Origin of the sequence: Thioclava sp. IC9, from assembly GCF_002213225.1 — a bacterium.
In the GTDB taxonomy this organism is placed as follows: domain Bacteria; phylum Pseudomonadota; class Alphaproteobacteria; order Rhodobacterales; family Rhodobacteraceae; genus Thioclava; species Thioclava nitratireducens.
Window position 1 is genome coordinate 55,918 of the sequence record NZ_NBNX01000008.1, and the last position, 52,804, is coordinate 108,721.

62 protein-coding genes (1 of these 62 cut by a window edge) are annotated in these 52,804 nt (G+C 62.1%); 55 read left to right on the top strand and 7 right to left on the bottom strand.

All coding sequences use genetic code 11. The features are described 5' to 3' along the window. From nusG to B6V76_RS17465, 20 genes are all read left to right on the top strand, one after another. Positions 1-116: the 3' portion of a transcription termination/antitermination protein NusG gene (gene nusG / locus B6V76_RS17370; protein WP_075773825.1), read on the top strand. The gene continues 424 nt to the left of window position 1, outside the view; only the last 116 of its 540 coding nucleotides appear in the window; the start codon falls outside the window, past its left edge; it ends in the stop codon at positions 114-116. A 106-nt stretch (positions 117-222) separates the two neighbouring features. Beyond that, the gene (gene rplK, locus B6V76_RS17375) at positions 223-675 is read left to right on the top strand and encodes a 50S ribosomal protein L11 (protein ID WP_075773826.1); all 453 of its coding nucleotides are present in this window, start codon (positions 223-225) and stop codon (positions 673-675) included. 3 nt (positions 676-678) lie between these two features. Continuing rightward, the gene (gene rplA, locus B6V76_RS17380) at positions 679-1,377 is read left to right on the top strand and encodes a 50S ribosomal protein L1 (protein ID WP_075773827.1); all 699 of its coding nucleotides are present in this window, start codon (positions 679-681) and stop codon (positions 1,375-1,377) included. 258 nt (positions 1,378-1,635) lie between these two features. Continuing rightward, complete coding sequence (gene rplJ, locus B6V76_RS17385; protein WP_075773828.1) at positions 1,636-2,148, top strand: 50S ribosomal protein L10; 513 nt, start codon at positions 1,636-1,638, stop codon at positions 2,146-2,148. Between the two features lie 66 nt (positions 2,149-2,214). Continuing rightward, complete coding sequence (rplL, locus tag B6V76_RS17390; protein WP_075773829.1) at positions 2,215-2,589, top strand: 50S ribosomal protein L7/L12; 375 nt, start codon at positions 2,215-2,217, stop codon at positions 2,587-2,589. Positions 2,590-2,838: 249 nt separating this feature from the next. After that, positions 2,839-6,975, top strand: a complete 4,137-nt coding sequence (rpoB, locus tag B6V76_RS17395; protein WP_075773830.1) for a DNA-directed RNA polymerase subunit beta — start codon at positions 2,839-2,841, stop codon at positions 6,973-6,975. A 50-nt stretch (positions 6,976-7,025) separates the two neighbouring features. After that, entirely contained in the window at positions 7,026-11,252 is a 4,227-nt protein-coding gene (rpoC, locus tag B6V76_RS17400; protein ID WP_075773831.1) for a DNA-directed RNA polymerase subunit beta', read from the top strand. Between the two features lie 135 nt (positions 11,253-11,387). Further along, the gene (locus B6V76_RS17405; protein WP_088728036.1) at positions 11,388-12,098 is read left to right on the top strand and encodes a hypothetical protein; all 711 of its coding nucleotides are present in this window, start codon (positions 11,388-11,390) and stop codon (positions 12,096-12,098) included. 117 nt (positions 12,099-12,215) lie between these two features. Then, positions 12,216-12,965 (top strand): glycosyltransferase family 2 protein, encoded by a 750-nt coding sequence (locus tag B6V76_RS17410; protein ID WP_075773833.1) that lies wholly within the window; start codon positions 12,216-12,218, stop codon positions 12,963-12,965. 5 nt (positions 12,966-12,970) lie between these two features. Further along, positions 12,971-13,276: a lipid-A-disaccharide synthase N-terminal domain-containing protein gene (locus B6V76_RS17415; protein ID WP_075773834.1), complete on the top strand. Its 306-nt coding sequence runs from the start codon at positions 12,971-12,973 to the stop codon at positions 13,274-13,276. Continuing rightward, positions 13,251-14,699 carry a glycosyltransferase family 39 protein gene (locus B6V76_RS17420; protein ID WP_088728037.1) on the top strand — a complete coding sequence of 483 codons (1,449 nt, stop codon included), beginning with the start codon at positions 13,251-13,253 and terminating at the stop codon, positions 14,697-14,699. Before B6V76_RS17415 ends, B6V76_RS17420 begins: the two co-directional genes overlap by 26 nt. A gap of 1 nt (position 14,700) precedes the next feature. After that, positions 14,701-15,429 carry a phosphatase PAP2 family protein gene (locus B6V76_RS17425; RefSeq protein ID WP_166504626.1) on the top strand — a complete coding sequence of 243 codons (729 nt, stop codon included), beginning with the start codon at positions 14,701-14,703 and terminating at the stop codon, positions 15,427-15,429. Between the two features lie 244 nt (positions 15,430-15,673). Further along, positions 15,674-16,045, top strand: a complete 372-nt coding sequence (gene rpsL, locus B6V76_RS17430) for a 30S ribosomal protein S12 (RefSeq protein ID WP_038074720.1) — start codon at positions 15,674-15,676, stop codon at positions 16,043-16,045. Between the two features lie 12 nt (positions 16,046-16,057). Beyond that, entirely contained in the window at positions 16,058-16,528 is a 471-nt protein-coding gene (gene rpsG, locus B6V76_RS17435; protein ID WP_075773836.1) for a 30S ribosomal protein S7, read from the top strand. An 18-nt stretch (positions 16,529-16,546) separates the two neighbouring features. After that, complete coding sequence (gene fusA / locus B6V76_RS17440; protein WP_088728039.1) at positions 16,547-18,670, top strand: elongation factor G; 2,124 nt, start codon at positions 16,547-16,549, stop codon at positions 18,668-18,670. 60 nt (positions 18,671-18,730) lie between these two features. Further along, positions 18,731-19,906, top strand: coding sequence for an elongation factor Tu (tuf, locus tag B6V76_RS17445; protein WP_077701325.1), 1,176 nt, complete (start codon positions 18,731-18,733; stop codon positions 19,904-19,906). A 213-nt stretch (positions 19,907-20,119) separates the two neighbouring features. After that, on the top strand, positions 20,120-20,428 hold the full coding sequence (gene rpsJ, locus B6V76_RS17450; RefSeq protein ID WP_036639457.1) for a 30S ribosomal protein S10: 309 nt from the start codon (positions 20,120-20,122) through the stop codon (positions 20,426-20,428). Positions 20,429-20,438: 10 nt separating this feature from the next. After that, positions 20,439-21,305, top strand: coding sequence for a 50S ribosomal protein L3 (gene rplC, locus B6V76_RS17455; protein WP_075773838.1), 867 nt, complete (start codon positions 20,439-20,441; stop codon positions 21,303-21,305). Further along, entirely contained in the window at positions 21,302-21,922 is a 621-nt protein-coding gene (gene rplD / locus B6V76_RS17460) for a 50S ribosomal protein L4 (RefSeq protein ID WP_075773839.1), read from the top strand. Before rplC ends, rplD begins: the two co-directional genes overlap by 4 nt. Then, positions 21,919-22,215 (top strand): 50S ribosomal protein L23, encoded by a 297-nt coding sequence (locus tag B6V76_RS17465; RefSeq protein ID WP_075773840.1) that lies wholly within the window; start codon positions 21,919-21,921, stop codon positions 22,213-22,215. Before rplD ends, B6V76_RS17465 begins: the two co-directional genes overlap by 4 nt. 124 nt (positions 22,216-22,339) lie before the next feature. On the opposite strand, the gene B6V76_RS17470 is transcribed toward B6V76_RS17465, so the two are convergent. Further along, on the bottom strand, positions 22,340-22,645 hold the full coding sequence (locus B6V76_RS17470) for an SH3 domain-containing protein (protein WP_075773841.1): 306 nt from the start codon (positions 22,643-22,645) through the stop codon (positions 22,340-22,342). A 256-nt stretch (positions 22,646-22,901) separates the two neighbouring features. On the opposite strand from B6V76_RS17470, the gene rplB reads away from it, so the two are divergent. From rplB to rplP, 5 genes are read left to right on the top strand one after another with little or no spacing between them, the layout of a single operon-like run. After that, positions 22,902-23,741, top strand: a complete 840-nt coding sequence (rplB, locus tag B6V76_RS17475) for a 50S ribosomal protein L2 (protein WP_075773842.1) — start codon at positions 22,902-22,904, stop codon at positions 23,739-23,741. 3 nt (positions 23,742-23,744) lie between these two features. Next, complete coding sequence (gene rpsS, locus B6V76_RS17480) at positions 23,745-24,023, top strand: 30S ribosomal protein S19 (protein ID WP_075773843.1); 279 nt, start codon at positions 23,745-23,747, stop codon at positions 24,021-24,023. Positions 24,024-24,028: 5 nt separating this feature from the next. Continuing rightward, a complete protein-coding gene (rplV, locus tag B6V76_RS17485) occupies positions 24,029-24,409 on the top strand; it encodes a 50S ribosomal protein L22 (RefSeq protein WP_078521290.1) in 381 nt (126 codons plus the stop codon). Further along, complete coding sequence (gene rpsC, locus B6V76_RS17490) at positions 24,409-25,116, top strand: 30S ribosomal protein S3 (RefSeq protein WP_075773845.1); 708 nt, start codon at positions 24,409-24,411, stop codon at positions 25,114-25,116. Before rplV ends, rpsC begins: the two co-directional genes overlap by 1 nt. 14 nt (positions 25,117-25,130) lie before the next feature. After that, positions 25,131-25,544 carry a 50S ribosomal protein L16 gene (rplP, locus tag B6V76_RS17495; protein ID WP_075773846.1) on the top strand — a complete coding sequence of 138 codons (414 nt, stop codon included), beginning with the start codon at positions 25,131-25,133 and terminating at the stop codon, positions 25,542-25,544. A gap of 74 nt (positions 25,545-25,618) precedes the next feature. On the opposite strand, the gene B6V76_RS17500 is transcribed toward rplP, so the two are convergent. Both B6V76_RS17500 and B6V76_RS17505 read right to left on the bottom strand, forming a co-directional pair. After that, a complete protein-coding gene (locus tag B6V76_RS17500) occupies positions 25,619-26,152 on the bottom strand; it encodes a flavodoxin domain-containing protein (protein WP_088728040.1) in 534 nt (177 codons plus the stop codon). 82 nt (positions 26,153-26,234) lie between these two features. Continuing rightward, positions 26,235-26,870, bottom strand: coding sequence for a 2OG-Fe(II) oxygenase family protein (locus B6V76_RS17505; protein ID WP_088719469.1), 636 nt, complete (start codon positions 26,868-26,870; stop codon positions 26,235-26,237). A gap of 188 nt (positions 26,871-27,058) precedes the next feature. On the opposite strand from B6V76_RS17505, the gene rpmC reads away from it, so the two are divergent. The 26 genes from rpmC to B6V76_RS17635 all read left to right on the top strand — a co-directional run bounded on the left by rpmC (position 27,059) and on the right by B6V76_RS17635 (position 45,284). Further along, a complete protein-coding gene (rpmC, locus tag B6V76_RS17510; protein ID WP_075773849.1) occupies positions 27,059-27,259 on the top strand; it encodes a 50S ribosomal protein L29 in 201 nt (66 codons plus the stop codon). Between the two features lie 12 nt (positions 27,260-27,271). Next, the gene (gene rpsQ, locus B6V76_RS17515; RefSeq protein WP_075773850.1) at positions 27,272-27,505 is read left to right on the top strand and encodes a 30S ribosomal protein S17; all 234 of its coding nucleotides are present in this window, start codon (positions 27,272-27,274) and stop codon (positions 27,503-27,505) included. A gap of 77 nt (positions 27,506-27,582) precedes the next feature. After that, complete coding sequence (gene rplN, locus B6V76_RS17520; RefSeq protein WP_075773851.1) at positions 27,583-27,951, top strand: 50S ribosomal protein L14; 369 nt, start codon at positions 27,583-27,585, stop codon at positions 27,949-27,951. Continuing rightward, positions 27,951-28,256, top strand: a complete 306-nt coding sequence (rplX, locus tag B6V76_RS17525; protein WP_075773852.1) for a 50S ribosomal protein L24 — start codon at positions 27,951-27,953, stop codon at positions 28,254-28,256. The genes rplN and rplX overlap by 1 nt, the downstream gene beginning before the upstream one ends. Then, entirely contained in the window at positions 28,256-28,813 is a 558-nt protein-coding gene (gene rplE / locus B6V76_RS17530; RefSeq protein WP_075773853.1) for a 50S ribosomal protein L5, read from the top strand. Before rplX ends, rplE begins: the two co-directional genes overlap by 1 nt. A 19-nt stretch (positions 28,814-28,832) precedes the next feature. After that, the gene (gene rpsN / locus B6V76_RS17535) at positions 28,833-29,138 is read left to right on the top strand and encodes a 30S ribosomal protein S14 (RefSeq protein ID WP_075773854.1); all 306 of its coding nucleotides are present in this window, start codon (positions 28,833-28,835) and stop codon (positions 29,136-29,138) included. Positions 29,139-29,148: 10 nt separating this feature from the next. Further along, positions 29,149-29,547, top strand: a complete 399-nt coding sequence (rpsH, locus tag B6V76_RS17540) for a 30S ribosomal protein S8 (protein WP_088719470.1) — start codon at positions 29,149-29,151, stop codon at positions 29,545-29,547. 10 nt (positions 29,548-29,557) lie between these two features. Next, on the top strand, positions 29,558-30,091 hold the full coding sequence (gene rplF / locus B6V76_RS17545) for a 50S ribosomal protein L6 (protein WP_088722245.1): 534 nt from the start codon (positions 29,558-29,560) through the stop codon (positions 30,089-30,091). 11 nt (positions 30,092-30,102) lie between these two features. Next, a complete protein-coding gene (gene rplR / locus B6V76_RS17550; protein ID WP_075773856.1) occupies positions 30,103-30,462 on the top strand; it encodes a 50S ribosomal protein L18 in 360 nt (119 codons plus the stop codon). 114 nt (positions 30,463-30,576) lie between these two features. Then, positions 30,577-31,146 carry a 30S ribosomal protein S5 gene (rpsE, locus tag B6V76_RS17555; protein WP_075773857.1) on the top strand — a complete coding sequence of 190 codons (570 nt, stop codon included), beginning with the start codon at positions 30,577-30,579 and terminating at the stop codon, positions 31,144-31,146. A 12-nt stretch (positions 31,147-31,158) separates the two neighbouring features. Further along, positions 31,159-31,344: a 50S ribosomal protein L30 gene (gene rpmD, locus B6V76_RS17560; protein ID WP_075773858.1), complete on the top strand. Its 186-nt coding sequence runs from the start codon at positions 31,159-31,161 to the stop codon at positions 31,342-31,344. A 486-nt stretch (positions 31,345-31,830) separates the two neighbouring features. After that, positions 31,831-32,247: a universal stress protein gene (locus B6V76_RS17565; RefSeq protein WP_075773859.1), complete on the top strand. Its 417-nt coding sequence runs from the start codon at positions 31,831-31,833 to the stop codon at positions 32,245-32,247. A gap of 38 nt (positions 32,248-32,285) precedes the next feature. Next, on the top strand, positions 32,286-33,926 hold the full coding sequence (locus B6V76_RS17570) for a BCCT family transporter (RefSeq protein ID WP_075773860.1): 1,641 nt from the start codon (positions 32,286-32,288) through the stop codon (positions 33,924-33,926). Positions 33,927-34,034: 108 nt separating this feature from the next. After that, on the top strand, positions 34,035-34,781 hold the full coding sequence (locus B6V76_RS17575) for an ABC transporter ATP-binding protein (protein WP_240497890.1): 747 nt from the start codon (positions 34,035-34,037) through the stop codon (positions 34,779-34,781). Next, on the top strand, positions 34,756-35,370 hold the full coding sequence (locus B6V76_RS17580; protein ID WP_088728042.1) for an energy-coupling factor transporter transmembrane protein EcfT: 615 nt from the start codon (positions 34,756-34,758) through the stop codon (positions 35,368-35,370). The genes B6V76_RS17575 and B6V76_RS17580 overlap by 26 nt, the downstream gene beginning before the upstream one ends. A 1-nt stretch (position 35,371) precedes the next feature. Then, positions 35,372-35,917, top strand: a complete 546-nt coding sequence (locus tag B6V76_RS17585; RefSeq protein ID WP_075773862.1) for a biotin transporter BioY — start codon at positions 35,372-35,374, stop codon at positions 35,915-35,917. 10 nt (positions 35,918-35,927) lie between these two features. Continuing rightward, positions 35,928-36,863 carry an asparaginase gene (locus tag B6V76_RS17590; RefSeq protein WP_088728043.1) on the top strand — a complete coding sequence of 312 codons (936 nt, stop codon included), beginning with the start codon at positions 35,928-35,930 and terminating at the stop codon, positions 36,861-36,863. Positions 36,864-36,945: 82 nt separating this feature from the next. Then, positions 36,946-38,394: a DUF2252 family protein gene (locus B6V76_RS17595; protein WP_075773864.1), complete on the top strand. Its 1,449-nt coding sequence runs from the start codon at positions 36,946-36,948 to the stop codon at positions 38,392-38,394. A 123-nt stretch (positions 38,395-38,517) separates the two neighbouring features. Then, entirely contained in the window at positions 38,518-39,531 is a 1,014-nt protein-coding gene (locus tag B6V76_RS17600) for a LacI family DNA-binding transcriptional regulator (protein WP_075773865.1), read from the top strand. Positions 39,532-39,673: 142 nt separating this feature from the next. Further along, the gene (locus B6V76_RS17605) at positions 39,674-40,342 is read left to right on the top strand and encodes an amino acid ABC transporter permease (RefSeq protein WP_088728044.1); all 669 of its coding nucleotides are present in this window, start codon (positions 39,674-39,676) and stop codon (positions 40,340-40,342) included. Between the two features lies 1 nt (position 40,343). Continuing rightward, a complete protein-coding gene (locus B6V76_RS17610; protein WP_088728045.1) occupies positions 40,344-41,000 on the top strand; it encodes an amino acid ABC transporter permease in 657 nt (218 codons plus the stop codon). A gap of 35 nt (positions 41,001-41,035) precedes the next feature. Next, positions 41,036-41,863: a transporter substrate-binding domain-containing protein gene (locus B6V76_RS17615; protein ID WP_088719476.1), complete on the top strand. Its 828-nt coding sequence runs from the start codon at positions 41,036-41,038 to the stop codon at positions 41,861-41,863. 58 nt (positions 41,864-41,921) lie between these two features. After that, positions 41,922-42,665 carry an amino acid ABC transporter ATP-binding protein gene (locus B6V76_RS17620; RefSeq protein ID WP_075773869.1) on the top strand — a complete coding sequence of 248 codons (744 nt, stop codon included), beginning with the start codon at positions 41,922-41,924 and terminating at the stop codon, positions 42,663-42,665. After that, entirely contained in the window at positions 42,662-43,612 is a 951-nt protein-coding gene (locus tag B6V76_RS17625) for an NAD(P)-dependent oxidoreductase (protein ID WP_088728046.1), read from the top strand. The genes B6V76_RS17620 and B6V76_RS17625 overlap by 4 nt, the downstream gene beginning before the upstream one ends. 12 nt (positions 43,613-43,624) lie before the next feature. After that, entirely contained in the window at positions 43,625-44,563 is a 939-nt protein-coding gene (locus B6V76_RS17630) for a sugar kinase (protein WP_233242998.1), read from the top strand. Beyond that, entirely contained in the window at positions 44,553-45,284 is a 732-nt protein-coding gene (locus tag B6V76_RS17635; protein ID WP_088728047.1) for a hypothetical protein, read from the top strand. Before B6V76_RS17630 ends, B6V76_RS17635 begins: the two co-directional genes overlap by 11 nt. A gap of 414 nt (positions 45,285-45,698) precedes the next feature. Here the strand turns inward: B6V76_RS17635 and B6V76_RS17640 are convergent, their stop codons facing one another. Then, positions 45,699-46,250 carry an Rrf2 family transcriptional regulator gene (locus B6V76_RS17640; protein WP_346426015.1) on the bottom strand — a complete coding sequence of 184 codons (552 nt, stop codon included), beginning with the start codon at positions 46,248-46,250 and terminating at the stop codon, positions 45,699-45,701. 236 nt (positions 46,251-46,486) lie between these two features. Between B6V76_RS17640 and B6V76_RS17645 the strand changes: the two genes are divergently transcribed. The 3 genes from B6V76_RS17645 to B6V76_RS17655 are packed head-to-tail and all read left to right on the top strand — an operon-like array spanning position 46,487 to position 48,928. Further along, the gene (locus tag B6V76_RS17645; protein ID WP_078521076.1) at positions 46,487-46,993 is read left to right on the top strand and encodes an SCP2 sterol-binding domain-containing protein; all 507 of its coding nucleotides are present in this window, start codon (positions 46,487-46,489) and stop codon (positions 46,991-46,993) included. 19 nt (positions 46,994-47,012) lie between these two features. After that, positions 47,013-48,011 (top strand): peptidase U32 family protein, encoded by a 999-nt coding sequence (locus tag B6V76_RS17650; RefSeq protein WP_088728049.1) that lies wholly within the window; start codon positions 47,013-47,015, stop codon positions 48,009-48,011. Between the two features lie 5 nt (positions 48,012-48,016). Further along, on the top strand, positions 48,017-48,928 hold the full coding sequence (locus B6V76_RS17655; protein ID WP_240497891.1) for a U32 family peptidase: 912 nt from the start codon (positions 48,017-48,019) through the stop codon (positions 48,926-48,928). Positions 48,929-49,045: 117 nt separating this feature from the next. On the opposite strand, the gene B6V76_RS17660 is transcribed toward B6V76_RS17655, so the two are convergent. Then, complete coding sequence (locus B6V76_RS17660) at positions 49,046-50,398, bottom strand: hypothetical protein (RefSeq protein WP_088728051.1); 1,353 nt, start codon at positions 50,396-50,398, stop codon at positions 49,046-49,048. 500 nt (positions 50,399-50,898) lie between these two features. Further along, positions 50,899-51,789 carry a cation diffusion facilitator family transporter gene (locus B6V76_RS17665; RefSeq protein WP_088728052.1) on the bottom strand — a complete coding sequence of 297 codons (891 nt, stop codon included), beginning with the start codon at positions 51,787-51,789 and terminating at the stop codon, positions 50,899-50,901. Between the two features lie 147 nt (positions 51,790-51,936). On the opposite strand from B6V76_RS17665, the gene B6V76_RS17670 reads away from it, so the two are divergent. Beyond that, the gene (locus B6V76_RS17670) at positions 51,937-52,209 is read left to right on the top strand and encodes a metal/formaldehyde-sensitive transcriptional repressor (RefSeq protein WP_088728053.1); all 273 of its coding nucleotides are present in this window, start codon (positions 51,937-51,939) and stop codon (positions 52,207-52,209) included. A 362-nt stretch (positions 52,210-52,571) separates the two neighbouring features. On the opposite strand, the gene B6V76_RS20090 is transcribed toward B6V76_RS17670, so the two are convergent. Next, positions 52,572-52,804, bottom strand: a 233-nt coding sequence (locus tag B6V76_RS20090; RefSeq protein ID WP_206184231.1) for a hypothetical protein, incomplete at its 5' end; no start/stop codon positions are given.

Consider the following 52,804-nt stretch of genomic DNA (forward strand, 5'->3'; position numbering starts at 1 on the left):
CGGGCATGGTCGAGGAAGTGGACGAGGCGGCGAGCCGCCTGAAAGTCACCGTCTCGATCTTCGGTCGGCCGACGCCGGTCGAACTGGAATACACGCAGGTGCAGAAAACCGCCTGAGTGGGAGCCGTGGGAGGCGAGGGGCCCTGCGCGACAGGGAGGCCCGGACCGAACCACTAAACTTCGCGACCCCCTAGGGGCGTGACAGTGATAAGGAGAGGGCCACATGGCCAAGAAAGTTGTTGGGCAGCTCAAGCTGCAAATTCCGGCAGGCGGCGCGAACCCGTCCCCGCCGGTCGGTCCGGCGCTGGGTCAGCGCGGGATCAATATCATGGAATTCTGCAAGGCGTTCAACGCCAAGACGCAGGAAATGGACAAGCAGGCGAAGATCCCGACGATCATCACCTACTACGCCGACAAGTCGTTCACCTTCGAGATCAAGCAGCCCACGGCTAGCTTCATGATCAAGCAGGCGGCCGGTCTCAAGCCGGTCGGCAAGCGTAACCGTCCGAAGGGTTCGGAAGCTCCGGGCCGCGTCACCGCCGCGACCATCACCGCCGCACAGGTGCGTGAGATCGCCGAAGCGAAGATGAAGGACCTGAACGCCAACGACATCGAAGGCGCGATGAACATCATCCTCGGCTCCGCGAAGTCGATCGGCATCGAGGTGAAAGGCTAAGTCATGGCAAAGCTCGGTAAACGCACCAAAGCCGCCCGCGAAGCCTTCGCCGGCAAGTCGAACGTCTCCGTCGAGGAAGCCGTTTCGCTGATCAAGTCGAACGCGAACGCGAAATTCGACGAGACCCTCGAGATCGCGATGAACCTCGGTGTTGACCCCCGTCACGCCGACCAGATGGTTCGTGGCGTCGTCGCTCTGCCGAACGGCACCGGCAAGACCGTCCGCGTGGCTGTCTTCGCTCGTGGCGCGAAAGCGGATGAGGCCAAGGAAGCCGGGGCCGATATCGTCGGCGCCGAGGACCTGATGGAAACCATTCAGGGCGGCACGATCGAATTCGATCGCTGCATCGCGACCCCGGACATGATGCCGATCGTCGGCCGTCTGGGTAAGGTCCTGGGCCCGCGCAACCTGATGCCGAACCCGAAGGTCGGCACCGTGACGATGGACGTGAAAGCGGCTGTCGAAGCGGCGAAAGGTGGCCAGGTTCAGTTCAAAGTCGAAAAGGCCGGCGTCATTCATGGCGGCATCGGCAAGGTCTCCTTCTCGGAGGAGCAACTGGCCGAAAACATCCGCGCCTTCGTGGATGCCGTGACCAAAGCCAAGCCCGCCGGCGCCAAGGGCACCTACATGAAGAAGGTGTCCCTGAGCTCGACGATGGGCCCGGGCGTCGCAGTCGACATCACGTCGGCGACCGGCAACTAAGAGAATTCCACCGGGGGAAACCTCGGTGGGTGGTGGGGCGGCGGCCTAAAGTCTCCGCCCTGACCTGTCCGAGACGGAGGGTGCCAGATCCCGCAAGGTGACGGCTTAATTTCCTTCCTGAGATGGGGATCGAGACCAATTCCGGGTTTGGGCCTTCGGGCCGATCTCGGGCGATCTGGCCTCGGGCCCTTCGGACCCGACCCCGGGAAACCGGGACAATGAGAGCCGGGGGGAAACCCCCATACTTGGAGTGTAACTGTGGATAGAGCCCAAAAAGAGAAAGTGGTCGAGGAACTCGGCCAGATCTTCGCAAGCTCTGGCGTCGTAGTGGTTGCTCACTACGAAGGCATGACGGTTGCTAACATGCAGGACCTCCGCGCACGCATGCGTGAAGCGGGTGGTTCGGTTCGTGTTGCCAAGAACAAGCTCGCCAAGATCGCCCTTGAAGGTCAGCCCTGCGAAAGCATCGCTGAATACCTGACGGGCATGACCGTGCTTTCCTATTCCGAGGACCCTGTCGCTGCGGCGAAAGTGGTCGTCAACTATGCCAAAGAGAACGAGAAGCTCTCGATCCTCGGCGGCGCAATGGGAGACTCGGCACTCGACATCGCTGGTGTCAAAGCTGTCGCTGACATGCCGTCGCGTGAAGAGCTCATCGCTCAGATCGTGTCGCAGATCGGCGCACCCGCTTCGAACATCGCCGGTGCCGTTGGCGCGCCTGCTTCGAACATCGCGAGCATCCTTTCCACCATCGAGGAAAAGGCTGCGTAAGCAATCGACTTGTCCCGTAGCGGCTTGAAACCGCGACGTTGGAAACCCAAATCTAGGAACTGAAAAATGGCTGATCTGAAAAAACTCGCCGAAGAAATCGTGGGTCTGACCCTCCTGGAAGCCCAGGAACTGAAAACCATCCTGAAAGACGAATACGGCATCGAGCCGGCTGCTGGTGGCGCCGTCATGATGGCTGGTCCGGCTGCTGGTGGCGAAGAAGCTGCTGAAGAGAAAGACGAATTTGACGTCGTTCTCGTCGAAGCTGGCGCTCAGAAGATCAACGTGATCAAAGAAGTCCGTGGCATCACCGGCCTGGGCCTGAAAGAAGCCAAAGAGCTCGTTGAAGCTGGCGGCAAGGTCAAGGAAGGCGCTGCGAAAGCGGAAGCCGAAGAGATCAAGAAAAAGCTCGAAGACGCTGGCGCGAAAGTCGAGCTCAAGTAAGCGAGCCGGATGCGTCCGCATCCGATCTGAAAAATGGGCTGGGTCCGGGGTTTTCCCGGGCCCAGCCGAACCTGTCTCGGAGAGGGCTTTGGCGCCCTGAAGCCCTCTCCAAGGCGGTGTTCGCGGTTCGGGAGCCTTCCGGTGGGACGGAAGGCAGGTATGGAACCGCCCCCCCCTTCATTCGCCTTGCGGCGTGCAATGGGCCCCGACATTGCATGTGCCGCGAAGAGACGAAAGGTCACGCAGAGCATGGCTCAAGCTTACGTTGGTCAGAAACGCATCCGTCGCTATTACGGCAAAATCCACGAAGTCCTCGAAATGCCGAACCTCATCGAGGTTCAGAAATCCTCCTACGATCTGTTCCTGCGCTCCGGCGAAGTGGACCAGCCCACCGATGGCGAGGGTATCCAGGGCGTTTTCCAGTCGGTCTTCCCGATCAAGGATTTCAACGACAACGCCATCCTGGAGTTCGTGAAATACGAGCTCGAAAAACCGAAATACGATGTCGACGAGTGCCAGGCTCGCGACATGACCTATTCGGCGCCGCTCAAGGTGACCCTGCGCCTCATCGTGTTCGATGTGGACGAGGAAACCGGCGCGCGCTCGGTCAAGGACATCAAGGAACAAGACGTGTTCATGGGGGATATGCCCCTCATGACCAAGAACGGTACGTTCATCGTGAACGGCACCGAGCGGGTCATCGTGAGCCAGATGCACCGCTCGCCGGGCGTTTTCTTCGACCATGACCGCGGCAAGACCCACTCCTCGGGTAAGCTGCTGTTCGCCTGCCGCATCATTCCCTATCGCGGCTCGTGGCTGGACTTCGAATTCGACGCCAAGGACCTCGTGTTCGCGCGTATCGACCGCCGCCGGAAACTGCCGGTGACGACGCTGCTTTATGCGCTGGGGCTCGACCAGGAAGGCATCATGGATGCCTATTACGAGACCGTCACCTACACCGCGAAGGGCAAGTCGGGCTGGGTCACCAAGTTCTTCCCCGACCGCGTGCGCGGCACCCGTCCGACCTTCGATCTCGTCGACGCGGCGTCGGGCGAAGTGATCCTGAAGGCGGGCGACAAGGCGACCCCGCGCATGGTCAAGAAATGGCGTGACGACAACTCGGTTCCCGAGCTGCTCGTGCCGTTCGATCACATCATGGGCCGCTTCTGCGCCAAGGACATCATCAACGAGGAAACCGGCTTCATCTACATCGAAGCCGGCGACGAGCTGACGGCGGAATACGACAAGAACGGGGAACTCTCGGGCGGTTCGATCAAGACCCTGATCGACAACGGCATCACCGAGATCCCGGTGCTCGACATCGATAACGTCAATGTCGGTCCCTACATCCGCAACACCATGGCGTCGGACAAGAACATGAACCGGGAAACCGCGCTCATGGATATCTACCGCGTCATGCGTCCGGGCGAGCCGCCGACCGTCGAGGCCGCGGAAACCCTGTTCAACAGCCTGTTCTTCGACTCCGAGCGCTACGACCTTTCGGCCGTGGGCCGCGTCAAGATGAACATGCGTCTCGACCTCGATGCGCCGGACACCCAGCGCACGCTGCGCCGCGAAGACATCATCGCCTGCATCAAGGGCCTGGTGGAGCTGCGCGACGGCAAGGGCGAGATCGACGACATCGACCACCTCGGCAACCGCCGTGTGCGTTCGGTCGGCGAACTGATGGAAAACCAGTATCGCGTCGGCCTGCTGCGCATGGAGCGCGCCATCAAGGAGCGTATGTCCTCGGTCGAGATCGACACGGTCATGCCGCAGGATCTGATCAACGCGAAACCGGCCGCGGCCGCGGTGCGTGAATTCTTCGGTTCCTCGCAGCTGTCGCAGTTCATGGACCAAACCAACCCGCTGTCGGAAGTCACGCACAAGCGTCGTCTGTCGGCGCTCGGTCCGGGCGGTCTGACCCGTGAGCGTGCCGGCTTCGAGGTGCGCGACGTTCACCCGACCCACTACGGTCGGATGTGTCCGATCGAGACGCCGGAAGGTCAGAACATCGGCCTGATCAACTCGCTGGCCACCTTCGCCCGCGTGAACAAGTATGGCTTCATCGAAACCCCGTACCGCAAGGTTACCGACGGTCAGGTCACCGACGAGGTGGTCTACATGTCCGCGACCGAGGAAATGCGTCACACCGTGGCGCAGGCGAACGCGACTCTCGATGAGAACGGCAAGTTCATCAACGATCTTGTCTCGACCCGCCAGTCGGGCGAATACGCGCTCAACCCGCCGGAAATGGTGGACCTGATCGACGTGTCGCCGAAGCAGCTGGTCTCGGTCGGTGCAGCGCTCATTCCGTTCCTCGAAAACGACGACGCCAACCGCGCTCTGATGGGTGCGAACATGCAACGTCAGGCCGTGCCGCTTCTGCGCTCGGAAGCTCCCTATGTCGGCACTGGCATGGAAGCGACCGTCGCACGCGACTCCGGCGCTGCGATCATGGCGAACCGCGGCGGCATCATCGACCAGGTCGATGCGCAGCGTATCGTTATCCGCGTGACCGACGATCTCGAAGCGGGCGATGTGGGCGTGGACATCTATCGTCTGCGCAAGTTCAAGCGTTCGAACCAGTCCTCGACCATCAACCAGCGTCCGATCGTGAAAGTGGGCGACCGGGTGGTGAAGGGGCAGATCGTCGCTGACGGTCCGTCGACCGACATGGGCGAACTGGCTATCGGTCGCAATGTGGTCGTCGCCTTCATGCCGTGGAACGGCTACAACTACGAAGACTCGATCCTGATCTCCGAGCGGATCCACCGCGACGACGTGTTCACCTCGATCCATATCGACGAATACGAAGTGGCGGCGCGCGATACCAAGCTCGGTCCGGAAGAGATCACCCGCGACATCCCGAACGTCGGCGAGGAAGCCCTGCGCAACCTCGACGAGGCCGGTATCGTCTATATCGGCGCCGAAGTGGGGCCGGGTGACATTCTCGTCGGTAAGATCACGCCGAAGGGCGAAAGCCCGATGACGCCGGAAGAGAAACTCCTCCGCGCCATCTTCGGCGAGAAGGCATCGGACGTGCGCGACACCTCGCTGCGTCTGCCGCCGGGGGCTTACGGCACGATCGTGGAAGTCCGCGTCTTCAACCGTCACGGCGTCGACAAGGACGAGCGTGCGCTGCAGATCGAGCGTGAGGAAGTCGAGCGTCTGGCCCGTGACCGGGACGACGAGCTCGCCATTCTCGAGCGCAACATCTACGCGCGTCTCAAGACCCTGATCACCGGCAAGACCGCCGTGAAGGGGCCGAAAGGCGTCAAGGCTGGTTCGACCATCGACGAAGAACTGCTGGGCACCCTGTCGAAGGGCCAGTGGTGGCAGCTCGCGCTCGAAGACGAGGGCGACGCCAAGGAAGTCGAAGCCCTCAACGACCAGTTCGAGGCGCAGAAGCGCGCGCTCGACCTGCGCTTCGAGGACAAGGTCGAGAAGGTCCGTCAGGGCGACGATCTGCCTCCGGGCGTGATGAAGATGGTCAAGGTCTTCGTGGCTGTGAAGCGCAAGCTTCAGGCTGGCGACAAGATGGCTGGCCGTCACGGCAACAAGGGCGTTGTGTCGAAAGTCGTTCCGATGGAAGACATGCCGTTCCTCGCCGATGGCACCCCTGTCGATCTCGTGCTGAACCCGCTGGGCGTGCCGTCGCGCATGAACGTCGGTCAGATTCTCGAGACGCACATGGGCTGGGCTTCGCGCGGTCTGGGCAACCAGATCGACGAGGCGCTGAAAGCCTATCGTCGTAACGGCGACCTGACCCCGGTTCGCGAGGCGATGAAGATCGGCTATGGCGACGAGACCTACGGTGAGATCATCGAAGGTATGGATGACGAAGCGTTCATCGAGAGCGCCGAAGCCGTCCGCACCGGCGTTCCGATCGCGACCCCGGTCTTCGACGGCGCCAAGGAGGCTGACATCAACGACGCGCTCAAGCGTGCGGGCTTCAACGAATCCGGTCAGTCGATCGTGTTCGATGGCCGCACCGGCGAGCAGTTCGCGCGGCAGGTCACGGTGGGTGTGAAGTACTTCCTGAAGCTTCACCACCTCGTCGATGACAAGATGCACGCCCGTTCGACTGGTCCGTACTCGCTCGTCACGCAGCAGCCGCTGGGTGGTAAGGCGCAGTTCGGCGGTCAGCGTCTCGGGGAGATGGAGGTCTGGGCTCTGGAAGCTTACGGCGCCGCCTACACCCTGCAGGAGATGCTGACGGTGAAGTCGGATGACGTGGCAGGCCGGACGAAGGTCTACGAGTCGATCGTCAAAGGTGAGGACAACTTCGAAGCCGGCGTGCCGGAGTCGTTCAACGTTCTCGTCAAAGAGGTCCGGGGCCTCGGCCTCAACATGGAACTCCTGGACGCGGAGGATGAGGAGTGAGGGCTTCGGCCCTCCTCTAAGCCCTTCCGCCCTCATTCAAGGATTTACAGATGAACCAGGAACTGACCCAAAACCCGTTCAACCCGCTCGCGCAGCCGAAGGCGTTTGACGAGATCAAGATCTCGCTCGCCTCGCCGGAGCGGATCCTGAGCTGGTCCTTCGGTGAAATCAAAAAGCCGGAAACCATCAACTACCGTACGTTCAAGCCCGAGCGTGACGGTCTGTTCTGCGCGCGCATCTTTGGCCCGATCAAGGACTACGAATGCCTGTGCGGCAAATATAAGCGCATGAAGTATCGCGGCGTCGTCTGCGAGAAATGCGGCGTCGAAGTCACCCTCCAGAAAGTGCGCCGCGAGCGTATGGGCCACATCGAACTGGCCTCGCCCGTCGCTCACATCTGGTTCCTCAAGTCGCTGCCTTCGCGCATCGGCCTGATGTTGGACATGACGCTGCGCGACCTCGAGCGTATCCTCTACTTCGAAAACTTCGTGGTGATCGAGCCGGGTCTGACCGACCTGCAATACGGTCAGCTGATGTCCGAAGAAGAGTATCTCGACGCGCAGGACACCTACGGCGCGGATGCTTTCACCGCCAATATCGGCGCGGAAGCGATCCGTGAAATGCTCGCTGGCATCGATCTCGAAGCCACGGCCGAGCAGCTCCGCGAGGAGCTGAAGGAAGCCACGGGCGAGCTGAAGCCGAAGAAGATCATCAAGCGTCTGAAGATCGTCGAGTCGTTCCTCGAGTCGGGCAACCGTCCCGAGTGGATGGTGCTGACCGTGCTTCCGGTGATCCCGCCGGAACTGCGTCCGCTCGTCCCGCTCGACGGTGGCCGTTTCGCGACTTCGGATCTCAACGATCTCTATCGTCGCGTGATCAACCGGAACAACCGTCTGAAGCGTCTGATCGAACTGCGTGCGCCCGACATCATCGTGCGCAACGAAAAGCGGATGCTGCAGGAATCGGTCGATGCGCTGTTCGACAACGGCCGTCGTGGTCGCGTCATCACGGGCACCAACAAGCGCCCGCTGAAGTCGCTCTCGGACATGCTGAAAGGTAAGCAGGGTCGCTTCCGTCAGAACCTTCTGGGTAAGCGCGTCGACTTCTCGGGTCGTTCGGTCATCGTGACCGGCCCGGAACTCAAGCTGCACCAGTGCGGTCTGCCGAAGAAGATGGCGCTCGAACTGTTCAAGCCCTTCATCTACTCGCGCCTCGAGGCCAAAGGCCTGTCGAGCACCGTGAAGCAGGCGAAGAAGCTGGTCGAGAAAGAGCGTCCCGAAGTGTGGGATATCCTCGACGAGGTCATCCGCGAGCACCCGGTGCTGCTGAACCGTGCGCCGACGCTGCACCGTCTGGGTATCCAGGCGTTCGAACCGATGCTGATCGAAGGCAAGGCGATCCAGCTGCACCCGCTCGTCTGCTCGGCGTTCAACGCTGACTTCGACGGTGACCAGATGGCCGTCCACGTCCCGCTCTCGCTGGAAGCCCAGCTGGAAGCGCGCGTGCTGATGATGTCGACGAACAACGTTCTGTCGCCCGCCAACGGCGCGCCGATCATCGTTCCTTCGCAGGATATGATTCTGGGTCTCTACTACGTGACCATGGAACGCGAAGGCATGAAGGGCGAAGGCATGTCCTTCTCCTCGGTCGAGGAAGTGGAGCACGCGCTCAATTCGGGCGAAGTGCATCTGCACGCCAAGATCACCGCGCGGATCAAGCAGATCGACGAAACAGGTAACGAGGTCTACCAGCGTTTCGAGACCACGCCCGGCCGGGTGCGCCTCGGCGCGCTGCTGCCGCTGAACGCGAAAGCTCCGTTCGAGCTGGTGAACCGTCTTCTGCGTAAGAAAGACGTGCAGAACACGATCGACACCGTCTACCGCTATTGCGGTCAGAAAGAGTCGGTCATCTTCTGCGACCAGATCATGGGCATGGGCTTCAAGGAAGCGTTCAAGGCGGGCATCTCGTTCGGCAAGGACGACATGGTGATCCCGGACAACAAGTGGGACATCGTCGAAACCGTCCGCGACCAGGTCAAGGACTTCGAACAGCAATACATGGACGGTCTGATCACCCAGGGTGAGAAGTACAACAAGGTCGTCGATGCATGGTCGAAGTGTAACGACAAGGTCACCGACGCGATGATGAACACCATCTCGGCGCCGAAATACGACGAGAATGGCGCCGAGCAGGAACCGAACTCGGTCTACATGATGGCCCACTCGGGTGCGCGTGGCTCGGTGACGCAGATGAAGCAGCTGGGCGGCATGCGTGGCCTCATGGCCAAGCCGAACGGCGAGATCATCGAGACGCCGATCATCTCGAACTTCAAGGAAGGTCTGACCGTTCTTGAATACTTCAACTCGACCCACGGCGCCCGTAAGGGTCTGTCGGATACCGCACTGAAGACGGCGAACTCGGGGTACCTGACCCGTCGTCTGGTGGACGTCGCTCAGGACTGCATCGTGCGTACGCATGATTGCGGCACCGACCGCGCGATCACCGCGTCGGCGGCTGTGAACGACGGCGAAGTCGTCGCTCCGATCTCGGAGCGCGTGCTGGGCCGTGTCGCAGCGGATGACGTGACGGTTCCGGGCGAGGACGAAGTGATCGTCCGCGCCGGCGAGCTGATCGACGAGCGCAAGGCCGACGCGATCGAGCAGGCGGGCGTCCAATCCGTCCGTATCCGCTCGGCGCTGACCTGTGAGGCCGAAGAGGGCGTTTGCGCGCTCTGCTACGGTCGCGACCTCGCACGCGGTACGCTGGTGAACCAGGGCGAAGCGGTGGGCATCATCGCCGCGCAGTCCATCGGTGAACCCGGTACGCAGCTGACGATGCGGACCTTCCACTTGGGCGGTGTTGCTCAGGGTGGCTCGCAGTCGTTCCTCGAGGCAAGCCAGGAAGGCAAGATCGAGTTCCGTAACGCCAACATCATCCTCAACGAGATGGACGAGCAAATCGTCATGGGCCGGAACATGCAGATCGTGATCGTGAACGATCAGGGTGACGAGCTTGCCTCGCACAAGATCGGCTACGGCACCAAGGTCTTCGTGAAGGATGGCGAAACGGTCAAGCGCGGCGACAAGCTGATCGAATGGGATCCCTACACCCTGCCGATCATCGCCGAGAAGCCCGGTAAGGTGCGCTTCGTGGACCTTATCTCGGGTATCTCCGTTCGCGAGGATACCGACGATGCGACCGGCATGACCCAGAAGATCGTGTCCGACTGGCGCGCTGCGCCCAAGGGCAACGATCTGAAGCCGGAAGTTCTGATCCTCGGCGAGGATGGCGAACCGGTCCGCAACGAAGCGGGCAACCCGGTGACCTATACCATGTCGGTGGACGCGATCCTCTCGGTGGAAGACGGTCAGGACGTGAAGGCGGGCGACGTCGTTGCGCGTATTCCGCGCGAAGGCGCGAAGACGAAGGACATCACCGGCGGTCTGCCGCGTGTGGCCGAACTCTTCGAGGCACGCCGTCCCAAGGATCACGCGATCATCGCCGAAATCGATGGCTATGTGCGCTTCGGCAAGGACTACAAGAACAAGCGTCGGATCGCGATCGATCCGCGTGACGAGGGTCTGGAGCCGGCAGAGTACATGGTGCCGAAAGGCAAGCACATCCCGGTGCAGGAAGGTGACTTCGTGCAGAAGGGTGACTACATCATGGATGGCAACCCGGCGCCGCACGACATCCTGCGCATCATGGGGATCGAGGCTCTGGCCGACTACCTCATCAACGAGGTGCAGGACGTCTATCGACTGCAGGGCGTGAAGATCAACGACAAGCACATCGAGGTGATCGTTCGCCAGATGCTGCAGAAGATCGAGATCCTCGACTCCGGCGATACGACGCTCCTCAAGGGCGAACATGTCGACAAGGTCGAGTTCGACGAGGAGAACGACAAGGTCGCGGCCCGTGGTGGGCGTCCGGCGCATGGCGAACCCGTGCTGCTCGGCATCACCAAGGCGTCGCTGCAGACCCGGTCGTTCATCTCGGCGGCCTCCTTCCAGGAGACGACCCGCGTCCTCACCGAAGCCTCGGTGCAGGGCAAGCGCGACAAGCTCGTGGGCCTCAAGGAGAACGTTATCGTCGGCCGTCTGATCCCGGCGGGTACCGGTGGCGCGACCACCAAGGTCCGCAAGATCGCGACCGAGCGCGACTCCAAGGTCATCCAGCAGCGTCAGGCCGAGGCGGAAGCCGCGGCAGCGCTGGCGGCTCCGACCGAGGAAGAAGCCGATTTCGGTCCGGTCGAGACGCCCGAAAGCCGCGATTGATCCAACTCCGGTTGGAGACGATATGACACACCCCCGCGCGATCGCTCGCGCGGGGGTTTTTCTTTGCGCGAACCCGATCCGTGGGGCAGTGTAACGTCGAAAGGCGAAAGCCTGTTTGCCGGAGGAGGGACCCCGATGATCCGCTTTGTCACCCCGTTTGCGCTGAGCGCGTTGATCGCGTTGCCTGCTTTCGCAGGAGCCTATCAGGATGCGGAGGCCCAGCTGCGCAAGGCCTATGGGGACTATCGTGCGGCGTTGTTCCTGTCGAACCAGGGCAAGCAGCCGGAAACCAAGGCCGCGCTCGATCGCTTCGTCGGAGAGTGGCAGACCCTGTCGGACGAATGGACCGCTTCGCCGCCGCCGCAATATGCCGATGACGCGGTGCTCGGTGCGACCTTCGACAAGGTCGGCGAACTGGCCGCGAAGGCCGAGGAAGAGGTGGCCGCCGGGAACCTGCCCGAGGCGCATGAGACCCTCGAAGGGGTGCGTGAGAGTATCGGCGATCTGCACCTGCGCAACGGTGTCGTCGGCTTCTCGGACCGGATGAATGCCTATCACGCGGAAATGGAAAAGGTGCTCGCCCGCGATTACGTCGGGATGGGCGGCGAGGGCGCGCGCCAGTTGATCGCGGATGCCTCGCTTCTGAGCTACCTCGCGGCGCAGGTCGTCAAGCATCCGGCGCCGGAGGCCGACGCCGATATGAGCTATCAAAAACTCGTGGACGGCTTCGCGGTCTCCGTCGCGTTTTTCTATGATGCGGCGATGGCGGGCGACATGGAGCGCGCGATGGAGATGCGAAATGCCCTCAAAGCGAGCTACGCGCAGCTTTTCGCGAAATTCGGCTGATCGGCCACAGGGGGGCGGCTGTCCCGGCATGATCCGTTTACAAGACCGGGTCGCAGGTCTAATAGAGCCGCACCTTCGGCGCTACCGTGGCGCAGCGACAAAAGAGTTCTGGCACCCATGCCCGAGATTTCCATCGTCATCCCGGCAAAGAACGAGGCGCCCAACATCGCGGGGCTCCTCGACGAGATCGACGCCGCCTGCGCGCCGGTTTGCGACTACGAGGTGATCGTGGTCGATGACGGCTCGGATGACGGGATGGACCAGATTCTGCGCGAGCGCATGGAGACCCATCCGAACCTGCGTCTGCTGCAGCATTTGAACGCCGCCGGTCAGCGGGCTTCGGGCGGTCAGAGCGCGGGCGTGCATTCGGGCGTTCGGGCCGCGAAGGGCCACATCATCTGCACGCTCGATGGTGACGGTCAGAACCCGCCGTCGGAACTGCCTGCGCTGATGGCGCCGCTGCGCGCCGAGGGCTCCGAGATGATCGGGCTGGTCGCGGGGCAACGCGTCGGGCGGCAGGACACGATGTCGAAGAAGCTGGCGTCCAAGCTCGCGAACAAGATCCGCGGCGCGATCCTCAAGGATGGAACCCGCGACACCGGTTGCGGCCTCAAGGCGTTCCGGCGCGAGGCGTTTCTGGCGCTGCCCTATTTCGACCATATGCATCGCTACCTCCCCGCGCTGTTCTCGCGCGATGGGTGGCAGGTGGCCCATGTCGACGTGGCCCACCGCTCGCGCGGCGGCGGCAGCTCGAATTACAACAATCTGCAGCGCGGTCTTGTCGGCATCGTCGACCTGATGGGCGTTGCGTGGCTTCTCCGTCGGCGCAAGAAAGCGCAGCCCGGAGAAGTGGCGCGCGAGGAGTGACGCCGATGGACTGGCTGATGGATATGCTTCACGTGGAAAGCATAGTCGAGCTGTGGTGGGTCCTGTTCGGCCTGCTTGCGCAGCTGATGTTCACCGGGCGGTTTCTCGTCCAGTGGATTGCCTCCGAGCGCAAGGGCGAATCCGTAGTGCCCATTTCGTTCTGGTATTTCTCTGTCGCGGGCGGTGCGATGCTGCTGACCTATGCGCTCTATCGCAGAGACCCGGTTTTCGTTCTCGGCCAGTCGCTCGGGGTGTTCATCTACGGGCGCAATCTGTGGCTGATCTATGCCAAGCGTCGGCGCGAAGCTTGATCGCGGGGCGGATCGGGACGGCTGGTTCCTCCCGACCCTGATCGTCGTCGCCGCGGCCACTGTGCTGCGGCTCGTATTCCTGGCGTTCAACAAAACCGATCTCTTCGTCGACGAGGCGCAATACTGGCTTTGGGGCCAGCATCTCGACTTCGGCTATTATTCCAAGCCGCCGCTGATCGGCTGGCTGCTTCGGGCGGTGACCGATCTGGCGGGCTCCGATGCGCCGTTCTGGGTGCGGATGCCGGGCGCCATTCTGCACGGAATCACGGCGCTGGTACTTGGCGCCTTGGGAGCCCGGATCGCATCGCGTCGGGTCGCTATCTGGTCGGCTGCGATCTATGTGACGCTGCCCTTCGTCGCGCTCGGCTCGGTGCTGATCTCGACCGATACGGTGATGGCGCCCTTCTACGCGTTGAGCTTGCTGTTCCTGCACCGCGCGGGCGGTAGCCGCCATTGGTCGGACGCGCTGGCCGCGGGGCTGACGGCAGGGCTGGCCTTCATGGCGAAATACGCCGCAATCTACCTGATCCCCGGTCTGGTGCTGGCCGCACTTGTCGCGCCGGCATGGCGGATCGGCTGGCGCAATACGGTGATTGCGGCGCTGGCGTTCGCGCTCGTGATCGCGCCGAACGTGGTCTGGAACCTCACCCATGGCCTGACCACGGTCTCGCATACGATGGATAACGTCGGCTGGGTCCGCGAAGGGGCCGAGCTGAATTTCGGCTCGATGGTCGAGTTCGTCGCCTCGCAATTCGCCGTCTTCGGGCCGGTGACGATGGTGGCATTGCTGATCGGCTATGCGAGCTGGGGCGACCCGGCGAAGCGCGGGCTGGCGATGCTCTCGGTGCCGCCGCTGGTCGCGGTGACGCTCGAGGCGCTCTTGGACCGGGCCTATGCCAATTGGGCGGTCGCCGCCTATTTCGCCGGAACCGTTCTGGCGGCGATGGTTCTGCGCGACATCTGGCGCTGGATTGCGATCCTGATCAACGGTCTGATCGCGCTGTCGATCCCGCTGCTGACCGTCCTCGCACCCTATCCGCAAAAAGACGGCGCGCCGCTCCTGAAGCGGTGGTTGGGGCAGGCTGATCTGAGCCGCCAGATCCTGACGCTCGCGAAAGAGGCCGATGTTCCGGTGTATGCCAGCAATCGCGCAATCCTAGCCGATCTGTTCTATACGGGGCAGGGCGCGGGCGTGACCGTCTACGCACCGAAGCCCGTCGTGCGGGCCGACAGCTATTACGAGCAGATGTGGCCCTTGCCACAGGACTACAAAGGTCGCCTACTTCTGATCGCCAACAGCCCGCCCGATTGCGGCAGCGGCCCGGTCTCGCCGGCGGCGCAGCTCGACGCGACGGGGACTTGGGCCGATAAGGGGTATGCGGCTTATCTGGTGGAGGCGCGCTGTGTCCGTTCCGAAAATTGATATGAGCTTTGCCGTCCGGCTGTTGCTGGCGGCGTGGATCGGAGGCTTCCTGCTGTTCCGCCTGGTGCCGGAACTCGATCTGGGCACCGCCGGGCTGTTCTACCGGGCAGGGGAGGGGTTCACGGTCATCACCAATCCGCTCTGGGAATGGCTGCGCCAGCGGATCTGGGATATCTCCATCGTGCTGTTCGTCGTCTCGCTCGTGGCGTGGCCATGGGCGGGGTTGCGCCATCGCACGGTGCTCCGTTTGCCTGCGCGGATCTGGGCCTTCATCTGCCTTCTCTATCTGCTTGGTCCGATCGTGGTCGTGAACGGCGTGCTGAAGGCGAATTCCGGGCGAGCGCGACCTGCGAATGTTGATCTATTCGGCGGCGCGCATCACTTCAGCCTGCCGGGCACCTTCACCGATCAATGCTCGCGGAACTGCTCGTTCGTGTCGGGCGAGGTCGCGGCGGCAGTTGCGCTGGGGCTGCTGATATGGCTCGGCGCAGAGCTGTGGCGGGCGCACCTGCCACGCTGGGGCGTGCTCTATCTGCGCGCAGTCGGCGTCTTCGTCGCGGTCTTCATCATCGTGCAGCGGATCGGCACCGGACGGCACTTTCTGTCCGACACCTATTTCGCCGGACTGGTAAGCCTTACGGCGGCCTGGCTGCTCTGGGGAATCCTCTTCGCAGGGTGGGGCGCGCGGCTTGTGGCGCAAGTGCGCGGCGAGGCCCGGCGCGAGAGTTGACAACCCAGACGACTCCCCCTATACGCCGCGCTACCTGACGGGTGAAGTCTGCCCGAAGGGTCGCCGATTTCTAGTGGTCATGATCCGGGCCTTCGCCCCGATCCTCTGGAATTCAACGCATTCGCCGCGGTCCTTGGGCCGGGGAGGAATGCGATTTGGCGTTTTCGCGAATCCGCGCGGAAACGCGTCGAGAAGTGGCGCCTCCGGAAACGGGGCGAGTATTGACAGCAGAACGGGGAACCGAATGCCGACGATCCAACAGCTGATCCGCAAACCGCGGCAGCCCAAGGTGAAGCGCTCTAAGTCGCAGCACCTCCAAGAATGCCCGCAAAAGCGTGGCGTGTGCACGCGCGTCTACACCACGACGCCGAAGAAACCGAACTCCGCTATGCGTAAGGTCGCCAAGGTGCGCCTGACGAATGGCTTCGAGGTCATCTCCTACATCCCGGGCGAGAAGCACAACCTCCAGGAGCACTCCGTTGTGCTCATTCGTGGCGGCCGTGTGAAAGACCTTCCGGGCGTTCGTTACCACATCCTGCGCGGTGTGCTCGATACGCAAGGTGTTAAAGACCGTCGTCAACGCCGTTCGAAATACGGCGCGAAGCGTCCGAAGTAAGGAGATCTCGAGATGTCTCGTCGTCACGCCGCTGAGAAGCGCGAAGTCCTGCCCGACGCCAAATATGGCGATCGCGTGCTGACCAAATTCATGAACAACCTGATGATCGACGGCAAGAAGTCCGCCGCCGAGAAAATCGTCTACAACGCGCTCAACCGCGTTGAGGGCAAGCTCAAGCGTGAGCCCATCGAGGTGTTCCACGAAGCCCTCGACAACGTGAAGCCTTCGGTCGAAGTGCGTTCGCGTCGTGTTGGTGGTGCCACCTATCAGGTTCCGGTCGAGGTGCGCCCGACCCGCCGCGAAGCGCTGGCCATCCGCTGGCTCATCGCTGCCGCCAAGTCCCGCAACGAGAACACCATGGAAGAGCGCCTCGCCGGCGAACTCCTCGATGCCGTGAACTCGCGTGGTTCCGCGGTCAAGAAGCGCGAAGACACCCACAAGATGGCCGACGCGAACAAAGCGTTCAGCCATTATCGCTGGTAATAACGGAAGGACGCCACCATGGCTCGCGAATATCCCCTAAAGCGTTATCGCAACTTCGGGATCATGGCGCATATCGACGCTGGTAAAACCACGACGACCGAGCGCATCCTGTTCTACACCGGCAAGTCGCACAAGATCGGCGAAGTGCACGACGGTGCTGCTACCATGGACTGGATGGAGCAAGAGGCCGAGCGCGGCATCACCATCACCTCGGCAGCTACCACGACTTTCTGGCAGTGGCAGGAAGATCCGACCGCCGAAGGTACGGATGATACCAAGTTCCGTATGAACATCATCGACACCCCCGGCCACGTCGACTTCACCATCGAGGTGGAGCGTTCGCTGGCCGTGCTCGACGGCGCTGTCGCGCTGCTCGACGGGAACGCCGGTGTTGAGCCGCAGACCGAGACCGTGTGGCGTCAGGCTGACCGCTACAAGGTTCCGCGCCTCGTCTTCGTCAACAAGATGGACAAGATCGGCGCGGACTTCTTCAACTGCGTGAAGATGATCAAGGACCGCACCGGTGCGACTCCGGTTCCGGTGAACTTCCCGATCGGTGCCGAAGATCAACTCGAAGGCATCGTCGACCTGGTCACCATGGAAGAGTGGGTCTGGAAAGGCGAAGATCTGGGCGCTGCCTGGGTGCGTCAGCCGATCCGTGAGGATCTGAAGGCGACCGCGGACGAATGGCGTTCGCACCTCATCGAGAACGCCGTCGAGCAAGACGACGACGCGATGATGGCCTATCTCGAAGGCGAAGAGCCCGATATCCCGACGCTGCGCAACCTGATCCGCAAGGGCACGCTGTCGCTGTCCTTCGTTCCGGTTCTCGGTGGTTCGGCCTTCAAGAACAAGGGTGTCCAGCCGCTGCTCAACGCCGTGGTCGACTTCCTGCCCTCGCCGCTCGACGTGCCCGCCTACATGGGCTTCTCGCCGGACGACGAGACGGAAACCCGCAACATCGCACGTCATGCCTCGGACGAAGAGCCCCTGTCGGGTCTCGCGTTCAAGATCATGAACGACCCCTTCGTGGGTTCGCTCACCTTCACGCGCCTCTACTCGGGCACGCTGAAGAAGGGCGACTCGATCCTGAACTCGACCAAAGGTCGTAAAGAGCGCATCGGTCGTATGATGATGATGCACTCGAACAACCGGACCGAGATCGAAGAAGCCTATGCGGGCGACATCATCGCGCTGGCCGGTCTGAAAGAGACCACCACCGGTGACACGCTGTGCGACCCGAACAACCAGGTCGTTCTCGAAACGATGACCTTCCCCGATCCGGTGATCGAGATCGCCGTGGAGCCGAAGTCGAAAGCCGACCAGGAAAAGATGGGCCTCGCCCTTCAGCGCCTGGCAGCCGAAGACCCGTCCTTCCGCGTCGAAACCGACCTCGAGTCGGGCCAGACCATCATGAAGGGCATGGGCGAACTTCACCTCGACATCCTGGTCGACCGCATGAAGCGCGAGTTCAAGGTCGAGGCGAATATCGGTGCGCCGCAGGTGGCCTATCGCGAGACGATCAGCCACGCGACCGAGATCGACTACACGCACAAGAAGCAGACCGGCGGTACCGGTCAGTTCGCGCGCGTCAAGCTCGAGATCTCGCCGACCGAGCCGGGCGAAGGTTATTCGTTCGAGAGCCGCATCGTTGGTGGTGCTGTTCCGAAGGAATACATCCCGGGCGTCGAAAAGGGCATCAAGTCGGTCATGGACTCCGGTCCGCTGGCAGGCTTCCCGGTGATCGACTTCAAGGTTGCGCTGGTTGACGGTGCATTCCACGACGTCGACTCCTCGGTGCTCGCCTTCGAAATCGCGTCGCGTGCCGCGATGCGTGAAGGTCTGCGCAAGGCTGGCGCGAAGCTGCTCGAGCCGATGATGAAAGTCGAAGTGGTGACCCCGGAAGAATATACCGGTGGCATCATTGGCGACCTGACCTCGCGTCGGGGCCAGGTGCAAGGTCAGGACACCCGCGGCAACGCGGTCGTCGTGAACGCCTTCGTGCCGCTCGCCAACATGTTCGGCTACATCAACAACCTGCGTTCGATGTCCTCGGGCCGTGCGGTCTTCACGATGCTCTTCAGCCATTACGAAGCCGTGCCGCAGAACATCTCGGACGAGATTCAGAAGAAATACGCGTAAGGGACGCGCGCCGGGGAGACCCGGCGCCTTTCCCACCCAACGCACTGACAGGAGGCCATCATGGCAAAGGAAAAGTTTGAACGTAACAAACCGCACGTCAACATCGGCACGATTGGCCACGTTGACCACGGCAAGACGACGCTGACGGCTGCGATCACGAAGTATTTCGGTGATTTCCGCGCGTATGACCAGATCGACGGCGCGCCGGAAGAGAAAGCCCGCGGCATCACGATCTCGACCGCGCACGTGGAGTACGAGACCGAGTCGCGTCACTACGCGCACGTCGACTGCCCCGGCCACGCCGACTACGTGAAGAACATGATCACGGGTGCCGCGCAGATGGACGGCGCGATCCTGGTCGTGAACGCAGCTGACGGCCCGATGCCGCAGACGCGCGAGCACATCCTGCTCGGCCGTCAGGTCGGCATCCCGGCGATGGTCGTGTACCTGAACAAGGTTGACCAGGTCGACGACGAGGAGCTGCTCGAGCTCGTGGAAATGGAAGTTCGTGAACTTCTGTCGTCCTACGACTTCCCCGGCGACGATATCCCGATCATCAAGGGTTCGGCTCTGGCTGCGATGGAAGGCCGTGATCCGGAAATCGGCGAGAACTCGATCCGTGCGCTGATGGAAGCTGTCGACAGCTACATCCCGACGCCGGAGCGCGCCGTGGACCAGCCCTTCCTGATGCCGATCGAAGACGTGTTCTCGATCTCGGGCCGTGGTACGGTTGTGACCGGCCGCGTCGAGCGTGGCGTGATCAACGTCGGCGACGAACTGGAAATCGTGGGTATCCGCGACACCTCGAAGACGACCTGCACGGGCGTCGAGATGTTCCGCAAGCTGCTGGACCGTGGTGAAGCTGGCGACAACATCGGCGCGCTGCTGCGCGGCATCGACCGTGACGGCGTCGAGCGTGGTCAGGTTCTGTGCAAGCCGGGTTCGGTGAAGCCGCACACGAAGTTCGAAGCTGAAGCCTACATCCTCACCAAAGAGGAAGGTGGCCGTCACACCCCGTTCTTCGCGAACTACCGTCCGCAGTTCTACTTCCGCACGACGGACGTGACCGGCACCGTGACGCTGCCCGAGGGCACCGAGATGGTGATGCCGGGCGACAACCTGAAGTTCGAAGTCGAACTGATCGCTCCGATCGCGATGGAAGACGGTCTGCGCTTCGCAATCCGCGAAGGCGGCCGCACCGTCGGCGCCGGCGTGGTGTCGAAAATCATCGAGTGATCGGTGGTTTCGGGGCCCTCTCCGGGGCCCCGAAAACGACAGTTCGAAAGAATCTGAATGGTGCGCCGAAAGGCGCGCCATTCGCTCTTGACAGACTCAGGGTGACGCCATAGAGGACGCGCCTGATCTGCCAAGATTTATAGGTTCGATGCAGGCGCTACATTCGGTGCCGTCTGCCTCTCAACCTTCACGCCATGCGAAGAGGCATGACATATGACCGGCCAAAATATCCGCATCCGGCTCAAGGCGTTCGATTACCGCGTGCTGGACGCCAGCACCCAGGAAATCGTGAACACCGCGAAGCGCACGGGTGCCCAGGTTCGCGGGCCCATCCCGCTCCCGAACAAGATCGAGAAATTCACGGTTCTGCGTGGTCCGCACATCGACAAGAAGTCGCGCGACCAGTGGGAAATCCGGACGCATAAGCGTCTTCTCGACATCGTCGATCCGACCCCCCAGACCGTGGACGCGCTGATGAAGCTCGACCTCGCAGCGGGCGTCGACGTCGAGATCAAGGTGTAAGGAGGGCATTATGCTGCGGACTGGTGTTATCGCCAAGAAGCTGGGCATGACCCGGCTCTTCCTTGAGGACGGCAAGCAGGTTCCTGTGACCGTTCTCCAACTCGACAAGCTTCAGGTGGTGGCTCAGCGCACTTCCGAGACCGACGGCTACACGGCCGTTCAGCTCGGCGCTGGTGAAGCCAAGGCCAAGCGTACGACCGCCGCCCTGCGTGGTCACTTCGCGAAAGCCAATGTCGCCCCGAAGCGCAAAGTCGCGGAATTCCGCGTCGCTGAAGAAAACCTGATCGAAGTGGGCGAGGAAATCACCGCGAACCACTATTTCGAAGGTCAGTTCGTGGATATCGCGGGCACCTCGATCGGTAAGGGTTTCGCCGGTGCGATGAAGCGTCACAACTTCGGCGGTCTGCGCGCCACGCACGGCGTGTCGATCTCGCACCGCTCGCACGGTTCGACCGGCCAGTGTCAGGACCCGGGTAAAGTGTTCAAGGGCAAGAAGATGGCCGGTCACCTCGGTGCCGTCCGTGTCACGACCCAGAACCTTCAGGTCGTCAAGACCGATGCCGACCGTGGCCTGATCATGGTCAAGGGTTCGGTTCCGGGCGCCAAAGGTGGCTGGGTGACGGTCAAGGATGCGGTCAAGAAACCGCTTTCCGAGAACATCATCTACCCCGCCGCGCTGAAGTCGGCTGCCGAAGCCGCTGCGAAAGCTGCCGAAGAAGCCGCTGCCGCCGCTGCCGCCGAGGCCGAAGCCGAAGCTCAGCGTCTCGCCGAGGAGCAGGCCGCTCAGGAAGCTGCCGCGCTGAAGGAAGCCGAAGCGTCGATCGAAGCCGATAAAGGCGAAGACGGCGGCGAAGCGCCCGAAGGAGACAAAGAATGAAACTCGATGTGATCAAGCTCGACGCCGGCAAGGCCGGTTCGATCGACCTCGCCGACGAGATCTTCGGGCTCGAGCCGCGTGCGGACATCCTGCATCGCGTCGTGCGCTGGCAGCGCGCGAAGGCTCAGCAGGGCACCCACTCGGTTCTCACCCGCTCGGAGGTCAGCTACTCGACCAAGAAGATCTACCGTCAGAAGGGCACCGGTGGCGCACGTCACGGTTCCCGCAAGGCGCCGATCTTCCGCAAGGGTGGTGTCTACAAGGGTCCGACCCCGCGCAGCCACGCTCATGACCTGCCCAAGAAGTTCCGGGCTCTGGGTCTGAAGCACGCGCTGTCGTCGAAAGCCGCCGCTGGCAAACTGATCGTCCTGGAGGACGCGCAGCTCGCCGAAGCCAAGACCAAGCTGCTGGCGAAAGCCGCCAAGGAGCTGGGCTGGAAGAAGGTGCTGGTGATCGACGGGGCCGAGGTGAACGAGAACTTCGCCCAAGCCGCGCGCAACATCGACGGCATCGATGTGCTGCCTTCGATGGGCGCCAACGTGTATGACATCCTCAAGCGTGACACGCTCGTGCTCACGAAGGCGGGTGTCGAAGCTCTGGAGGCTCGTCTGAAATGAGCGCGAAACCCGAACATTACGACGTGATCGTCAAGCCGGTCATCACCGAGAAGGCCACCATGGCCTCGGAGAACGGCGCTGTTGTTTTCGAAGTGGCGAAAGACGCTTCGAAGCCGCAGATCAAAGAAGCTGTCGAGACTCTCTTCGGCGTCAAGGTGAAGGCGGTCAACACCACCATCACCAAGGGCAAGACCAAGCGCTTCCGGGGCACCCCCGGCCGTCGCTCGGACTTCAAGAAAGCCTACGTGACGCTGGAAGAAGGCAACACGATCGACGTCACCACCGGCCTGTAATCCGGTACGACCGAGACATTGGAAAGGCCCTCGTGATCGCGGGGGCCTTTTCGTTTGCGGAGTTGGATTAGGGGCTTGTCTCTCATGGGGCGCCCGGGTGGCCAGCCCGGGCAGCGCCCACCACTCACTTCTCCCGCAGGTAGCTCTCCGAGACATAGCCGCGCAGGTTGCGCGCGACGTCGAGCGAGACGTTGCACCAGCGGGTATTGCCGCTGCGCTCGCAGCTGCGCACATGGACGATTGCGCCGTTGGGAAGCCCCAGAATTACCTTGTAGCCGGTGCCGGGGCCTGCGCGCAGTTTCAGCATGTCCTGGCCCTTCACGCCTGCGACCTCGTAGGTTCCGCGCCAAGCGTCGGCGAGGGTGGGGGTGGCGAGGGTGGCTGCCGCGCAGAGCGGAGCGGCGAGCAGAATTGCTCGGGTTGGACGCATCGATTTTCTCCTGTTATGTCGTCTGCCTCGGGGGCCATTTTGCCTGCCCGGACCGCGAAGCGCCAGTTGCTTGGGCGATCGCGTGTAAAAACAGGCCAAGGCTATAGACTCACCCCCATAAGCCTGCTACATCGCGCCAGTCTCGCGGCCTCGGATTCGTTCCGGGGCCCGTGATTTTTGAATTCGGGGACCTTCGGGGCCCTATACACACAGACAGGCGAGGCAACTCGCCGCAAACCAACGGAAGACAGAAAGCATGGCACTCAAGTCGTATAAGCCGACGACGCCGGGCCAGCGTGGGCTGGTTCTGATCGACCGTTCGGAGCTTTGGAAAGGCCGTCCGGTCAAAGCCCTCACTGAGGGTTTGACCAAGTCGGGTGGCCGGAACAACACCGGGCGGATCACGATGTGGCACAAGGGTGGTGGCGCGAAGCGTCTCTACCGCATCGTCGATTTCAAGCGTCGCAAGTTCGATGTTCATGGCACCGTCGAGCGGATCGAATACGATCCGAACCGGACCGCCTTCATCGCGCTGATCAACTATGAAGATGGTGAGCAGGCCTACATCCTCGCACCCCAGCGTCTCGCTGTTGGTGACAAGGTCGTTTCGGGCTCGCGTCACGACGTCAAGCCGGGCAACGCGATGCCGTTCTCGGGCATGCCGATCGGTACCATCGTCCACAACGTCGAACTGAAGCCCGGCAAGGGTGGCCAGATCGCACGCGCCGCGGGCACCTACGCCCAGTTCGTCGGTCGTGACGGCGGCTACGCTCAGCTGCGTCTTTCGTCGGGCGAACTGCGCCTCGTGCGTCAGGAATGCATGGCGACCATCGGTGCCGTGTCGAACGCCGACCACTCGAACCAGAACCTCGGTAAAGCCGGTCGTAAGCGCCACATGGGTGTTCGTCCGACCGTCCGCGGTGTCGCGATGAACCCGATCGACCACCCGCACGGTGGTGGTGAAGGCCGCACCTCGGGTGGCCGTCATCCGGTTACGCCGTGGGGCAAGCCCACCAAGGGCAAGCGCACGCGCGTCAACAAGAAGACGGACCAGTACATCCTGCGTTCGCGTCACGCGAAGAAGAAGGGTCGCTAACATATGTCTCGTTCTGTTTGGAAAGGCCCCTTCGTTGATGCCTACCTGCTGAAAAAAGCAGAGAAGGCTCGCGAGTCGGGCAAAGGCGACGTCATCAAGATTTGGTCGCGTCGCTCCACCATCCTGCCGCAATTCGTCGGCCTCACCTTTGGGGTCTACAACGGTCAGAAACACATCCCGGTCAACGTCACCGAGGAAATGATCGGCCAGAAGTTCGGTGAATATTCGCCGACCCGCACCTATTACGGGCATGCGGCCGATAAAAAAGCCAAGAGGAAGTAATCGTCATGGGTAAGGAAAAGAATCCGCGCCGCGTGGCGGAGAACGAAGCGATGGCGAAGACCCGTATGCTTCGCACCTCGCCGCAGAAACTGAACCTCGTCGCCGCGATGATCCGTGGCAAGAAGGTCGACAAGGCCCTTTCGGACCTGACCTTCTCGAAGAAGCGCATCGCGCTCGACGTGAAGAAGTGCCTCCAGTCGGCGATCGCCAACGCAGAGAACAACCACGGCCTGGACGTGGACGAACTCGTCGTGGCGGAAGCCTGGGTCGGCAAGAACCTGGTGATGAAGCGTGGCCGTCCGCGGGCGCGTGGTCGCTTCGGCAAGATCATGAAGCCGTTCTCGGAAATCACCATCAAGGTGCGTCAGGTTGAGGAGCAAGCGTAATGGGTCAGAAGGTTAATCCGATCGGCATGCGCCTCCAGGTCAACCGCACCTGGGATAGCCGCTGGTATGCCGACAGCAAGGACTACGGCGACCTGCTGCTCGAGGACATCAAGATCCGCGAGTTCATCCACGAGGAAGCCAAGCAGGCCGGCGTCAGCCGTGTCATCATCGAGCGTCCGCACAAGAAATGCCGCGTGACCATTCACGCTGCGCGTCCGGGCGTCATCATCGGCAAGAAGGGCGCTGACATCGAAGCGCTCCGCAAGAAGCTGGCGAACTTCACCGACAGCGAGCTGCACCTGAACATCGTCGAAGTCCGCAAGCCGGAACTCGACGCGCAGCTGGTTGCCGAGTCGATCGCTCAGCAGCTCGAGCGTCGTGTCTCGTTCCGTCGCGCCATGAAGCGCGCGGTGCAGAACGCGATGCGCATGGGTGGTCTTGGTATCCGCGTGAACGTCGCTGGCCGTCTGGGCGGCGCCGAGATTGCACGGACCGAGTGGTATCGCGAAGGTCGCGTTCCGCTGCACACCCTGCGTGCCGACATCGACTACGCGCTGTCCGAAGCGTCGACCCCCTACGGGATCATCGGCGTGAAGGTCTGGATCTTCAAAGGCGAGATCATGGAACATGATCCGCAAGCTCGTGACCGCAAGCACGCCGAAGCCCAAGAGGGCCCGGCACCGCGCGGCCCGCGTCGCGATCGCTGAGGGAGTAGATAGTTATGCTGCAACCGAAACGGACGAAGTTCCGCAAGATGCACAAAGGCCGGATTCATGGTGAAGCCAAAGGTGGTTTCGACCTGAACTTCGGTCACTTCGGCCTCAAGGCAGAGGCGCCCGAGCGCGTCACCGCCCGTCAGATCGAAGCTGCGCGTCGTGCGATCACCCGCCATATGAAGCGTCAAGGCCGTGTCTGGATCCGGATCTTCCCGGATACCCCGATCACCGCAAAGCCCACCGAAGTCCGTATGGGTAAAGGTAAGGGTTCGGTCGACCGTTGGGCCGCCAAGGTCAAGCCCGGCCGCGTGATGTTCGAGATCGACGGCGTCAACGAAGTGACCGCACGCGAGGCTCTGCGCCTCGGCGCGGCCAAGCTTCCGGTGGCCTGCCGCATCGTCGAGCGTCAGGACTGGTAATCCCGGTCTGACTGCTGAAGACAAACGAAAGCCCCGCTAGAGATGGCGGGGCTTTTGCGTATCTGGTGCCGAGATCAGGCGCCGTCGGAAATCCAGCCGTCGATCAGCGCGTCCAGTGCCTTCCAGTCGGTGTATTCGATATCTGCATCGAGATCGGCATCGGGATTTTTCTTCGCCACGATCCGGCGCATCACGAACCGGCGGAAGATATCGTATCTCGACGGCAGATAGGCGCCCGCGATCTGTTCCGTCAGATCCGGCGTCCAGCCGGTCGCCGCTTCGAAGTCCTTCAGGATTTTATCGAGGGCGCGCCAATCCTCTGCGTCATGACCGGCGGCGGCCAGCGAGACCGAGAGAAAGAGGTTCGGGCGGTTCTTGATGATATCGCGTTGTTCGGCGACGAAATCCGCGAAGCGACCCTGATAATGTCCGACATGGATCGAGGCCGCGAGGACGATCCGGTCGAACCGGCCGAGATCCATCCCTTCGGCCTCATCGGTGGAAATCAATTCCGCGGAGTGACCCAGATCCGCGATGCGGTCGGCGACGTGCCGCGCGATCTTGCGGGTTTGCCCCTCGGTCGAGGCATAGGCGACGAGTGCTTTCATGCTGCGCTCCCGGTGTCTGGTTGCGCAGCAAGAAAATCAGGTGAGATGCGGCTTGGCTATGATGACGATCAAAGCGCCGGGCTCAGTCGACCCATTTGTAATTGAAGCTGACCGAGATCCGCTCGTCTTCGGCCATGTTCATCGGCACCTCGTGGCGCAGCCAGCTCTCCCAGAGCAGCACCTCACCCGGTTCTGGGGCGATGTAGATGAAGGGCTGCAGCTCGCGCCGGGCGGTCTTGAGGCGGGTAGGGGCCGCCATCATCCGGGCGCTGCGCGGGTCTTCCAGCTTCAGCGCCGAGGCGCCGTCGGGCATCGCGACATAGGTCGTGCCCGAGATCACTGAATGGGGGTGCAGGTGCGAGCTGTGGGTGCCGCCTTCGGGCAGGATGTTGATCCAGAGGTCTTCCAGCACCAGCTTACCCTCGCCCAGATCGAATTCGAGATCTTTGGCAAAGGCCGCAACGTGCTTGTCGAGCGCCTTCACCATGTCCGCGAAGATCGGGAAGCGCCAGGGCAGGTCGGTGAGCGAAGCGTAGGAGGTATAGCCCGGATAGCCGTTCTCCTCGCACCAGTCCTGACCGGCTTCGTCATCCTCGGCGATGGCGTAGCACGAGGCCTCCAGCTCGTTCGTATCGACCTTGGGGCCGAATTCGGATAGGGAGGCGCGGTAAAGGCGGGTGACGAAAAGGGACTCGATCTGGGATTTGGACTCGGGCATTGGGGGCTCTCGCAACTGGGCGTGGATTTACCCCCCTGTTACGCGAAAGCGGGCCGGAGGCCAAACAATCCTTGCCATATTCGATTCGCTCTGATATTGGCCCCAAGTTCCTGAAATCAGGACCGACATAACCCATCAGAAGTAGGGTCACCCGCGAGGGGCCCTCTGATGCCAAGAAAGGACCCGGGATGAACGCCCAAGAACTCAAGGCGAAGACGCCTGATGAGCTGCGTGACCAGCTCGTCTCGCTGAAGAAAGAAGCCTTCAACCTCCGCTTTCAGCAGGCCACGAACCAGCTCGAGAACACCGCGCGCATGCGTACCGTTCGTCGGGACGTTGCACGGATCAAGACCGTGCTGAACCAAAAAGCCGCTGAAGCCGCGAAGTAAGGAGAGCTTCCTATGCCCAAACGCATCCTGCAAGGTACCGTGACGTCGGACAAGAACGACCAGACCATCACCGTTTCGGTCGAGCGCCGCTTCACGCATCCGGTTCTCAAGAAAACGATCCGGAAGTCCAAGAAATACCGCGCCCACGACGCGGAAAACCAATTCAAGACCGGTGACATTGTTCGCATCGAAGAGTGCGCGCCGATCTCGAAGACCAAGCGCTGGCGGGTTGTGGTCACGGCGTAAGCCGCGGCCATTTCGCCAGTATTCGAAACCCTGGGGCCCTTACTGCATAGGCGTCCCCAAAGGTCGGGAGTAACCCCATGATCCAGATGCAGACCAATCTGGATGTTGCTGACAACTCCGGCGCTCGCCGGGTTCAGTGCATCAAGGTCCTCGGCGGCTCGCACCGCCGTTACGCATCCGTGGGCGACATCATTGTGGTGTCGGTCAAGGAAGCGATCCCGCGCGGCCGCGTGAAGAAAGGTGACGTCCGCAAGGCCGTCGTCGTGCGCACCGCCAAAGAAGTTCGTCGCGACGATGGCACCGCCATCCGTTTCGACCGCAACGCCGCCGTCATCCTGAACAACGCGGGCGAGCCGGTCGGCACCCGTATCTTCGGGCCGGTCGTGCGTGAGCTGCGTGCGAAGAACTTCATGAAGATCATCTCGCTTGCTCCGGAGGTGCTGTAATGGCTGCTAAGCTCCGCAAAGGCGACAAGGTCGTCGTTCTCGCTGGCAAGGACAAGGGCAAGCAGGGTGAAATCACCTCTGTTGACCCGAAAGCCGGCAAAGCTGTCGTCGACGGCGTGAACGTTGCGATCCGCCACCAGCGTCAGACCCAGTCCAACCAGGGCGGTCGCCAGCCCAAGGCGATGCCGATCGACCTGTCGAACCTGGCTCTGATGGACGCAAACGGCAAAGCCACCCGCGTCGGCTTCCGCGAGGAAGACGGCAAGAAGGTGCGTTACGCCAAGACCACGGGGGATGCGATCTGATGCTCGATCAAGCTACCTACACTCCGCGTCTTCGCGCTCTTTACCGCGACTCGATCAAAGCCGCGCTGAAAGAAGAGTTCGGCTACAAGAACGACATGATGATCCCGCGGCTCGACAAGATCGTGCTGAACATGGGCGTCGGCGAAGCCGTGAAAGACACCAAGAAGGTCAAGCAGGCCGCCGAAGAGCTCTCGCTCATCGCTGGTCAGAAGGCCGTGATGACCAAGGCGAAGAAGTCGATCGCAGGCTTCCGCGTCCGTGAAGAAATGCCGCTGGGCGCGAAAGTGACCCTGCGCGGTGACCGGATGTACGAATTCCTCGATCGCCTGATCAACGTTGCCCTGCCGCGCGTTCGCGACTTCCGCGGCGTGAAGCCGGCCTTCGACGGTCGTGGCAACTTCGCAATGGGCCTCAAGGAACACATCGTGTTCCCGGAAATCGACTTCGATAAGGTCGATGAGGTTCTGGGTATGGACATCATCATGGTGACCACGTCTGACGTGGATGCCGAAGCGAAGGCGCTGTTGAAGCATTTCAACATGCCTTTCAACGCCTGATCGCGGAGGAACGAAACTTATGGCTAAGAAATCCATGGTTGCGCGCGAAGCGAAGCGCCAGCGTCTTGTGAACAAGTACGCTGACAAGCGGGCCGCGCTCAAGGAAATCATCAACGACCAGGAGCGCCCGATGGAAGAGCGCTTCAAGGCGTCGCTGAAACTCGCGGAACTCCCGCGCAACTCGTCGGCGGTCCGGCTGCACAATCGTTGCCAGCTCACGGGTCGTCCCCACGCTTACTACCGTAAGCTCAAACTCTCGCGGATCATGCTGCGTGACCTGGCCTCCTACGGTCAGATCCCCGGCATGGTGAAGTCGAGCTGGTAAGGAGGGCGACATGTCTGTGAACGATCCTCTCGGCGATATGCTGACCCGCATCCGCAACGCACAACTGCGTGGCAAATCCACCGTCCGCACCCCGGCCTCCAAGCTCCGCGCTTGGGTTCTCGACGTGCTGGCTGACGAAGGCTACATCCGTGGTTACGAGCAGACGACGTCTGCTGCCGGCCATCCGGAGCTGGAAATCAGCCTCAAGTACTACGAGGGCACCCCGGTCATCCGCGAGCTGCAGCGCGTCTCGACCCCCGGTCGTCGCGTGTACATGGCCGCGAAAGACGTCCCGTCGGTCCGTCAGGGCCTCGGCGTCTCGATCGTCTCGACCTCGAAGGGCGTGATGTCGGATGCAAACGCACGCTCCGCCAATGTCGGCGGCGAAGTGCTCTGCACCGTATTCTAAGGAGGGCTCAATGTCTCGTATTGGTAAGAAACCGGTCGAGCTTCCCAGCGGCGTTTCGGCGCAGCTGTCGGGCCAGACCATCGAAGTGAAGGGGCCGAAAGGCACCCGTTCCTTCACCGCGACCGACGATGTGACCCTCAAGGTCGAGGACAACCTCGTCACCATCACCCCGCGTGGCCTCTCGAAGCGCGCGCGCCAGCAGTGGGGCATGACCCGCTCGCAGGTCGCGAACCTCGTGCAGGGCGTGACCGAAGGCTTCAAGAAGGAGCTGGAGATCCAGGGCGTTGGTTATCGTGCGCAGATGCAGGGCAACGTCCTGAAGCTGTCGCTCGGTTATTCGCACGAAGTCAACTTCGAGGTTCCGGAGGGCGTGACTGTCACCGCTCCGAAGCAGACCGAGATCGTTGTGGAAGGTTCCGACCAGCAGCAGGTGGGCCAAGTCGCGGCAAATATCCGCGAATGGCGTGCTCCCGAGCCCTATAAGGGCAAGGGCATCCGCTACAAGGGCGAGTATATCTTCCGCAAAGAAGGTAAGAAGAAGTAAGGAACGCGAAAATGGCAAACAGCAAACGGGATCTGTTCCTCAAGCGCCGCCTGCGCGTCCGGAACAAGCTTCGCAAGATGGCCGCTGGTCGCGCCCGTCTTTCGGTGCATCGTTCGTCGAAAAACATCAGCGTTCAGCTGATCGACGACGTCAACGGTCGCACTCTGGCCGCCGCTTCCACGCTCGAGAAGGATCTCGGTGTGGTCGGCAAGAACAACGTCGAAGCGGCAGCCAAGGTTGGCGCCGCGATCGCCGAGCGTGCGAAGAAGGCCGGTGTCGAAACCTGCTACTTCGACCGCGGTGGCTTCCTGTTCCACGGGAAGATCAAGGCGCTCGCCGACGCAGCCCGCGAAGGCGGTCTGAAGTTCTAAGACTGGTGGGGGACGTTCGCGTCCCCCCGATGATCCGGGCCGCGCCCTTCGGGGCGGGGCACCTGGATTGAGACAAACGGCGTGAGACCACGCCATCACGAGAAGGAATGCCTCATGGCAGAACGAGACAACCGCCGGGGCCGCCGCGACGACCGCGACGAAAACCCGGAATTCGCCGATCGCCTCGTCGCGATCAACCGCGTGTCGAAAACCGTGAAGGGTGGTAAGCGCTTTGGCTTCGCAGCCCTCGTGGTCGTCGGCGACCAGCGTGGCCGTGTCGGCTTCGGCAAAGGCAAGGCCAAAGAGGTTCCGGAAGCGATCCGCAAAGCCACCGAGCAAGCGAAGCGCAACCTGATCCGCGTCCCGCTGCGCGATGGCCGCACGCTGCACCACGACATCGAGGGCCGTCACGGCGCTGGTAAGGTCGTGATGCGCACCGCACCGGAAGGTACCGGGATCATCGCCGGTGGTCCGATGCGTGCCGTGTTCGAGATGCTGGGCGTGAAGGACGTCGTGTCGAAATCGACCGGCACCCAGAACCCCTACAACATGATCCGTGCCACGCTGAACGGTCTGACCCGCGAAGCAAGCCCCCGTCAGGTGGCTGCGCGCCGCGGCAAGAAAGTGGCCGACATCCTCAAGAAGCCCGAGGCCGAGGCACCTGCCGAAGCCACGGAAGCGTAAGGAGAGCGATCAATGGCTACCATCGTCGTCAAGCAGATCGGTTCGCCGATCCGTCGTCCCGCCATCCAGCGTGCCACGCTGAAAGGCCTGGGTCTGGACAAGATGAACCGTACCCGTGAGCTGGAAGATACCCCGGCCGTGCGCGGTATGGTCGCGAAGATCCCGCACCTCGTCGAAATCGTCGAAGAGCGTGGCTGAACCGACCGGTTCATCTGAGTAACGAAGCGCCCCGACCGAAAGGCCGGGGCGTTTTGCATTTGTAGCGCTTGGCTTCTGGCGGGGCAGGTGCGGAGAGGCCGCCCGCGTGTGACGGATCGTCCGCCTGATACGCGTCCTCCAAGGCCGAGAGACGGGCCGCATGTTTCGCCGGAATGAACGCCGCCTGCGGAGGTGACGTCGAGGCGCCTCGGACCGCGATCACGGTGTTGGTGCCGCTGAAATCTGTTCCATATCGGCGGTGAAAGCGTCTCGCCCTCTCCGGTCTGAGGCGATCGGACATGGTACATCCGCGTATGGCGGTTTTGGGCGAAATTGGGGCCGTCGCGCGCCGCACCCGATAACGGCATGTCATTTCTTTAATATTTATTCACGATTTCCGGAACCGATTGTGACACACTGGGTTGGTTGGATATCGTTGCATCCTGCAATAGGGTGCTGCGCTTCAAGACTGAGGGACGGATCGAGATGTTTGAGAAAATCATGGTTCCGGTCGACCTGCGTCACGTCGAGAAGATGGACAAGACGTTGAGAGTCGCTTCGGAAATCGCAGCGAAACACGACGCGGAAGTCGTTTTCATAGGTGTTACGAGCCAGGAGCCGAGCGAATTCGGCCATAATGCCAAAGAATATGCCGCGAAGCTGGACGCTTTCGCGGATAGTCATGCCAACGAATTCGGGCACAAGGCCTCGGGGAAGGCGGTCGTCGTGCCCGATCCTGCCGTGGATCTCGACAAGACGTTGCTGAAGGTGGCCGACGATCTCGAGGCCGATCTCGTCGTGATGGCCACGCACGTGCCCAACGCGGCCAACTATCTCTTTGCCTCGCATGGGGGACATCTGGCCGCGCACAGCGATGCGTCGGTCTTCCTCGTACGCGGATAAGCGGACCAACATAACCAATAAGGACAGGAGGACGGCATATGGCCGAACCTGAAGAAGTTCAGGGTATCCCTGCCCCCGAAGGGGACACGCAACTCATCGAAACCGATTACGAAATCGGTCAGGACAACCTGGAAGGCCAAGTCGGGCCCTTCGGTTTCGACATTCACAACCCGGTTTTCATGATCTCGGCGCTGACGATCGTGGCCTTCGTCTTCTATGCGCTAGCCCTGCCCGAACAGGCGAGCGAGATCTTCGGCGCAATGCGTCCGTGGCTGACCTCGACTTTCGACTGGTTCTTCATGAGCGCCGCGAACATCTTCGTCATCTTCTGTCTCGCCCTGATCGTCTCGCCCTATGGCGCGGTGCGCCTGGGGGGCACGGATGCCGAGCCGGACTTCACCTATATGGGCTGGTTCGCGATGCTCTTCGCGGCCGGTATGGGCATCGGTCTGATGTTCTTCGGCGTGCTCGAGCCGGTCTATCACATGGCGGTATCGCAGCCGTTGGGCACGCCTTCGCCCTTCGATGCGGATGGCAACCTGATCCCGGAGAATGTCGCCCGGGCCAAGGAAATGGGCCTCGCCGCAACGATCTATCACTGGGGTCTGCACCCTTGGGCGATCTACGCGGTCGTGGCGCTCGCGCTGGCGCTGTTCTCCTATAACAAGGGGCTGCCGCTGACGATCCGCTCGGCTTTCTATCCGATCTTCGGTGAGAAGGTCTGGGGCTGGACCGGCCACATCATCGACATCATCGCGGTGTTTGCGACACTGTTCGGTCTTGCGACCTCGCTCGGTTTCGGCGCGCAGCAGGCGAATGCGGGTCTCAATCACGTCTTCGGCGTTCCGATCAACACGACGGTGCAGATCATTCTGATCACCATCATCACCGGCGTTGCGTTGTTCTCGGTGCTGCGCGGCCTCGACGGCGGCGTGAAGCTGCTCTCGGAGATCAACATGGGCATCGCGGCGCTGCTGCTGCTCTTCGTTCTCTTCGCGGGTCCGACCCTGATGATCTTCACCGATTTCGGTCAGGGTCTTCTGGCCTATGCCAAGGACATCATTCCGCTGTCGAACCCGATCGGGCGCACGGATGACAGCTATCGCGACGGTTGGACCGCGTTCTACTGGGCGTGGTGGATTTCCTGGTCGCCCTTCGTCGGTATGTTCATCGCCCGGGTGTCGCGTGGCCGTACCGTGCGCGAGTTCATCATCTGCGTGCTGCTGATCCCCTCGCTCGTCTGCGTGCTGTGGATGGCGGTCTTCGGTGGCGTCGCGATCGACCAGGTGATTTCGGACCCGGCAGGCTCGCTGGTGAAGGCGCAGGTCATCGATAGCTACAACCCGCCGCTGTCGCTGTTCGCGATGCTGGAGGGTCTCCCGCTGACCTCGATCACCTCGGTCATCGCGATCATCCTGGTGATCGTGTTCTTCGTGACCTCCTCGGACTCCGGGTCGCTCGTGATCGACACGATCACGGCAGGCGGCAAGGTCGACGCACCGGTGCCGCAGCGTGTGTTCTGGGCCACCTTCGAGGGCGCGGTCGCGATCGTGCTGTTGATCGGCGGCGGTCTGAGCGCGCTACAGGCGATGGTGATCTCGACCGGTCTTCCCTTCACGCTGGTTCTGCTGGTGATGTGCTGGGCGATCTGGAAGGGTCTTCGGACCGAGCCTCGGTAAACTGAGGGACACTTGAGACAGAGAGGCGCGCGGGGGGAAACCCCGCGCGCCTTTCGCTATGCGCAGGGCGTCTGGAAACGCGGCGCGACTGCGTATATGACCCGGCGCATGTCTGACGGCGCGACCCTTACTTCTGCGAGCCATATCGCGATTTCCGATCTGGGCCACGATCTCGACGGTCGCCCGGTGCTGGAGGGGATTTCGCTTGAGACCCGTGCCCGCCGCATCGGCGTGGTGGGGCGCAACGGATCGGGAAAATCTACCCTCTCGCGGCTGATGGCCGGGCTGATTGCGCCGAGCCGGGGCAGCCTGCGGATCAACGGCCACGATCTGGCCGCCGACCGCAAGGCCGCGCTGCGCGAGGTCGGCATCCTGTTCCAGAACCCCGATCATCAGATCATCTTCCCCACCGTGATCGAGGAGATTTCCTTCGGGCTGCGCCAGCAGGGGATGAGGAAAACCGAAGCCGAGGCTGCGGCGGAAGAGACGCTCGCGCAGTTCGGCAAGGCGGCGTGGCGCGATGCCTATGTCACGACGCTCAGCCAGGGCCAGAAGCAGCTTCTATGCCTGATGGCGGTGAGCGCGATGGCTCCGAACCTGCTGATCTTGGACGAGCCCTTCTCCGGTCTCGACATCCCGACCAAGGCGCAGCTGGGTCGCGCGCTGACGCTCTATCGCGGGACGCTGGTGCAGGTGACCCACGACCCGCGCGAGTTGGAGCATTACGACGAAATCCTCTGGCTCGACCAAGGGCGGCTGCGAATGCATGGCTCGGCGCGCGAGGTGCTGCCCGCCTATGTCGAAGAGATGACCCGCGCGGGAGAGGCCGATGATATCGCTCAGCTCTCCCGTTAAGACCGCCGCCCATGACTGGCCTGCGGGTTTGAAACTCGCAGCGCTCTGCCTCGCGACCGTGGGTCTGTTCTATATAGAAAGCCCGCTGATCCTCGCGGGCGTCGTCACGGCGATCCTGATCGCCTATGCCTTGCCCGGTCGCGCCTTCTTGCGCGCGGGCCTGTCGGCGCTGAAGCTGCTCTGGCCGTTTATCGTCATCGTCGCGATCTGGCAGGTGGTTATCGGCGAGATCGCGGAAGGCGCGGTGATCGTGATGCGGATGATCTCGGCGGTGGCGCTGGCGAACCTCGTGTCGATGACGACGCGGCTCAGTGATATGATCGCGGTCGTGCGCTGGCTGACGACTCCTTTGCGCCGCTTCGGGCTGTCGACCGCCGCGCTGGAGATCGCGATCGCTTTGGTGATCCGCATGGTGCCGGTGCTGACCAACAAGGGTGCGCGCCTGACCGAGAGCTGGCGCGCCCGGGCCACGCGGCGGCCGAGCTGGCGGCTGGTGCTGCCCTTCACGCTTCTTGCGCTTGACGATGCCGACCATGTCGGCGATGCGCTACGGGCCCGGGGAGGGCTCACATCCGAGAGGGAGACTTGAGATGGAAAAGAATGTCGCGCTGATCGCGCTGTTTGCGGCCCTGATCGCGGTACTCGCGCTGATCCCGAAGATCACGCTGGGCTTCGGTGTGCCGATCACGGCGCAGAGCCTTGGGATCATGCTGGCCGGCGCCGTTCTGGGCTCGAAGCGTGGTGCTCTGGCGGTCCTGCTGTTCCTGCTGCTGGTGGCCGTTGGTCTGCCGCTGCTGGCCGGCGGTCGTGGGGGCCTCGGCGTCTTCTTCGGTCCGACGGGCGGGTTCCTGTTCAGCTGGCCGCTGGCCGCGTGGCTGACCGGCTTCGTCGTCGAGAAATGGCGCTCGGTTCCGCTGGGCGCATCGGTCTTCGTAGGGTCGATCCTTGGTGGGATCGTGCTGTCCTACGCGATGGGAATCGTCGGGCTGTCGCTTGCGCTCGGCAAGAGCCTGATCGAAAGCACCTCGCTAATGGTCGTCTTCATCCCCGGCGATCTGATCAAGGCGCTGATCGTTGCGGCGCTGACCGTCTCTCTGGCCCGCGCACGGCCTTCCAGCGTCCTGTCGCGGAACTGAGGGACGCGGCGTGGCGCTGCTTCTGATCCATACGGGCGGGACGATCGGCATGGTCGCCTCTGATGCGGGTTTCGTACCGCAGCAGGGCGTGGTCGAGGATTTCCTCGCGACCCTGCCCGAGGGGCGCGAGGTTGAGACCCTACGTCTCGATCCGCTGATCGACAGCGCCAATGCCACACCCGCCGATTGGGATCGGATCGCCGAGACCATCGCCGCGCATCACGACCGTTTCGACGGGGTGATCGTGACCCACGGCACCGATACGCTCGCCTATACGGCGGGGGCTTTATGCTTCGCGCTCGAAGGGCTGGGCAAGCCGGTGATCGTGACCGGCTCGATGCTGCCGCTTTCGGTCGAGGGCAATGACGGCGCGCGCAATCTGCGCGACGCGATTGCGGCGGCGCGGACAGCTACGCCAGGCATATGGGTGCAATTCGCCGGACGCCTGTTGCACGGCGCGCGGGTCCGCAAAAGCCACTCGCGCGCTTTCGATGCCTTCGCCGCCGATCCTTCCGACATCCCGCCCTGCCAGCCGGGGCCGCGCCTGATCCGTCATCCGGTCAGGCCCGCGCGGATCGCCGTTCTGGCCGTTGCGCCGGGGGCGGAGGAGAGCCTGCTCGACCATGCAGCCAAGACCTGTGACGGTCTGGTGCTGCGCTGCTACGGCTCGGGGACTGCGCCCGACACGCCCGGCCTGCGCGCGGCGCTTGCCACGGCGCAGGCCCGCTCGGCCCCGGTCATCGGGGTCAGCCAATGTCCCGAGGGAGGGATGGCGCTCGGCACCTATGCGGCGGGGGCGGTCCTGCGCGATCACGGGGTGATCGACGGGCGCGACATGACGCCGGAGTCGGCCTATACAAAGCTCTCCCATGTCCTTTCGCTCGACGATCCGCAGACGCGGGCGGCGCGCCTCTCCCGGTCGCTCTGCGGAGAATACACGCCCTGAGCCTTGGGGCTCACGCCGGTTTTTCGGAACGCCTTCGCCCGTCCTCCCGTTAGGAGAGCGAACCCCGAAAAGGAGCACCCCCATGGCGGAAGGCAATAACAAGCCGAAATCTTCCAATTCGAAAGCGTCGAGCCAGAAACGGTCGCGCAAGGCCACCGGGGTTGCGCCCGTCCAACAGCTCCAGAGCCGCGTCGAGGCCTATCGCGAGCTCGCCGAGGCCTATGTGAAATACCCCTGCGTGATGCGTCCGGGCGATCTGACCGGGCTTGCGCGTCGCCTGCATGTGCGCTCGACGATCATCGAGGACCACGCGGTGCGCATCGACGAGAAGGCCGAGGGCGCGAGCGAGAAATTCGAGGAACTGGCGGATTCGCTGTTCTCCTTCTTCCGCGGCACCTCGCTGCTGTTTCACCGCGACATGCTGGGCGAGGATGAGCGGATGCCGACGGTGCTCGCGCTCGGGGATGTCCATCCGGAGAATTTCGGGATCATGCCCAATGCCGATAACGTGCCGATCTTCGGCGTGAACGATTTCGACGACGTGCTCTACGGGCCCTTCACCTGGGATCTGAAGCGCGGCATCACGGGCTTTCTGATCGCCGCCAAGGAAGAGGGAGACCAGAAGAAGAAGCACCGTGAGAAGATCGTGCGCAAATTCGTCGAAGGCTATCGTGACGGGATGGAATTCTATGCCCGCCACGACAAGGAGGCGAGCCAGCAGATGCGCCCCGATAACAGTCCGAAGGTGATCCGGCGGATGTTCAAGAAGGCGCGCAATAGTCGGAAGGAATGGCTCTGGGATCGCTATCTCAACGAGACCGGGCGGGGCTTCCGGGCGAATGACGAACTGACGCCGATCTCCAGTCGGATCTCGGAGTTTCAGGGTTACATCAACGACGTGGCCAAGCAGAACGGGATCGATCCCGGTGGGCGCGCCGGGCAGCTGAAGGTGAAGGATGTGTGCATCCGCCATGGGCAGGGCACGGCCTCGCTGGGGCTGCCGCGCTACTATTGCCTGATCGAAGGTCCGAGCAAGAATGCCAGCGACGATCTGATCATCGAGTTCAAGCGTGCCCGGCAGTCCGCGCTCGAAGGTCTGGTCCCGGAGAACGATTTTGTCGCCGGTGAAAAGGGCGACCGGATCGCGCATGGCCAGCGGGTGCATCTGGCGCATGGCGATGTCTTCTACGGCAGCGTGGAGATCGACGATATGAGCTTCATGTCGCGCGAACGTGCACCGTTCCGCGACGATATCGACCTCGACGATCTGTCGAAGGACAGCTGGCGTGACTATGCCCATGCCTGCGGGCAGGCGCTGGCGCAGGCCCACGCGCGCTCCGACGATGCGGGCGAGCTGGACTACCGGATCGAGCCGCGCATCATCGAGGCGATGCAGCCCTTCGATCTGTTCGTCGACGATCTGCTGTGTTTCGGGCGAGAGGCGGTGAAGCGCCTCAAGCGTGACCACAAGTTCTTCAAGATGGATCTGAAACGCGGCGCTTTCGACATGACGCAGAAGCACTACCGCTAAGCTCTCGTACTCGCGTTGACACGGTCTCCCCAGACGGGGCGGCCGTTTCCCAATGAGCGCAGCTAGTCGCGTGACGGCGGTGTCGTGCTTGCGCGAGCGCCTTCCTGTCGTTACTCCGCGATTATGGCGGTGAAGCGTACGACATTGATGGATGTGGCGCGGGCGGCGGGCGTGTCCCGCGCGACGGCCTCGCTCGTCATTCGCGGCTCGGACCTCGTGGCGGCAAAGACGCGCGAGAAGGTCGAGAAGGTCATCGCCGAGCTCGACTACGTGCCCAATAGCGGCGCGGCACGTCTGCGCGGTCAGAAAAGCCGCACTATCGGCGTGATCATTCCGAACCTCGTGAACAGCTTCTTCTCGGAATTCGTCGAGGGGATCGAGGCCGAACTGGACGAGCAGGGCTATCAGGTCATGCTCGCCAGTTCGCGGGACGACCCGGAAAGGCAATCGGGTCTGCTCCGCCGGTTGCGCGAGCATGACGCGGAGGGGATCATCCTGTTTCCCGCCGAAGGGACCGAGCCGGATACGATAGAGAAGCTGGTCGCGGCTGGCGTGCCGCTGGTGCAGGCGATGCGCCACGTGGGCCGCGATCTCAGCGATTTCGCAGGCTCCGATCACGGCCTCGCGGTGCGGCTGAGCGTTCGGCATTTGCGCGATCTCGGCCATCGACGGATATCCTTCGTCGCGCTCGCGGGGGAGGTTTCCACGCGGGATGAACGTCTCGCGGCCTTCGAGGAGGAGATGCGGGCTCAGGAGCTCATCAATGCTGGGGTGATCGACGTGCCGCTCGCATGGGATGGCTCGCCGCAATCGGCCGCGATGCTGATGGCGCTCGAGCCACGCCCGACCGCAGCGATCTGCTTCAACGACATCCTCGCCTCGGGCCTGCTGCGGGGACTGTTCGATCTGGGGCTGATGCCCGGCCGCGATCTTTCGGTGGTGGGCCACGACAACCTGTCCTTCATCGATCTCGGTGCGCCGCCGCGCCTGACCACGGTGCAGGTCTTCCCGCGCCAGATCGGCGCGGCTTCGGCGCGCCTGCTGCTGCGGCGAATCGCAGATCCGGGCGCAGAGCGGAAAACCGAGATCGTGACGCCGCGCCTGCGGGTGCGCGACACCACCGGTCCCGCCGACTGATCCCAACTTACCCCGACGTCTTCCACTCACGCATCCGTGATTTGCGACTCGGAATTTAGATCGTTCTAATTAGATCGATCTAAATTGGCATGCCCGACCGTTGAGGAGCGCGAGGGCATGTGGTTACACGCAGGGAGGCGACGTGTATCACTTCAACTTCACGCCCGTATTCGAGAACCTGGACCTGCTGCTTTACGGCGCATGGCTGACCATCCGCCTGTCTTTCGCGGCGATGCTTCTGGGACTGATCGTGTCGGTCCTCGGGGCTGCTGCGCGCACCTCGCATTCGAAGGTGCTGCACGCGATCGTCGGCGCCTATGTCGAGATCATCCGCAACACGCCCTTCCTCGTGCAGATTTTCTTTCTGTATTTCGGGCTGCCCGCGATCGGGATTTCTCTCGATCCGAATGTCGCGGCGCTGATCGCTCTGGTGATCAATGTCGGCGCGTACGGGACCGAAATCACCCGCGCCGGGATCGAATCCGTGCCCCATGGCCAGATCGAGGCAGGGCGCGCGCTGGGTCTCGGGCCGATCCAGATTTTCCGCTACGTGATCCTGAAACCGGCGCTGCGCAACGTCTATCCGGCGATGACGAGCCAGTTCATCTACCTGATGCTGACCTCGTCGGTCGTCTCGACTATCTCCGCAAACGATCTGGCCTCGGTAGGGGCGGATCTGAACGCCAAGACCTTCGCCAGCTTCGAGATCTACCTCGTCGTGACCGCGCTCTACCTCGTTCTCTCGCTGCTGTTCTCGGGCCTCTTCAAGCTCGTCCAGAACGCCATTTTCAACTATCCTGCGAGCCGCTGACATGATCCGCCAATTCGGTCCCTCCGACATCCTGTTCATCATCGAGGCCGTGCGCTGGACGCTTCTGCTGTCGGTCATCGCCTTCATCGGCGGCGTAATCGGCGGGCTGTTCGTGGCACTCGCGCGCAGCTCGGGCTCGAAGGCTCTGCGCCGGATCAGCGCCGGGTTCATCCGGATCTTCCAGGGCACCCCGCTCCTGATGCAGCTGTTCCTGTTCTATTTCGGTCTGACCGTGCTGAACCTGCCGATCAACCCGCTGCTGGCGGCGGCGATCGCGCTGACCTTCCATGCCAGCGCCTATCTGGGCGAGATCTGGCGCGGCTCGATCGAGGCGGTGCCGTCGGGGCAGACCGAGGCCGCGACTGCGCTTTCGCTGAGCTATCGCGACCGGATGCAGCATGTGGTTCTGCCGCAGGCGGCGCGGATCGCCGTAGCCCCGACCGTCGGCTTCCTTGTGCAGCTGATCAAGGGCACCTCGCTGACCTCGATCATCGGCTTCACCGAGCTGACGCGCGCCGGTCAGATCGTCAACAACGCGACCTTCGACCCCTTCGTGGTCTTCGGGCTGGTGGCCGCGATCTACTTCATCATCTGCTGGCCGCTGTCGCTTTATGCGCGCCGGCTGGAAGGGCGGATGCGCCTCGCATTCACCCGCTGATTTTTCACCCGCTTCAGGTTTAGGAGGAGTAAAACATGAAGTTTCTCAAGACAGTCGCAACGGCGGCCCTGACGGTCGGCGCATTGATGGCAGGCCACGCGCAAGCCACCACGCTCGATCAGGTCGAGAAGGCCGGCGTGCTCAAGGTCGGCATGCTCGTCGATTTCCCGCCCTTCGGTCTGATGGGCACCAGCGGCAAGCCCGAAGGCTATGACGCGGATACCGCCAAGGCGCTCGCCGACTACCTGGGCACCAAGATCGAGATCGTGCCGGTGACCGGCCCGAACCGTATCCCCTACCTGCTCTCAGGTCAGGTCGATGTGCTGGTCGCCTCGTTGGGCATCACGCCAGAGCGCGCCAAGCGGGTCGATTTCTCGCGCCCCTATGCCGGAATCGAGATCATGGTCTACGGCAAGAAAGAGGAAAAGGTCTCGAAGCCGGCTGATCTGTCTGGTGAATCTGTCGGCGTCGTGCGCGCCTCGACGCAGGACGCGGGCGTGACCAAGGTCGCCCCCGACGACACCACGATCCGCCGCTTCGACGACGACGCGGCCGCAGTGCAGGCACTCCTCTCGGGGCAGGTGCCGCTGATCGGTGTGTCCAACGTCGTGGCCGCGCAGATCGCGAAGGCTGCGCCGGGTCGCTTCGACGAGAAGTTCCCGCTTTCGAGCCAGGTCCAGGGCATCGCGGTCGAGCCGGGCGCAGACAAGCTTCTGGCCAAGATCAACGCGTTCGTCGGCTCCGCAATGAAAGACGGCACGATGGACAAGATCTCGCAGCAGTGGCTGGCGACGGACATCCCCGATTTCGTCCGTAACGGATCGGCCGAGGAAGCCGCGACACCGAAATCGGCCTCGAACTGATCTCACCCCACATCCGGCGCAGCCCCGCGCTGCGCCGGGTCACCCTACAAGGCATCCCATGACACAAGCACAGCAGCCCGCCGTCGAGATGCGCGGCGTCACCAAGTTCTTCGGTGCGTTTCAGGCGCTGAAGTCGATCGATCTGACGGTCGAACAAGGCGAGCGGATCGTGATCTGCGGTCCGTCCGGCTCCGGCAAGTCGACCCTGATCCGCACGCTCAACCAGCTCGAAGAGATTCAGGATGGCACGATCACCGTCGACGGGATCGAGCTGACGGCAGGCGGCGAGAACGTCGCCAAGGTGCGCCGCGAAGTCGGGATGGTCTTCCAGCAATTCAACCTGTTTCCCCACCTGACCGTGCTGCAGAACTGCACGCTCGCGCCACTCAAGACGCGGCGGGCGGACAAGGCCGGGGCGGAGGCGACCGCGCGCAAATATCTGGAGCGCGTGAAGATCCCCGAGCAGGCGGACAAATTTCCCGCCCAGCTTTCGGGCGGTCAGCAGCAGCGGGTCGCGATTGCGCGGGCGCTCTGCATGGAGCCGCGGATCATGTTGTTCGATGAGCCGACCTCGGCGCTCGACCCCGAGATGGTCAAGGAGGTGCTCGACACGATGATCGACCTCGCCCGTGAAGGCATGACGATGCTCTGCGTGACCCACGAGATGGATTTCGCCCGTGCCGTCGCCGATCGTGTGATCTTCATGGAGCAGGGCGCGATCATCGAAGAGGGGCCGCCGGCAGAGTTCTTCGGCAATCCGAAGTCGGAGCGTCTGCGCAACTTCCTGGGGCAGATCTCATGAGTGATGATGCCAAACCCTCCCCGTCGATCCTCGCGCTGATCGAACTGAAGCCCGCCGACATGATGGAAGCGTTCTGTGCCGAGCATTCGGTCACCCGCGATGCCACAGCGCGCGAGGGCATCGAGATCGTGCTGACCAGTGGCGCGCGCGGCCTCTCCGGCGAGGAGATCGCCGAATTTCCCGACCTGCGTCTGATCGCGGTCAATGGCGTCGGCACCGATGCGGTCGATCTGGATGCGGCGGCCGCGCGCGGCATCCATGTGACGACCACGCCCGACGTGCTGTCGGAAGCGGTGGCCGAGCTGGCGCTGGGTCTCGCTATCTCGGTGCGGCGGCGGATCGGCGAGGGCGAGCGGTTGCTTCGCTCGGGCGGCTGGTCGAACGGGCAGAAACCGCGGCTCGGTCAGGCGCTGACCGGTTGCCGTGCGGGTATTCTCGGCTATGGCCGGATCGGGCGCGCACTGGCGGACATGCTGCGCGCGCTGGGGGTTGATGTGATCTATCATGCCCGCAAGCCCCATGATGACGCCCCCGAGGCATGGCGCCCCGACGCCCGGACGCTGGCCGCCGAAAGTGACGTCCTGTTCGTCACGCTCTCGGCCACGCCTGAGACGCGGTATATTGTCGATGCGCCGGTGTTGGAGGCGCTCGGCTCCGAAGGCACCTTGGTCAATGTCGCGCGCGGCTCGGTCGTCGACAGCGCGGCGCTGGCTGCGGCCTTGCATGGCGGCACGCTCGGCTCTGCCGCGCTCGATGTATTCGAGGTCGAACCTGTCGCGCCCGATGGGGCGGAGGACGGTCTTTTGCGCGCGCCGAACACGCTTTTCACGCCACATATCGCTTCGGCCACGAACGAGGCGCGACGCGCGATGGCGCAGCTGGTGATCGCGAATATCGACGCCTATCTGGCCGGAGCCCCGCTTCCGAGCCCGGTAGGGCCCGCCTGATCGGAGCCTTGCATGCTGGACTTTCTCTGCATCGGCGAGCCTCTCGCCGAGTTCACAAACGACCCTGCAACGCCCGATCTGTTCCACCGCCGGCTTGGGGGCGACACGCTGAATGCGGCGATCTACCTCGCGCGGCTGCGGCCCGATCTGCGGGTGGGCTACCTTTCGCGGCTCGGTTCGGACGGGATGAGCCGCTGGATGCGCGATACGATCGCGCAGGAGGGGGTCGAAATCGAGGCAATCGGGTCCGAGGCCGATGGCAGCCCGGGGCTGAGCTTCATCGCCACCGATGCCACGGGCGAGCGCAGCTTTACCTATTGGCGCGATCAGGCGCCGGCGCGCCGGATGTTCGGCGCCGACGGGGAGGAGGTCGCGGCGCTCGGTCAGGCACGCGTCCTTTTGTTCTCGGGCATCACCTTGGCGATCCTTCCCGACACGGCGCGCAGCCGTTTGCTGGCGGAGTTGGACGCGCTGCGCCAGCGCGGGATCACCGTCGCCTATGACACGAATTACCGCCCGCGGCTCTGGCGTGACAGGGCCGAGGCGGCGGAGTGGACCGAGCGCGCCTTGGCAGTGACGAGCCTCGCGCTGCCCTCGCTCGACGATCTCGCGGCGCTTTGGAACGAGACCGACCCCGAGGCGATCATGGCGCGCTGCGAGAAACACGCAGCGGGCGCCATCGTGCTGACGACGGGCGGCGGCGCGGTGCTCGCGCGCGACGCATCGGGGGCGACGCTGCGCGTTGCGCTGCCCGATCCCGTCGCGGCTGTCGACACGACTGCAGCAGGCGACAGTTTCGATGCCGCTCTCCTCTCGGCCCTGCAGCGCGGTAAAACGCTGGAGGCCGCAATTCTCGACGGTGCGCGTCTCGCAAGCCGAGTCGTCCGTCATCCCGGCGCGATCATCCCGCGCGATGCCATGAAAGAAGAGGTTGCACACCATGCAGCGTGACCAGATCGCAAGCGCCGCAGAGGCGCTGGCTGCCGCGAATGACGGCGAGACGCTCGAGGCGCTGACCCCGCTGCCTGTCACGCCGGCGGAAGCCTATGCCGTGCAGGCCGAGAGCCTGCGCCATCTCGGCCCCGTGGGGGGCTGGAAACACGCGCTGCTGGGCGGGCAGGACCTGTCCTGCGCCCCGGTTCTGGGTCGCGCGATCCATCGCTCGGGTGCGACCCTTGCCGTTGCGCCCCATGCGCGGCTCGAACTGGAAATCACGGTGCGGCTGCGTGCCGATATTTCGCCCGAGGCCAAATCTCACGAGATTCTGGAAGCGATCGGCAGCGTTCATGTCGCCTTCGAAGTGCTCCAGTCGCGCTTCACCACGCTCGAAAAGCAGCCGCCGCTGGCACAGATGGCGGATCGGTTCTCGAACCGGGCGATCGTCATGGGAGATGAGGTGCCCGATTGGCAAACCCGTGACCTCTCGCGCCTGTCGCTTGCGATCGGCGCGCCTGCCGAGCCGCCTGAAATGGCCGCTGGGATGTCACTTTCCGAGATCGTGTCCTTCCTCGGCTTCCTCGCCGAGCGCGCCACCGTGATCGGGCCGGGGCTGCGGGCGGAGCATTGCATCGTCACCGGCGCGCGCATCGGCCCGCAGCCTCTGCCGGTGGGGGTGCAGCTGCACGGGGGGCTCGAAGGCTGTCAGGTTTCGCTGACCACGTGCGCGCTCTGAAAACTCATCGGTTTGACGGAGAGATAGCCGGCCCTGCTTCGAAAGAGGCGGGGCCTTCGTATTCCGCCCTCGCCGCCGGGAACGGGGGCAGGCTTTGTCGAGAGTCGCCCCGTGGGCGAAAACTGAATTTTTCGGGGAAAGGTGGAGGCGAGTACCGGAATCGAACCGGTGTACACGGATTTGCAATCCGGGAAGAAAACGTTGCTTTTCAATGGCTAAGTGTTTCAAAAAGTCACGGACAGATCGTGAACCATTCGTGAAAGTTTCAAACGCAAAATTGGCGCCACTGACGCCTTCAGAGCGGAAGAAGACGCATCCGTGCCGTGTTCGGAGTAGCCGCATCCAGACACTTTCTATTGCGTGCCTTTGGGCAGGACGTGGTCTTTTGCTTAGCTTCGCTTGGTTTTGTAGAACTTAAATGTTCGAGTTGCGCACGGTGGTTACGAAGACGTTGCGCTTCGCCGTCCTTGCCTTAATGACCCTGACGGCCGATTCCACGTTAAGTGGCGGATAGACGCATTCCGCAAGCGAACTGCGGTTGCGATTGGCAATGAAGGTTGTCTCGGCAGCGGCCAGGCGCGCCTTGAGACGGCAGTGCGGCGTCAATGTGCAGGCGGCGCTCCCGGACAGGAAACACTCGACCAGAGCCTGGTCTGCCTCGAGATAGGCGACGACGTCGCCCAGAAGGATCTCTTCAGGCCGCCGCGCGAGCACCGCACCACCGCCGCCGCCGCGTCGCGTTTCCAGATAGCCAGCAGCCGACAGTGACGAGATCACCTTTGCCAGATGATTGCGTGAAATACGGAACTCTTCCGCCAGCTCTGCGGTGGTGAACGGTCGATCAGGGGTGCTGGCCATCCCCATGAGGACGCGTAGTCCGAAGTCGGTGAAGGAGGTGAGACGCAAATGCAGCTTCGCGATTTGGTATTTGCAATGCGCATTAAGTGAGTGTAATACGTAATCCAAATACTAATTACCTAGAGAATCCGCAAACTAGAAAGCCTAGCCATGATTTCTGCTCGCGGAAAATCTCGACGGAAGCAGCAGCCTCGAGAACGAGGGGCTCTTTTCACGGATCGAGGCGGCCATGCACTCGCTCGGACAAGAAACGGCAAGACGATGATCCACTCACTCCCTTCCATCATTTTCGCCCGGCCTTCCCAGCTCGAATCGCCTGCGCGCGCCACTAGAATGCTCCAGTCATGAGCGCGGGCGACGACACACTCCCGCGCGCTGCCGACCTAGGCACGTCCGTGCTCGCTCGCCTCTCATGCGTGATCGTGCAACCCGTCCTGACCCGCGTGGTCAGGCGCGTCGCCAAACAGCATCCGTCGCTTTTCTCGCGGCTCGGTCCACATCAGGGGACCGATTTCGTAATCGATCCGGTGGAACTGCCCTTTGCCCTGCACCTGCGACCAGATCCGCAAGCGCTGGTGTTCCGGGCCGTCGCGCGCAATGCGGCGCCCGAAGCGGGAGCCACAATTCGGGGGAAGTTCATGCTGCTTCTGGAGTTGGTCGATTCCGAAGAGGATGGAGATGCCGCGTTCTTCTCCCGCGACCTGGAAGTCACGGGCGACACCGAAGCTGTCGTGCGGCTTCGCAATGCACTCGACGATGTCGATGGATCCATCGCCGAGGAAACCGCTGGAATGTTCGGCCCTGCTGGCCGCGCCATTCTGGCAAGACTGCGCCGCGCCTATCCAACGTGAAGAAAGGACCCCTCGTCCCATGAGCCTCGCCGAACTGATCTGCCCGGCCGGCACGCCCGCCGCCCTGCGCACCGCCGTCGATGCCGGCGCCGATGCGGTTTACTGCGGCTTTCAGGATGCCACCAACGCACGCAACTTTCCCGGACTGAATTTCACCCCGGACGAACTGGCCGCATCGGTCGCCTACGCGCATGACAAGGGCACCAAGGTGTTGCTCGCTTTGAACACCTACCCGCCTGCGGGCAAGGTCGATCTGTGGCGACAAGCCGCTGATACAGGTGCGCTGCTTGGGGTTGATGCTTTCATCGTCGCGGATATGGGCGTGGCAGACTATATCGCGCGCACCCATCCCGGTGTTCGTCTGCACCTGTCAGTTCAGGCCGCCGCCTCCAGTCCCGAGGCGATCCGGTATTATTGCGAGAATTTCGCAGTGAAACGCGTCGTGCTGCCGCGCATCCTGACGATCCCCGAGATCCGTGAAATCCGCAAGGAAATTCCCTGTGAGATCGAGACCTTCATCTTCGGTAATCACGGGCTGATGGTCGAAGGGCGGTGCAGCCTGACCAACTACCTCACCGGGCAATCGACCAACATGGACGGGGTGTGCTCTCCGGCCTCGGACGTGGAATACAAGCGCCACACGGATGGCTCTATGTCCTCGCAACTCGCGGGTTTCACGATCGACTGCTTCGGGGCAGACGAAAAGGCAGGCTACCCGACAATCTGCAAGGGGCGCTATACGGCGCCGCACCGCTCCGAGCCATATTATGCCTTCGAGGAGCCGATCAGCCTGAACCTTTCCCGGTTGCTTCCCGACCTGATCGATGCCGGCGTTCACGCCTTTAAGATCGAAGGTCGCCAGCGATCGAAGAATTATGTCCGAGGTGTGGTGTCGGCCTTCCGGCAGGCCGTTGATGACATCCGCGCGGGTCGAGAGGCGAATATCGCCGATCTGGTCGCCCTGACCGAGGGCCAGAAACAGACCCAGGGCGCGTTCGAGACAAAGAAATGGCGGTAAACGACATGACGAAACTGACCTTGGGCCCCATCGCCTATCACTGGTCCACCCAGACGCGGCGCGACTTCTACGCTCGTGTCGCCGACGAGGCGCCGATTGACGAGGTCTATCTGGGCGAGGTCATCTGCTCGAAGCGCGCGCCGTTTCACGAGGCCGATCTGCCTGCCACGATCGAACGGCTGGAACGCGGTGGTAAGACGGTGATCCTGTCGTCGCTGGCCGAGGTGATGTTGAAACGCGAACGCAAGGCGACAGCCGATCTGGCCGCCATGGAAGCGCCAGAGATCGAGATCAATAACGCGGCGGGCCTGTTTGCACGAGGCAAGCGCCCGCACCGCATCGGTCCGTTCATGAACGCCTATAATGAGGCGACCATCGCCTGGATGGCGGGCCGGGGTGCGACGCATGTCTGCCTGCCGACCGAAATGCCTGCCCCGGCGATTGCTGCGGCCGCTGCGGCGGCGCGCGAGCTTGGGCTGGGGGTGGAAGTGCAGGTGTTTGGCCGTGCTTCGCTTGCGGTGTCCGCACGATGCTATCATGCGCGCGCCCATGGCCGGACCAAGGATAACTGCCAATTCGTGTGCGAAGAGGACGCGGACGGCATGCCCTTGCGCACCACAGACGACCGCCCGATCCTTCGCGTGAACGGTATTCAGACCCAGTCGGAAAGCTACATCGACCTGTTGCCCGAAGCCGGACAGATGATCGTAAACGGCGTCACCCATTTTCGGCTGATGCCACAGGCGGTGGATATGGTTGCAGTGGCTACGACGTTCCGCAACGTTCTGGATGGCACCCACAGCTTGATCGACGGTGAACAAGCGTTGCGCAAACTTTGCGACGGGATTTCGTTCTCCAACGGGTTCTATCACGGTCAAGCGGGGTATCGGCGCATTGCCGCTGCCGCGGCAAACTAATCGCGATAAGGACGCGATAGCTAATTTCGGACTTTCGAGATTCAGGGACCTGGCCGTAGACCTTTGCATTTCTAAACTCGCCGCGGCGACGACGGGAACGCTTTCTTACGCCTTGCTTTACGGTAGTGAACCGGCATCGCCGAGATCATTTGGTTCGAGTTCTCCCGGGTCCGGCGCAGTGCGCGACTTCACTGGTTTGGGTGGAGGGGCCTGCCATGCTTTTAGATTTGCTCCCACAAGGTCGTAAAACTCTGGAACGATACGCTCAATGTCTTCGATAACAGTCCTTCGGCCTCCGAAACGCTTTCCGAGCCCTTCGATCATCAATATCTCAAATCCATGGGGAACGAGGTCCAAATTGTCGGTCTGAATTAGTTCCGGTTCTTCGCGAAGGAGCGAAATGGGCTTCATGGTTGGAGGGCAACGGCCCGGCCAAAGAGCGCGAACAAAAATCCGCTCGTCATTTTGGGGAAGCATCCTCAGCAGCCAATTGAGCCGCGCCTTTGTTGACTTTCGATCAGTCGGCGCTTTGACAGTCATCGAAACTGACACGGTTTTGCGCGCAATGTCTGCACAGAGGTCGATATCTGATGCGCAATCTGGAACCCGGAGCTTCGAGGTCAGCATATGCGTTTCGACGATCGAGCTTATTTGCTCCTTCAATCTTGCTGCAGGATCTTCCCGGAGTTTGCGTTCGACGATGCTGTCAACGCGTGTCCCTACATGGCTCGACATGTGTAGGCATAGGTCGCGTTCTTCGGCGATCCAACTCGCGGCAGACGCTTCAACCTCAGAAGACGATTTCTTCAGCTTTTCGTCATTCGCGACCGATTGGACGATGTCTTTCCATTGAGCTGCCATTTGTGTGAAGCGTTCAACGCCCGTAGCTGGATGAGCCAAGAAGTCATTGAGCTGCGCCAAGAGATAGAACTGTTCAGTATCATCGACAGCGTTCTGATAGCCGAGAATTTCGCAGATCGTGGCAAGCCAGGTCCAGGACCAGTGAAAAAGTGAAACCCTGCGCAGAAGTGTTTTCGGGAGATTCACAGGGGAATGATCCGCCCGAGATACAAACTGATTTGAGACGGTAATAACCGCGTCGATCCCTTGGGCCCGAGCGATCTCGACGTAACGTTGCACCTGCTCGACATCGAGACCGTTTTTGCCGATTTTCGCCTCGATCAAAGCAGACCACCGCGTGCGTCCTGTGTCGATTACGATCAATCCGTCGGGTCGGCAGTTCGCAAAAGCTTTCTCTCGAAAAACCACCTCCGTGAAGGCTTGAACCGTGGTGCGTTTCCCAACACGCACGCCGGTTGAAGCTAAGACTTCCTTCGCCAGAGCGGGGATTTGCGTCATTACAGCGAGGAATATCGAGGCCACACGCTTTTCCTTACTCGTTTCGGCAAGGACCGGGAATAAACGTGCCTCATCACCGCTTGAGAGGAAATCAGGTAATTCTTTCATCATTAGCTCTCCGAGAAATGTATTCGAAGGCTAGCAACTCGAAATCGAACCGTCTACTTTCCTAATTTTCAGGCAGTGGGTTGGCGATTGTGGGCTTTCCAAACTGTTCTAGATTAGAATTTTGGATCGAGGAGTGGCCATCCACTGCACACGGCAGCGATGGCGACTATCTGCTGTGAGCAGCCTCTGGGTTAAGAGGGGCGGAAACCGGACGTTCGCTGCGATCGCAAGTCCGTCGGGCCATTCAGACAGAAGCCGACATTCAAACGCGTGACGCGCAGACCAATTTCTGCATCGCTACATGGCGGATTGTTTAGAGCTACAGCAACAAGGATTGGAAGACGGGACAGGGCCGACCACGAAGACTTCGCTGGTAAAGTCGATTTCAACGATTTCTGCGGAGCGCGTCTCGCACGTCACTGTTGTGGCCATACTGAGTGCGACAAAAACTCAAAAAACTCGGTGCGATCCGCGAAAAGGTTGAAGGAGTGACCCATACAACTTCAATCCAAAACGACGATTCCCGAGTGCTTCTGCTTGTGCTCTGGCTCTACATGAATGGTGATCATCGCGCCTGGCACGTTCTCCTTCAAAGCGGCCTCTACGCGATCACAGATCTCGTGCGCATTGAACACTGTGGTTTCACCAGGGACCACAAGATGGAAGTCAATGAAAGTTGCGCTTCCGGCATGTCTGGTGCGTAGATCATGGGCTTCCAGCGCCCCATCGGCTTCTTTGGCGATAATCTCGCGCACGGTCTCGAGCGTGCCTTGCGGCACTGCCTCGTCCATCAACCCGCTCAGGGACTCCTTCACGATCTTCCACCCCGACCAGAGGATATTGATGGCAACACCGGTTGCCATCAGGGGATCAAGAATCCACCAGCCCGAAACGGTCGCCAGGAGCACTCCAACAGCCACTCCTCCGGAGGTCACAACGTCGGTGAAGAGGTGCCTGCCGTCAGCGATGAGGGCGGGTGACTTTTCGACCTTGCCGCGTGAAACAAGTATCCAAGCCCAGACCGCGTTGATGGCGGTTGCCCCACTGTTCACAAGCAGGCCCTCAATAGGTAGATCGAGGGGGGTGGGGTTCAGGAACCCGAAATACGCTTCGCGCAGGATAAGCAGGGCGGCGACGATGATCATCACACCTTCTAAAACGGCGCTGAAGAATTCGGCCTTGTCGTGACCGTAGGGATGCGTCGCGTCCGCGGGACGCGCCGCAACGCGGATCGCGATGAGCGCCGCGATTGCCGTCGCCACGTTGACTGTGCTCTCGAGTGCGTCTGAAAAGAGCGCAACCGATCCGGTAATCCACCATGCGAATGTCTTGATCGCCAGCACGATCACGCCGACGACGATGCTGCCGATCGCGAGTTTGATGGTCGTGGACATTTGTGGCCTCGTGGATTGACGATGCCCCAACCTGAAGCTGGGGCTCAGCTTGGTAATCGAGCAAAACGCCGTGAAGGGCAACTCTTGGCACTACAAGCAAACACAGCGCAGATACCTATACCCCCTATCCTACGCAAGACTGACGAGATGAGTGATCTGACCGGCGAAAAGACGAAAGTTCTCGGACGCATCCGGCGGATGCGCGGGCAGATGGAAGCAATTGAGCGCGCCATCAACGAGGAGAAGGACTGTGGGGAGATCCTGCATCTGGTCTCGTCCGTTCGGTGCGCCATGGCCGGCCTCACCCACGAACTAATTGACGAGCATCTCCAGCACCATGTGCTTGGTGTGGACGACGAGGACGAGCGAAGAAGAGGCGTTGAGGATTTCTCCTCCGTTCTGCGCAGCTGTCTCAAGTAGCGGTGCGCTTGCATCAGCGATTGCGAGACCTGCCAACAAATTTGACCGCGGCTGACGCCAAGCAAGTCGAAACAGACAACGACGCGTTTCTGGGCGCCAGCCCGACCCGGCGTCTGGCTGCGTGGGGCCGCCCGCGATCGCGACATCGACATGTAGCTTGAGGCCAAGCCACCGCGCCCGGGCGGGGCAGCGGCGTTTCAGAATGGAAGAGCCGGACCATCACCACTGAAAGTCGAGGAAATTGCCCGCACGTCCGGGCGTGCTCGCTTAAAGCCCTCCACGCCAGTTCGAGAGGCGCGTCAGGACTCCATTCAGGGCGTCCGACCAAAATGCCATGAAGTTGGTCGGGGGCTATTGTGGACTCAGCGCGACTCAAGCGAGCGGTAGATTTCCTCTTCTTGGGCAAAGTGCAGCTTCACGACTGCGGCAAAGCCATGTAGCAGACGCTGAAGCTCGTAGCGATCCCCGTCGTCAGGTTCGGTCCGCCCCAGGACCTCGCGCATTTTTCGAAGATCCTGTGATCTGATCCCCGGAAACTGGACCGTTTGAAGCTGGAGTTTTCCGCTACGCTTCCTTGGCTGGAAGAGGAGTGGAA

What these genes read in the sequence shown, in the direction of transcription:
- rplK (WP_075773826.1), top strand. Translation starts at nt 223, where the DNA reads ATGGCCAAGAAAGTTGTTGGGCAGCTCAAGCTGCAAATTCCGGCAGGC.
- rplA (WP_075773827.1), top strand. Translation starts at nt 679, where the DNA reads ATGGCAAAGCTCGGTAAACGCACCAAAGCCGCCCGCGAAGCCTTCGCC.
- rplL (WP_075773829.1), top strand. Translation starts at nt 2,215, where the DNA reads ATGGCTGATCTGAAAAAACTCGCCGAAGAAATCGTGGGTCTGACCCTC.
- rpoB (WP_075773830.1), top strand. Translation starts at nt 2,839, where the DNA reads ATGGCTCAAGCTTACGTTGGTCAGAAACGCATCCGTCGCTATTACGGC.
- rpoC (WP_075773831.1), top strand. Translation starts at nt 7,026, where the DNA reads ATGAACCAGGAACTGACCCAAAACCCGTTCAACCCGCTCGCGCAGCCG.
- B6V76_RS17405 (WP_088728036.1), top strand. Translation starts at nt 11,388, where the DNA reads ATGATCCGCTTTGTCACCCCGTTTGCGCTGAGCGCGTTGATCGCGTTG.
- B6V76_RS17410 (WP_075773833.1), top strand. Translation starts at nt 12,216, where the DNA reads ATGCCCGAGATTTCCATCGTCATCCCGGCAAAGAACGAGGCGCCCAAC.
- B6V76_RS17415 (WP_075773834.1), top strand. Translation starts at nt 12,971, where the DNA reads ATGGACTGGCTGATGGATATGCTTCACGTGGAAAGCATAGTCGAGCTG.
- B6V76_RS17420 (WP_088728037.1), top strand. Translation starts at nt 13,251, where the DNA reads ATGCCAAGCGTCGGCGCGAAGCTTGATCGCGGGGCGGATCGGGACGGC.
- B6V76_RS17425 (WP_166504626.1), top strand. Translation starts at nt 14,701, where the DNA reads ATGAGCTTTGCCGTCCGGCTGTTGCTGGCGGCGTGGATCGGAGGCTTC.
- rpsL (WP_038074720.1), top strand. Translation starts at nt 15,674, where the DNA reads ATGCCGACGATCCAACAGCTGATCCGCAAACCGCGGCAGCCCAAGGTG.
- rpsG (WP_075773836.1), top strand. Translation starts at nt 16,058, where the DNA reads ATGTCTCGTCGTCACGCCGCTGAGAAGCGCGAAGTCCTGCCCGACGCC.
- fusA (WP_088728039.1), top strand. Translation starts at nt 16,547, where the DNA reads ATGGCTCGCGAATATCCCCTAAAGCGTTATCGCAACTTCGGGATCATG.
- tuf (WP_077701325.1), top strand. Translation starts at nt 18,731, where the DNA reads ATGGCAAAGGAAAAGTTTGAACGTAACAAACCGCACGTCAACATCGGC.
- rpsJ (WP_036639457.1), top strand. Translation starts at nt 20,120, where the DNA reads ATGACCGGCCAAAATATCCGCATCCGGCTCAAGGCGTTCGATTACCGC.
- rplC (WP_075773838.1), top strand. Translation starts at nt 20,439, where the DNA reads ATGCTGCGGACTGGTGTTATCGCCAAGAAGCTGGGCATGACCCGGCTC.
- rplD (WP_075773839.1), top strand. Translation starts at nt 21,302, where the DNA reads ATGAAACTCGATGTGATCAAGCTCGACGCCGGCAAGGCCGGTTCGATC.
- B6V76_RS17465 (WP_075773840.1), top strand. Translation starts at nt 21,919, where the DNA reads ATGAGCGCGAAACCCGAACATTACGACGTGATCGTCAAGCCGGTCATC.
- B6V76_RS17470 (WP_075773841.1), bottom strand. Translation starts at nt 22,645, where the DNA reads ATGCGTCCAACCCGAGCAATTCTGCTCGCCGCTCCGCTCTGCGCGGCA.
- rplB (WP_075773842.1), top strand. Translation starts at nt 22,902, where the DNA reads ATGGCACTCAAGTCGTATAAGCCGACGACGCCGGGCCAGCGTGGGCTG.
- rpsS (WP_075773843.1), top strand. Translation starts at nt 23,745, where the DNA reads ATGTCTCGTTCTGTTTGGAAAGGCCCCTTCGTTGATGCCTACCTGCTG.
- rplV (WP_078521290.1), top strand. Translation starts at nt 24,029, where the DNA reads ATGGGTAAGGAAAAGAATCCGCGCCGCGTGGCGGAGAACGAAGCGATG.
- rpsC (WP_075773845.1), top strand. Translation starts at nt 24,409, where the DNA reads ATGGGTCAGAAGGTTAATCCGATCGGCATGCGCCTCCAGGTCAACCGC.
- rplP (WP_075773846.1), top strand. Translation starts at nt 25,131, where the DNA reads ATGCTGCAACCGAAACGGACGAAGTTCCGCAAGATGCACAAAGGCCGG.
- B6V76_RS17500 (WP_088728040.1), bottom strand. Translation starts at nt 26,152, where the DNA reads ATGAAAGCACTCGTCGCCTATGCCTCGACCGAGGGGCAAACCCGCAAG.
- B6V76_RS17505 (WP_088719469.1), bottom strand. Translation starts at nt 26,870, where the DNA reads ATGCCCGAGTCCAAATCCCAGATCGAGTCCCTTTTCGTCACCCGCCTT.
- rpmC (WP_075773849.1), top strand. Translation starts at nt 27,059, where the DNA reads ATGAACGCCCAAGAACTCAAGGCGAAGACGCCTGATGAGCTGCGTGAC.
- rpsQ (WP_075773850.1), top strand. Translation starts at nt 27,272, where the DNA reads ATGCCCAAACGCATCCTGCAAGGTACCGTGACGTCGGACAAGAACGAC.
- rplN (WP_075773851.1), top strand. Translation starts at nt 27,583, where the DNA reads ATGATCCAGATGCAGACCAATCTGGATGTTGCTGACAACTCCGGCGCT.
- rplX (WP_075773852.1), top strand. Translation starts at nt 27,951, where the DNA reads ATGGCTGCTAAGCTCCGCAAAGGCGACAAGGTCGTCGTTCTCGCTGGC.
- rplE (WP_075773853.1), top strand. Translation starts at nt 28,256, where the DNA reads ATGCTCGATCAAGCTACCTACACTCCGCGTCTTCGCGCTCTTTACCGC.
- rpsN (WP_075773854.1), top strand. Translation starts at nt 28,833, where the DNA reads ATGGCTAAGAAATCCATGGTTGCGCGCGAAGCGAAGCGCCAGCGTCTT.
- rpsH (WP_088719470.1), top strand. Translation starts at nt 29,149, where the DNA reads ATGTCTGTGAACGATCCTCTCGGCGATATGCTGACCCGCATCCGCAAC.
- rplF (WP_088722245.1), top strand. Translation starts at nt 29,558, where the DNA reads ATGTCTCGTATTGGTAAGAAACCGGTCGAGCTTCCCAGCGGCGTTTCG.
- rplR (WP_075773856.1), top strand. Translation starts at nt 30,103, where the DNA reads ATGGCAAACAGCAAACGGGATCTGTTCCTCAAGCGCCGCCTGCGCGTC.
- rpsE (WP_075773857.1), top strand. Translation starts at nt 30,577, where the DNA reads ATGGCAGAACGAGACAACCGCCGGGGCCGCCGCGACGACCGCGACGAA.
- rpmD (WP_075773858.1), top strand. Translation starts at nt 31,159, where the DNA reads ATGGCTACCATCGTCGTCAAGCAGATCGGTTCGCCGATCCGTCGTCCC.
- B6V76_RS17565 (WP_075773859.1), top strand. Translation starts at nt 31,831, where the DNA reads ATGTTTGAGAAAATCATGGTTCCGGTCGACCTGCGTCACGTCGAGAAG.
- B6V76_RS17570 (WP_075773860.1), top strand. Translation starts at nt 32,286, where the DNA reads ATGGCCGAACCTGAAGAAGTTCAGGGTATCCCTGCCCCCGAAGGGGAC.
- B6V76_RS17575 (WP_240497890.1), top strand. Translation starts at nt 34,035, where the DNA reads ATGTCTGACGGCGCGACCCTTACTTCTGCGAGCCATATCGCGATTTCC.
- B6V76_RS17580 (WP_088728042.1), top strand. Translation starts at nt 34,756, where the DNA reads ATGATATCGCTCAGCTCTCCCGTTAAGACCGCCGCCCATGACTGGCCT.
- B6V76_RS17585 (WP_075773862.1), top strand. Translation starts at nt 35,372, where the DNA reads ATGGAAAAGAATGTCGCGCTGATCGCGCTGTTTGCGGCCCTGATCGCG.
- B6V76_RS17595 (WP_075773864.1), top strand. Translation starts at nt 36,946, where the DNA reads ATGGCGGAAGGCAATAACAAGCCGAAATCTTCCAATTCGAAAGCGTCG.
- B6V76_RS17600 (WP_075773865.1), top strand. Translation starts at nt 38,518, where the DNA reads ATGGCGGTGAAGCGTACGACATTGATGGATGTGGCGCGGGCGGCGGGC.
- B6V76_RS17610 (WP_088728045.1), top strand. Translation starts at nt 40,344, where the DNA reads ATGATCCGCCAATTCGGTCCCTCCGACATCCTGTTCATCATCGAGGCC.
- B6V76_RS17615 (WP_088719476.1), top strand. Translation starts at nt 41,036, where the DNA reads ATGAAGTTTCTCAAGACAGTCGCAACGGCGGCCCTGACGGTCGGCGCA.
- B6V76_RS17620 (WP_075773869.1), top strand. Translation starts at nt 41,922, where the DNA reads ATGACACAAGCACAGCAGCCCGCCGTCGAGATGCGCGGCGTCACCAAG.
- B6V76_RS17625 (WP_088728046.1), top strand. Translation starts at nt 42,662, where the DNA reads ATGAGTGATGATGCCAAACCCTCCCCGTCGATCCTCGCGCTGATCGAA.
- B6V76_RS17630 (WP_233242998.1), top strand. Translation starts at nt 43,625, where the DNA reads ATGCTGGACTTTCTCTGCATCGGCGAGCCTCTCGCCGAGTTCACAAAC.
- B6V76_RS17635 (WP_088728047.1), top strand. Translation starts at nt 44,553, where the DNA reads ATGCAGCGTGACCAGATCGCAAGCGCCGCAGAGGCGCTGGCTGCCGCG.
- B6V76_RS17645 (WP_078521076.1), top strand. Translation starts at nt 46,487, where the DNA reads ATGAGCGCGGGCGACGACACACTCCCGCGCGCTGCCGACCTAGGCACG.
- B6V76_RS17650 (WP_088728049.1), top strand. Translation starts at nt 47,013, where the DNA reads ATGAGCCTCGCCGAACTGATCTGCCCGGCCGGCACGCCCGCCGCCCTG.
- B6V76_RS17655 (WP_240497891.1), top strand. Translation starts at nt 48,017, where the DNA reads ATGACGAAACTGACCTTGGGCCCCATCGCCTATCACTGGTCCACCCAG.
- B6V76_RS17660 (WP_088728051.1), bottom strand. Translation starts at nt 50,398, where the DNA reads ATGATGAAAGAATTACCTGATTTCCTCTCAAGCGGTGATGAGGCACGT.
- B6V76_RS17665 (WP_088728052.1), bottom strand. Translation starts at nt 51,789, where the DNA reads ATGTCCACGACCATCAAACTCGCGATCGGCAGCATCGTCGTCGGCGTG.
- B6V76_RS17670 (WP_088728053.1), top strand. Translation starts at nt 51,937, where the DNA reads ATGAGTGATCTGACCGGCGAAAAGACGAAAGTTCTCGGACGCATCCGG.